The organism is Priestia sp. FSL R5-0597, from assembly GCF_038006305.1.
Taxonomy (GTDB): Bacteria; Bacillota; Bacilli; order Bacillales; family Bacillaceae_H; genus Priestia; species Priestia zanthoxyli.
The window spans coordinates 707,843-765,513 of record NZ_JBBOUZ010000001.1 but is presented as its reverse complement, the minus strand read 5'-3'; the positions used below and the strand labels follow the sequence as shown (position 1 = coordinate 765,513).

At 38.0% G+C, this 57,671-nt stretch carries 57 protein-coding genes and 1 tRNA gene (2 of these 58 running past the window's edge); 19 read left to right on the top strand and 39 right to left on the bottom strand.

All coding sequences use genetic code 11. The features are described 5' to 3' along the window. Positions 1–443, top strand: partial view of an acetolactate decarboxylase gene (budA, locus tag MKX72_RS04015; protein WP_028412303.1) — the 3' portion only. Its footprint begins 271 nt before the window's first position; 443 of the gene's 714 nt are visible here — the last part of the coding sequence; its start codon lies beyond the left edge, outside the window; its stop codon occupies positions 441–443. 236 nt (positions 444–679) lie between these two features. Next, the gene (locus MKX72_RS04010; RefSeq protein ID WP_047751628.1) at positions 680–1,861 is read left to right on the top strand and encodes an MFS transporter; all 1,182 of its coding nucleotides are present in this window, start codon (positions 680–682) and stop codon (positions 1,859–1,861) included. A gap of 49 nt (positions 1,862–1,910) precedes the next feature. Here MKX72_RS04010 and nasC read toward each other — a convergent pair whose 3' ends face one another. Both nasC and nirB read right to left on the bottom strand, forming a co-directional pair. Then, positions 1,911–4,061 carry an assimilatory nitrate reductase catalytic subunit NasC gene (gene nasC, locus MKX72_RS04005; protein ID WP_155008519.1) on the bottom strand — a complete coding sequence of 717 codons (2,151 nt, stop codon included), beginning with the start codon at positions 4,059–4,061 and terminating at the stop codon, positions 1,911–1,913. Between the two features lie 19 nt (positions 4,062–4,080). Then, complete coding sequence (gene nirB, locus MKX72_RS04000; protein WP_155008520.1) at positions 4,081–6,426, bottom strand: nitrite reductase large subunit NirB; 2,346 nt, start codon at positions 6,424–6,426, stop codon at positions 4,081–4,083. A gap of 337 nt (positions 6,427–6,763) precedes the next feature. Between nirB and MKX72_RS03995 the strand changes: the two genes are divergently transcribed. Next, positions 6,764–7,198: a hypothetical protein gene (locus MKX72_RS03995; protein ID WP_033578088.1), complete on the top strand. Its 435-nt coding sequence runs from the start codon at positions 6,764–6,766 to the stop codon at positions 7,196–7,198. Between the two features lie 51 nt (positions 7,199–7,249). Here the strand turns inward: MKX72_RS03995 and lrgB are convergent, their stop codons facing one another. From lrgB to MKX72_RS03920, 15 genes are all read right to left on the bottom strand, one after another. Continuing rightward, on the bottom strand, positions 7,250–7,930 hold the full coding sequence (gene lrgB / locus MKX72_RS03990; RefSeq protein WP_028412309.1) for an antiholin-like protein LrgB: 681 nt from the start codon (positions 7,928–7,930) through the stop codon (positions 7,250–7,252). 33 nt (positions 7,931–7,963) lie between these two features. Further along, positions 7,964–8,398, bottom strand: a complete 435-nt coding sequence (gene lrgA, locus MKX72_RS03985; RefSeq protein ID WP_028412310.1) for an antiholin-like murein hydrolase modulator LrgA — start codon at positions 8,396–8,398, stop codon at positions 7,964–7,966. A gap of 162 nt (positions 8,399–8,560) precedes the next feature. Further along, positions 8,561–9,301, bottom strand: a complete 741-nt coding sequence (locus MKX72_RS03980; RefSeq protein ID WP_098113872.1) for a LytR/AlgR family response regulator transcription factor — start codon at positions 9,299–9,301, stop codon at positions 8,561–8,563. Between the two features lies 1 nt (position 9,302). Further along, complete coding sequence (locus MKX72_RS03975; protein ID WP_047751631.1) at positions 9,303–11,054, bottom strand: sensor histidine kinase; 1,752 nt, start codon at positions 11,052–11,054, stop codon at positions 9,303–9,305. Positions 11,055–11,160: 106 nt separating this feature from the next. Further along, on the bottom strand, positions 11,161–12,591 hold the full coding sequence (locus MKX72_RS03970) for an amidase (RefSeq protein WP_223546315.1): 1,431 nt from the start codon (positions 12,589–12,591) through the stop codon (positions 11,161–11,163). Positions 12,592–12,626: 35 nt separating this feature from the next. Further along, on the bottom strand, positions 12,627–13,949 hold the full coding sequence (locus MKX72_RS03965; RefSeq protein ID WP_155008521.1) for an MFS transporter: 1,323 nt from the start codon (positions 13,947–13,949) through the stop codon (positions 12,627–12,629). Between the two features lie 217 nt (positions 13,950–14,166). Then, positions 14,167–15,516 carry a sigma 54-interacting transcriptional regulator gene (locus tag MKX72_RS03960; protein WP_154991716.1) on the bottom strand — a complete coding sequence of 450 codons (1,350 nt, stop codon included), beginning with the start codon at positions 15,514–15,516 and terminating at the stop codon, positions 14,167–14,169. A gap of 114 nt (positions 15,517–15,630) precedes the next feature. Further along, positions 15,631–16,959, bottom strand: a complete 1,329-nt coding sequence (locus MKX72_RS03955) for a 6-phospho-beta-glucosidase (RefSeq protein WP_034269418.1) — start codon at positions 16,957–16,959, stop codon at positions 15,631–15,633. Then, positions 16,956–17,285, bottom strand: coding sequence for a PTS lactose/cellobiose transporter subunit IIA (locus MKX72_RS03950; protein ID WP_155008522.1), 330 nt, complete (start codon positions 17,283–17,285; stop codon positions 16,956–16,958). The genes MKX72_RS03955 and MKX72_RS03950 overlap by 4 nt, the downstream gene beginning before the upstream one ends. 13 nt (positions 17,286–17,298) lie before the next feature. Next, complete coding sequence (celB, locus tag MKX72_RS03945; protein WP_155008523.1) at positions 17,299–18,657, bottom strand: PTS cellobiose transporter subunit IIC; 1,359 nt, start codon at positions 18,655–18,657, stop codon at positions 17,299–17,301. A 13-nt stretch (positions 18,658–18,670) separates the two neighbouring features. Beyond that, positions 18,671–18,976 carry a PTS sugar transporter subunit IIB gene (locus MKX72_RS03940; protein WP_028412318.1) on the bottom strand — a complete coding sequence of 102 codons (306 nt, stop codon included), beginning with the start codon at positions 18,974–18,976 and terminating at the stop codon, positions 18,671–18,673. A gap of 159 nt (positions 18,977–19,135) precedes the next feature. Further along, positions 19,136–21,085, bottom strand: coding sequence for a BglG family transcription antiterminator (locus tag MKX72_RS03935; RefSeq protein WP_155008524.1), 1,950 nt, complete (start codon positions 21,083–21,085; stop codon positions 19,136–19,138). Positions 21,086–21,344: 259 nt separating this feature from the next. Then, positions 21,345–21,923 (bottom strand): TetR/AcrR family transcriptional regulator, encoded by a 579-nt coding sequence (locus MKX72_RS03930; protein WP_047751634.1) that lies wholly within the window; start codon positions 21,921–21,923, stop codon positions 21,345–21,347. 4 nt (positions 21,924–21,927) lie between these two features. Further along, positions 21,928–22,650, bottom strand: coding sequence for an MBL fold metallo-hydrolase (locus MKX72_RS03925; protein ID WP_155008525.1), 723 nt, complete (start codon positions 22,648–22,650; stop codon positions 21,928–21,930). Positions 22,651–22,922: 272 nt separating this feature from the next. Further along, complete coding sequence (locus tag MKX72_RS03920; RefSeq protein WP_098625959.1) at positions 22,923–23,261, bottom strand: general stress protein; 339 nt, start codon at positions 23,259–23,261, stop codon at positions 22,923–22,925. Positions 23,262–23,707: 446 nt separating this feature from the next. On the opposite strand from MKX72_RS03920, the gene MKX72_RS03915 reads away from it, so the two are divergent. Continuing rightward, positions 23,708–25,099, top strand: coding sequence for an amino acid permease (locus MKX72_RS03915; RefSeq protein ID WP_155008526.1), 1,392 nt, complete (start codon positions 23,708–23,710; stop codon positions 25,097–25,099). Positions 25,100–25,388: 289 nt separating this feature from the next. On the opposite strand, the gene MKX72_RS03910 is transcribed toward MKX72_RS03915, so the two are convergent. From MKX72_RS03910 to MKX72_RS03900, 3 genes are all read right to left on the bottom strand, one after another. Continuing rightward, positions 25,389–26,018, bottom strand: a complete 630-nt coding sequence (locus MKX72_RS03910) for a copper homeostasis protein CutC (protein ID WP_155008527.1) — start codon at positions 26,016–26,018, stop codon at positions 25,389–25,391. A gap of 64 nt (positions 26,019–26,082) precedes the next feature. Further along, positions 26,083–27,528 carry a DEAD/DEAH box helicase gene (locus MKX72_RS03905; RefSeq protein ID WP_034269394.1) on the bottom strand — a complete coding sequence of 482 codons (1,446 nt, stop codon included), beginning with the start codon at positions 27,526–27,528 and terminating at the stop codon, positions 26,083–26,085. A gap of 168 nt (positions 27,529–27,696) precedes the next feature. Continuing rightward, positions 27,697–27,768 (bottom strand) — tRNA-Val (locus tag MKX72_RS03900). Between the two features lie 334 nt (positions 27,769–28,102). Here MKX72_RS03900 and MKX72_RS03895 point away from each other — a divergent pair. Beyond that, a complete protein-coding gene (locus MKX72_RS03895; RefSeq protein WP_028412326.1) occupies positions 28,103–28,858 on the top strand; it encodes an arylamine N-acetyltransferase family protein in 756 nt (251 codons plus the stop codon). A gap of 27 nt (positions 28,859–28,885) precedes the next feature. Here MKX72_RS03895 and MKX72_RS03890 read toward each other — a convergent pair whose 3' ends face one another. Then, positions 28,886–29,335, bottom strand: a complete 450-nt coding sequence (locus MKX72_RS03890) for an Lrp/AsnC family transcriptional regulator (protein WP_034269385.1) — start codon at positions 29,333–29,335, stop codon at positions 28,886–28,888. Between the two features lie 172 nt (positions 29,336–29,507). Between MKX72_RS03890 and MKX72_RS03885 the strand changes: the two genes are divergently transcribed. Next, positions 29,508–30,128 (top strand): YitT family protein, encoded by a 621-nt coding sequence (locus MKX72_RS03885; RefSeq protein ID WP_033578070.1) that lies wholly within the window; start codon positions 29,508–29,510, stop codon positions 30,126–30,128. A 38-nt stretch (positions 30,129–30,166) separates the two neighbouring features. Here the strand turns inward: MKX72_RS03885 and MKX72_RS03880 are convergent, their stop codons facing one another. The 5 genes from MKX72_RS03880 to gnd form a co-directional block, all read right to left on the bottom strand. Further along, the gene (locus MKX72_RS03880; RefSeq protein ID WP_028412329.1) at positions 30,167–30,778 is read right to left on the bottom strand and encodes a DUF1349 domain-containing protein; all 612 of its coding nucleotides are present in this window, start codon (positions 30,776–30,778) and stop codon (positions 30,167–30,169) included. 154 nt (positions 30,779–30,932) lie between these two features. Beyond that, complete coding sequence (locus tag MKX72_RS03875; RefSeq protein WP_034269380.1) at positions 30,933–32,261, bottom strand: GntT/GntP/DsdX family permease; 1,329 nt, start codon at positions 32,259–32,261, stop codon at positions 30,933–30,935. 269 nt (positions 32,262–32,530) lie between these two features. Next, entirely contained in the window at positions 32,531–34,057 is a 1,527-nt protein-coding gene (locus MKX72_RS03870) for an NCS1 family nucleobase:cation symporter-1 (RefSeq protein ID WP_033578068.1), read from the bottom strand. Between the two features lie 278 nt (positions 34,058–34,335). Further along, positions 34,336–35,877, bottom strand: a complete 1,542-nt coding sequence (gene gntK, locus MKX72_RS03865; RefSeq protein WP_028412332.1) for a gluconokinase — start codon at positions 35,875–35,877, stop codon at positions 34,336–34,338. Between the two features lie 25 nt (positions 35,878–35,902). Further along, on the bottom strand, positions 35,903–36,802 hold the full coding sequence (gnd, locus tag MKX72_RS03860) for a phosphogluconate dehydrogenase (NAD(+)-dependent, decarboxylating) (RefSeq protein WP_034269374.1): 900 nt from the start codon (positions 36,800–36,802) through the stop codon (positions 35,903–35,905). Positions 36,803–36,952: 150 nt separating this feature from the next. Between gnd and MKX72_RS03855 the strand changes: the two genes are divergently transcribed. Together MKX72_RS03855 and MKX72_RS03850 are read left to right on the top strand one after the other, a co-directional pair. After that, positions 36,953–37,798 carry a MurR/RpiR family transcriptional regulator gene (locus tag MKX72_RS03855; protein WP_014461544.1) on the top strand — a complete coding sequence of 282 codons (846 nt, stop codon included), beginning with the start codon at positions 36,953–36,955 and terminating at the stop codon, positions 37,796–37,798. Positions 37,799–37,967: 169 nt separating this feature from the next. Continuing rightward, positions 37,968–38,447: a GNAT family N-acetyltransferase gene (locus tag MKX72_RS03850; RefSeq protein ID WP_028412334.1), complete on the top strand. Its 480-nt coding sequence runs from the start codon at positions 37,968–37,970 to the stop codon at positions 38,445–38,447. A gap of 125 nt (positions 38,448–38,572) precedes the next feature. Here the strand turns inward: MKX72_RS03850 and MKX72_RS03845 are convergent, their stop codons facing one another. Further along, positions 38,573–39,109, bottom strand: coding sequence for a phosphatidylglycerophosphatase A family protein (locus MKX72_RS03845; protein WP_028412335.1), 537 nt, complete (start codon positions 39,107–39,109; stop codon positions 38,573–38,575). Between the two features lie 172 nt (positions 39,110–39,281). Here MKX72_RS03845 and MKX72_RS03840 point away from each other — a divergent pair, with 172 nt between their 5' ends. From MKX72_RS03840 to MKX72_RS03815, 6 genes are all read left to right on the top strand, one after another. Beyond that, entirely contained in the window at positions 39,282–39,668 is a 387-nt protein-coding gene (locus MKX72_RS03840) for a hypothetical protein (RefSeq protein WP_033578065.1), read from the top strand. Between the two features lie 131 nt (positions 39,669–39,799). Beyond that, positions 39,800–39,964 (top strand): hypothetical protein, encoded by a 165-nt coding sequence (locus MKX72_RS03835; RefSeq protein ID WP_340758779.1) that lies wholly within the window; start codon positions 39,800–39,802, stop codon positions 39,962–39,964. Positions 39,965–40,101: 137 nt separating this feature from the next. Beyond that, complete coding sequence (locus MKX72_RS03830) at positions 40,102–40,827, top strand: alpha/beta hydrolase (RefSeq protein ID WP_098625921.1); 726 nt, start codon at positions 40,102–40,104, stop codon at positions 40,825–40,827. 82 nt (positions 40,828–40,909) lie between these two features. After that, a complete protein-coding gene (locus MKX72_RS03825) occupies positions 40,910–41,422 on the top strand; it encodes a YjcG family protein (protein WP_013055455.1) in 513 nt (170 codons plus the stop codon). 5 nt (positions 41,423–41,427) lie between these two features. After that, positions 41,428–41,862 carry a GNAT family N-acetyltransferase gene (locus tag MKX72_RS03820; RefSeq protein WP_154989571.1) on the top strand — a complete coding sequence of 145 codons (435 nt, stop codon included), beginning with the start codon at positions 41,428–41,430 and terminating at the stop codon, positions 41,860–41,862. A gap of 89 nt (positions 41,863–41,951) precedes the next feature. Then, the gene (locus tag MKX72_RS03815; RefSeq protein ID WP_028412339.1) at positions 41,952–42,629 is read left to right on the top strand and encodes a DUF421 domain-containing protein; all 678 of its coding nucleotides are present in this window, start codon (positions 41,952–41,954) and stop codon (positions 42,627–42,629) included. Positions 42,630–42,704: 75 nt separating this feature from the next. Here the strand turns inward: MKX72_RS03815 and MKX72_RS03810 are convergent, their stop codons facing one another. Beyond that, complete coding sequence (locus tag MKX72_RS03810; RefSeq protein ID WP_033578061.1) at positions 42,705–42,956, bottom strand: hypothetical protein; 252 nt, start codon at positions 42,954–42,956, stop codon at positions 42,705–42,707. 377 nt (positions 42,957–43,333) lie between these two features. On the opposite strand from MKX72_RS03810, the gene MKX72_RS03805 reads away from it, so the two are divergent. Both MKX72_RS03805 and MKX72_RS03800 read left to right on the top strand, forming a co-directional pair. Beyond that, on the top strand, positions 43,334–45,652 hold the full coding sequence (locus MKX72_RS03805; RefSeq protein ID WP_155008529.1) for an ATP-dependent helicase: 2,319 nt from the start codon (positions 43,334–43,336) through the stop codon (positions 45,650–45,652). Positions 45,653–45,994: 342 nt separating this feature from the next. Then, positions 45,995–46,783: a M48 family metallopeptidase gene (locus MKX72_RS03800; protein ID WP_235918783.1), complete on the top strand. Its 789-nt coding sequence runs from the start codon at positions 45,995–45,997 to the stop codon at positions 46,781–46,783. A gap of 47 nt (positions 46,784–46,830) precedes the next feature. Here the strand turns inward: MKX72_RS03800 and MKX72_RS03795 are convergent, their stop codons facing one another. From MKX72_RS03795 to MKX72_RS03775, 5 genes are all read right to left on the bottom strand, one after another. Further along, positions 46,831–47,088 carry a stage VI sporulation protein F gene (locus MKX72_RS03795; RefSeq protein ID WP_013055449.1) on the bottom strand — a complete coding sequence of 86 codons (258 nt, stop codon included), beginning with the start codon at positions 47,086–47,088 and terminating at the stop codon, positions 46,831–46,833. Between the two features lie 133 nt (positions 47,089–47,221). Then, positions 47,222–47,344: a YjcZ family sporulation protein gene (locus MKX72_RS03790; RefSeq protein WP_013055448.1), complete on the bottom strand. Its 123-nt coding sequence runs from the start codon at positions 47,342–47,344 to the stop codon at positions 47,222–47,224. Between the two features lie 87 nt (positions 47,345–47,431). Next, positions 47,432–47,611, bottom strand: coding sequence for a hypothetical protein (locus MKX72_RS03785; protein ID WP_098625917.1), 180 nt, complete (start codon positions 47,609–47,611; stop codon positions 47,432–47,434). 61 nt (positions 47,612–47,672) lie between these two features. Continuing rightward, positions 47,673–47,849, bottom strand: a complete 177-nt coding sequence (locus MKX72_RS03780) for a hypothetical protein (RefSeq protein ID WP_167387307.1) — start codon at positions 47,847–47,849, stop codon at positions 47,673–47,675. A gap of 67 nt (positions 47,850–47,916) precedes the next feature. Continuing rightward, a complete protein-coding gene (locus MKX72_RS03775) occupies positions 47,917–48,303 on the bottom strand; it encodes a hypothetical protein (protein WP_098625915.1) in 387 nt (128 codons plus the stop codon). Between the two features lie 261 nt (positions 48,304–48,564). Between MKX72_RS03775 and MKX72_RS03770 the strand changes: the two genes are divergently transcribed. Together MKX72_RS03770 and MKX72_RS03765 are read left to right on the top strand one after the other, a co-directional pair. Further along, the gene (locus MKX72_RS03770; protein ID WP_028412344.1) at positions 48,565–49,302 is read left to right on the top strand and encodes a hypothetical protein; all 738 of its coding nucleotides are present in this window, start codon (positions 48,565–48,567) and stop codon (positions 49,300–49,302) included. 139 nt (positions 49,303–49,441) lie between these two features. Next, positions 49,442–50,275 carry a hypothetical protein gene (locus MKX72_RS03765; protein ID WP_033578058.1) on the top strand — a complete coding sequence of 278 codons (834 nt, stop codon included), beginning with the start codon at positions 49,442–49,444 and terminating at the stop codon, positions 50,273–50,275. A 47-nt stretch (positions 50,276–50,322) separates the two neighbouring features. Here MKX72_RS03765 and MKX72_RS03760 read toward each other — a convergent pair whose 3' ends face one another. The 4 genes from MKX72_RS03760 to mgtE form a co-directional block, all read right to left on the bottom strand. After that, positions 50,323–50,658 carry a DUF1360 domain-containing protein gene (locus MKX72_RS03760; protein ID WP_155008530.1) on the bottom strand — a complete coding sequence of 112 codons (336 nt, stop codon included), beginning with the start codon at positions 50,656–50,658 and terminating at the stop codon, positions 50,323–50,325. Between the two features lie 77 nt (positions 50,659–50,735). After that, positions 50,736–51,248, bottom strand: a complete 513-nt coding sequence (locus MKX72_RS03755) for a CotO family spore coat protein (RefSeq protein ID WP_047751645.1) — start codon at positions 51,246–51,248, stop codon at positions 50,736–50,738. A gap of 517 nt (positions 51,249–51,765) precedes the next feature. Further along, positions 51,766–53,625: a monovalent cation:proton antiporter family protein gene (locus MKX72_RS03750; protein WP_033578055.1), complete on the bottom strand. Its 1,860-nt coding sequence runs from the start codon at positions 53,623–53,625 to the stop codon at positions 51,766–51,768. A gap of 158 nt (positions 53,626–53,783) precedes the next feature. Then, on the bottom strand, positions 53,784–55,160 hold the full coding sequence (mgtE, locus tag MKX72_RS03745) for a magnesium transporter (RefSeq protein ID WP_014461563.1): 1,377 nt from the start codon (positions 55,158–55,160) through the stop codon (positions 53,784–53,786). A gap of 177 nt (positions 55,161–55,337) precedes the next feature. Here mgtE and prpE point away from each other — a divergent pair, with 177 nt between their 5' ends. Beyond that, entirely contained in the window at positions 55,338–56,078 is a 741-nt protein-coding gene (gene prpE, locus MKX72_RS03740; protein WP_033578054.1) for a bis(5'-nucleosyl)-tetraphosphatase PrpE, read from the top strand. Between the two features lie 33 nt (positions 56,079–56,111). Here the strand turns inward: prpE and MKX72_RS03735 are convergent, their stop codons facing one another. Further along, positions 56,112–57,005: an RluA family pseudouridine synthase gene (locus tag MKX72_RS03735; RefSeq protein ID WP_028412351.1), complete on the bottom strand. Its 894-nt coding sequence runs from the start codon at positions 57,003–57,005 to the stop codon at positions 56,112–56,114. Between the two features lie 14 nt (positions 57,006–57,019). Further along, positions 57,020–57,671 carry the 3' portion of an NAD kinase gene (locus MKX72_RS03730; protein WP_025749877.1) on the bottom strand. It continues 146 nt past the right edge of the window, so only the last 652 of its 798 coding nucleotides appear in the window; the start codon falls outside the window, past its right edge; the stop codon is at positions 57,020–57,022.

The window sequence follows — 57,671 nt, the reverse complement described above, 5'->3', positions numbered from 1 at the left end:
AAGAGGAAATGAACCGTGAACAACTAGAAACCTTAATGAACGAGCTTATTCCCAGTCCGAATTTATTCTATGCAGTTCGTATTGACGGGAAGTTTAAAGAAGTAAAAACTCGCACTGTTGCAAAGCAAGAGAAACCCTATCCTTCCATGGTAGATGCAGCTGCTGATCAGCCTACATTTACATCTTCAGATGTAAATGGAACACTAGCAGGTTTTTACACGCCAGAATATTCTTCAGGCATCGGTGTTCCCGGGTATCACCTGCACTTTATTGATGAATATAAAAAAGAAGGTGGACATGTTTTAGACGTCTCCGTTCAAGATGTTACCATTCAAATTTGCAAAAAAACGAAATTAAATCTCAATTTATCGGAAACAAGTGAATTTCTAAATGCTAATTTAGAAGACCATGATGTAGAAGAAGAAATTGCGACGGCTGAATAAGAAACGATACTTTTACTGATAAAAAAACTCTCATCGCTGCGCATGACGATGAGAGTTTTTTATGAACACTTCGTGTATCTTTAAGTTTCCTCCCATTTCTATTAGTAATATAGGTCTCCCATAAAACCACGGAAGAAAGCCTAACACAGAATGATACATAAGAAAGAAAGCGTAGTATCATAATTACCATGTTGCAACAGCTTTACGCTGTATATAAAAAAGGAGGTTTTTAAGCAATGTTTTCTAAACGGCCCTTATCTGTACTTCTTATCTCGACTTTATCTATGATTATTGCTTTTTCAGTATGGTCTGTCTTCGCGCCTATCGCCGCAGATATTCAAGTGATGTATTCATTAACCAACGCTGAAAAAAGTATCTTAATTGCCACTCCCGTCTTATTAGGTTCACTCATGCGGATTCCGATGGGAATTTTAACAGATCGCTTCGGCGGAAGAAAAGTGTATTCGTTAACAATGCTTGCTCTTTTACTCCCTACCATTTGTGCAGGCTTTACTCATTCTTACTCCATGCTGCTCTTTTGGGCATTTTTTATCGGCATGGCTGGAACAACATTTGCTATTTCCATTACATATGTCTCTAAATGGTATTCACCTCAAAAGCAAGGTTTTATTTTAGGAATTGCCGGGATGGGCAACTTAGGATCAGCGGTAGCAAGCTTTAGTATTCCACTTATCTTTTCTTCTTTTGGCTTGCCTTGGGTATTTTGGAGTTTAGCAATTGCGGTAGCTTTAATGGCTCTTTTATTATGGGTAGGAACTTCAGACCACCCTTCTGCTGCTTCTCCTAAAACGCTGCAGGAATCTTTATCGGTATTAAAATTTAGAGAAACGTGGTTTTTGTCCGTTTTCTATTTTTTAACATTCGGTGGATTTGTCACATTCAGCATCTATCTCCCTACCATTTTGCACGATCAATTTAATGCATCAACCGTAGACAGCGGGCTGAAAACAGCTATTTTTGTTGTATTAGCAACGTTTGTACGGCCTCTTGGAGGATATTTATCGGATGTATTCGGAGCAAAAAAAGTACTCACCTTTGTCTTTACCGGAATGCTGCTAATAGGATTATTTATCGCCTTTACCATCAGCTCCTTCGCGCTATTCAGCGCAGGTTGCTTACTTGCAGCCATTACCCTTGGTATCGGAAATGGAGCTGTTTTTAAAATGGTTCCATCTGTTTCAACAGGAAATATTGGAGCTGTTACGGGGATCGTAGGAGCATTCGGAGGAGTAGGCGGCTTTTTCCCTCCTATTGTGCTAGGCTTTATAAAAGATACAAGCGGAGATTACGTTGTCGGTTTTTCCTTACTAGCGCTTTTTGCTCTATTCTGTCTCTTACTGAATTATTCTGGATTCAAAAAACAAGATGTACGTATTAACCAAAAGCACCTTGCCTGATTCCACGTAAAAAGCCTCTTTTTGCAAGAGGCTTTTTGCATCAGCATTTTTAATAACTGCTTCTTTTTACAGAAGGGCTAATATTCACGGCACTTACTTTAAAGCCAGGCATCTTACAGGCGGGATCTAATTTCTCAGAAACAAGGTTATTAACATTTTGAGAATCTGCCCAGTGAAAAGGAACAAATACGGTATCTGGCCGAATGCCCTCTGAAAATTTGCTTCTTACCACAATCCTTCCATATGAAGATTCAATTTGTACTAATTCTTGATTCGAAATTTCATATTTTTTCGCTGTTGAAGGGTGGATTTCCATAAAAGATTCGAAATTTCTAGCAGATAAAGATGCACTTTTTCGCGTTTGTACACCCGTTAAATAGTGTGACACCACTCTCCCTGTTGTTAAATAGAGAGGATATTTTTTCGTTATTTTTGCTTTAGGAACAATAGCTTGATTGGAGACAGGGACCATCATCGCCTTTCCATCACTATGAGCAAAACGTGTTTCAAACAGGCGCTCGGTTCCTTTATCCGTTAAGCTTCTGCATGGCCATAAAATTCCTTTTTCCGCTCGTAATCGTTCGTACGTAATACCGGAGTAATCCGCGATTCCTCCTTTACTTGCTATTCGCAGTTCATTAAATATTTCTTCAGCTGATGAAAACGAAAAATATTCCTCTTTCCCTAAAACTTTAGCAATTTCACATAGTATTTCCCAGTCGTGTTTGATTTCGCCACGGCGCGGAAAGCTAGCTTCGCGCAATGTAACTCTTCCCTCTACATTTGTCATCGTTCCTTCATCTTCCAAATAAGAGGATGCTGGTAAAATTAAGTTTGCTAATTTTGCCGTTTCTGATTCAAACATATCTGCTACCACTAGAAATTCAAGCTTTTCAAAAGCCTTCTTAACAAAATTAGCGTTTGGATTTGAAACGGTTGGATTTGAACACACCAGAAACAGCCCTTTAATTTCACCGTCATGAATTTTTTCAATCATTTCATATGCAGAAACACCTTTTCTAGGAAGATCTTTCTCCTCTATGTTCCAAACATCTGCTATATACATCCGATGCTCGTGATTTTCGATTGAACGGTAGCCTGGAAGCTGATCTGCTTTTTGACCGTGTTCTCGGGCTCCTTGCCCATTTCCTTGACCAGTAATGGCTCCATATCCGCAGCGGGGTTTACCGATTTTCCCGACAGAAAGTAGAATATTCAAAAAGTTCTGCACAGCAGCACTCCCGTCTGTTTGCTGCTCTACCCCTCTAGCAGTAAAAATCATTCCTGTTTCTCTTTGACCAAACATACGGGCAGCTTGATACATTTTCTCAAGCGGCACTCCCGTTATTTCTTCAATGACACTAAATTCTAGAGACGCCACATATTGCATTACCTCTTCAAATCCATTAACACGTTCTTGTAGAAATCGTTCATCTAGATAATTTTCTTCGATAATGACCTTCAAGATTCCATTGGCTAATGCCGCGTCGCTCCCCGGTTTAAGCTTCAGGTGTAAATCAGCTATTTTAGTTGTACCTGTCTCTCTTGGATCAATAGCAATAATAAAAGCTCCGTTTTCTTTTGCTTTTTCAAAATAAGGCATAATCGTTGGCTGGCATTCCGCAATATTTGTTCCAGCTAACATAATACATTCAGTATACGGAATCTCTTGTAAGCTATTCGTAAATCCTCGGTCCATGCCAAATGTTTTACTAGCAGCAGAAGCAGCAGCTGACATACATAAGCGTCCATTGTAATCAATATACTTTGTTTTTAACGCAACTCGAGCAAATTTCCCTAATAAATAAGCTTCTTCATTTGTAATAGAGGCACTTCCATAAACACCTAGCGCATCTGCTCCATTCTTCTCTTGAATCTCTGTAACGTGCTCTTTAATATAGTCAAGAGCTTCCCTCCAAGAAATCTTTACAAACTCTCCGTTTACTTTTAACAAAGGATATTGAATCCGATCTTTATGCAAAGGATGCTGGTGCGCATTCATTCCTTTGATACATAATCTTCCTTGAGAAGTAGGGTTGTCTCTTCCAATTGTTTTATACGTTTTTCTTTTTACATGTGTTTGTTCAACTAACTGCATTTTGCACTGCATGCTGCAGTAAGGACACTGTGTATTATAGATACGCTCGGTTTCAACTTGCTTTTGCTGCTCACGAAAATATTTCAACAGCATCTCAGTCATCGTAGGTCCCCCTTCTTTCCTATAATAAATATGTGATTGCACGAGAGCGTTCTGAGCTGAGCTGCTTCATTAAATACTCTCGATTGTCTGCCTCAAACAAAACTTCTCTGACATGAACAATTCCTACTCGCTCGATCCAGCTGCCGACAGCTTCTAAATAGTTTCCCGTTTCACGGTAATATTGAATCAAAGAACAGCTGATTTCTATCGCTTCTTCGTTCGTTTCGGCCACATAAAACAGCTCCCCGCTTCTGGCTTCTGTGCTGCTTCCGCCAGCATATATTTCCCAACCTCTGTCTATTCTTCTTAATCCTATATCACTTGTTGTGACATCCTCTGTAATGTGAAAACAAGAAGCAATACTGATTTTGATATCGCATGGGGTCTTTACGTATTCAAGCTGTTTGTCTAATTCATTTGATAAAGCAAGAGCAGGTTCATACTGACAAATACACGTTCCTTTTCCTATATAAACAGATACATTTTTAACTGTACGTTCATATAGCTGCTGAAGTCCTCTATCTATTTCCTCACTTATCAACGAAAGATATTCTTTTTTCACTCCAATAAGTTGAATGCGCTGATCACTTGTTAAACGAATATTCGAGATGTTGTACCTTTCAGCTACATTTGCTATGTTCCTTAATTCCTGTACATTTGTCAGACCACCGTGTATTTGCGGTACCACTGCATAAGTACCGTCATGAAGCAAAACGGCCTGTTCATTCTCCATAGTAAATAAAGAATGTCGATTATTTTCATAATGAGGATTCATCATATTTAAATAGTAATGAAGACCGCCTTCACATAACGAGCAGCCTTTCATGTCTTTAAACTTTAACATTTCTCTTACTTGCTGAACCGTTTCAAATTGATATTGCTGCATTTCTCTTACCAGCTCATCTTCTGATAGATGTGTGCAAGCACAAAAGGTTTTTTGTTCAATGTTTTCATCAAATTCATTGCTTTGAATATACGTTAAAAGATCTGTTACAAGGGGCTTGCATCCTCCGCATGAACCAGAAGCTTTCGTGCAATTTTTTATTTCATCTACTGTCGTTAAATCATTTTTCTGTACTGCTTCAATAATAGCTCCCTTGGTTACACCGTTACAGTTACATACGATACCTGTAAGTGGCATAGAAGCTGCTGCATTTTCTTTTTCATATTGTGAAGGAAATAATTGTACTTTTTCCGCTTGCGACAAATCCTTTTTTTCACTAATCATTTGTGATAGCTTTATAGCCTCACTGGTATCCCCAAAAAGAACGGCTCCCACTATTCTCCCTTCGCGAAAAACTACTTTTTTGTATATACCATCTAACATATTCGAAATCGTAATAGCTTTTGCACCTTGATTTTCCTTAAACTCTCCGACCGAGTAAACGTCTATTCCTGATATTTTTAACTGAGTGGAAAGAACGGACCCGCCATAACCTTCGTTTTTTATTTGGCAAAGGTGTCGCGCTAAGACTTTTCCTTGTTCGTAAAGAGGAGCAACAAGGCCGTATGTCATCCCCCGATGTTCAGCGCATTCACCTACTGCATAGATATCCGGAATGCTCGTTTCTAAATAATCATTTACGATAATTGCTCTATTTGTTGCTATTCCGCTTTTTTTAGCGAGATTCACATTTGGCCTCACTCCTGTAGCCATTACAACTAAATCAGCTGCAACTTTGCTGTTATCGTTAAATCGGACGCCTTCTGCTCGATTTCCCCCTATAATCTCATCCGTATGTTTGTTTAATAGAAAACTCATGCCTTGCTTTTCCAATTCTTCTCTTAACATGGCAGATGCTGCTCTGTCTAGCTGTCGCTCCATTAAAAAACCCGAATGATGAATAACTTGAACATCCATCCCTAAATTTAATAGTCCTCTAGCAGCTTCCAGCCCTAACAGACCTCCTCCAATAACCGCTGCTTTTTTATACCGTTTAGAAATTTCAATCATTTTCCGACAGTCTTCGATGGTACGAAAACCGAGGACCCCTTCTTTTTCAGCCCCTTTAACGGGGAGCATATACGGGCTCGAACCGGTAGCAATAATAAGCTTGTCGTACATCGTCTCTCTGTTTTTATCTGTTTTTATTATTTTTCTCTTGGTGTCTATGTGCGTAACACTTTCTCCTTTAAATAAATTGATATTATTTTCGTTATACCATGCAAAAGAATGAATGTTAATATCTTCAAGCTTTGTACTGCCTTGTAAAACGGTTGATAATAAAATTCGATTATAGTTAACGTGAGGCTCACTTCCAAAAACAGTAATATCAAAACACTCTGGAGAATGAATAAGAATTTCTTCAATACAGCGCATTCCCGCCATTCCGTTTCCGATTACTATCAGCTTTTGTTTCGTCATATAAAAACCTCCAACACATAGATTCAGACCGTAAAATATACATTTTTTATTATTTCATAAACTTCTCTAAAAGAAATGGACCTTGTTATAACTTCTAACATTAAAATCTGTTTAAAGCGTATGAATACGCCGATACCTTTCGTTGAAAGCAGGCTTTTATATAGAAGATTAATCTGCTTTAAAAAGGGGTAGAAAAAAGGATGCTGTGCTTGCATTACCTTTCTCTACGCTTTATAAGTACTCTATATAAAATTTTGTTATCTTCTTTTTGCCTACTATTTATTTATTTTGAAATCAATTATGATAAAAGAAAGATTCTGAATTGGAGGTTTAAAACATGTCAATAACCGTTCACGCCACTCAGTGGATTCATTTTCAAATTAAATTGTATAACCTTCATTCCAAAACGAGATCGCTTAAAGATCAAAAACTAGAATTACCTCTACCAGAATTCCATCAAAACCTGATCATATTTACATCAGCAGCACGTCATGGCCTTACGTTTGGATATCAAGCCATTCAATGGGATACACCCTATACTTCTTCTCCGATTTACATAGAGCATCAGTCTATTCCGTGGTCCACTTTAGAACAACGTTCCCATAAGCGTATAACCGAACATATTACAGCTATTTTCTTAGAGACAATGTTTTATAGACAAAGTCAATTCAAACAATGTCAATTTTGTTTTGAATTTATCATTCCTGAGAGTCTTTTTGACCATACAACCTGCCAAAACTGCGCATCACGACATTTTGGAGTGGTGTATTAACAAATAAAAGCCTGAAGAAGTCAGAGGTTTTCTGACATCTTCAGGCTTTTATTACATGACTAGCTGAACAAAAAGTGGAATAACGGCAACTGTGACGACACCTACAATAACGACTGCAATACTTGCCATGGCTGCCTCTACTTCTCCCATTTCAATCCCTACGGCTACTCCTAGCGCATGCCCGGACGTTCCCAGCGCTAATCCTTTTGAAATTGGATTTTTCACTTTGAATACTTTTAAAAATAATGCGCCCAGTGCATATACAATAACTGCATTAAAAATAACGGCAAAGGAAGTAATAGCAGGAATCCCTCCAATATCTTGAGACAATGGCAGTGCAATCGCTGTTGTAGCTGCTTGTGGGAGCATTGATTTCATCACGACTTCATCCATATGAATACCTTTAGCAATCGCAAAAATAATCGCTACCGAACAAACTGATCCTACTGCAATAGAAGAAAGAATTTGCCACCAGTACTTTTTTAATTTATCGGCTTGCTTATATAAAGGGATGGCAAAAGCAATTGTTGCCGGTTCTAAAAAGAAGCTGATAATTTTTCCGCCGCTACTGTACTCCTCATAAGAAAAGTGACCAAGTTTCAAAAAAGCAATCCCGAGCACCATTGCCACAAATAAAGGAGTAAATAAGAAAAACCCTTTTGACTTTTTGAATAAATACGTTCCAATACCGTACGCAGCTAAAGAAACCACGATTCCAAAATACGGATTCATCTTTCCAACCACCTTGTCTCTTTATAATTGATATTACGCAATGCCCTGTTTTTTTGTTTTTTCACTCATATCTACATCTTTTATTTCTTCTTTTGCTTTATTATCTTTTGTCATGCCAAGTATAAGCTGTGAAAATAAGCCTGTAACGCCTAACAAAATAATCGTTGCCACGATGATAACTAAACAAATTTGAATGCCGTACTGCTGCATAACACCTAATGAATTCATAACAGAAATACCTGCTGGTACAAATAAAAATCCGATCAAAGAAGTTAAAGCCGTTCCCAGTGATTCAACTTGCTCTAGTTTAATAATCTTCAAGCAGAGTGCAAGAAATAACAGCACAAGTCCAATAACTGAAGCTGGCATCGGAAAAGGCAAATGCTCTGCAATAAAATCTGAAATCAACATAATTACGGAAAAAATAAATGCTTGTGTTAAAAAGCCATACACTTTTTTAGCACTCATTTCTTTCACCTCTCTCTGTTTGTTGACTTCATTATATAAAATGAAAACACATTAGAAAGCGTTTTCAAATCAAAGAGTCGAATATTTGTGCTCACTTACAAAAATCGAGCCTTGAAATGCAAAAAACAGCCTGCTAAAATGCATACGCAAGCTGTTTCTTACTTAAATTCCTAAACGCTTCTTCAATTCTTTAGCATATGTACGGCTGACAGGAACTCGCTTATCGTTTTTCATCACTAAATTATACGTGGAATTAAACCATGGCTGTACTTCGGAAATATGATGTACGTTGACGATATAACCCCGGTGCACACGAACAAACGACTGAGAAGGGAGCTTTTTTTCTAGCATAGCCAGCGTATCTGCAGTATGATAGGATTCTGTTATGGTCTGAATGGTGACTTCTCCTTCTATTAGCCCTACAAACAAGATGTCCTCTATATTTACTAACACAATTGAATCGTCTACAGAAATCGCTAACTTTCCCGTTTGAGAAGAAGACTCTCCTATCGGTTCTTCTTCTTTAACAACGTGATGAGGAACACGCATTTTTTTATATTTATGAATGGCCTGCACCACTCTTTCTTCATCAAAAGGCTTCAAAATATAGTCAATTGCATCTACTTCAAAGGCTTGTAAAGCGTACTGATCGTACGCAGTTGCAAATATAATAGCAGGCGGGTTTTTCATTTTTTTAAGTCTTTTCGCAATATCAAAACCGCTGTCATCTGACAACTGTATATCTAAGAATAATAAATCCGGCTTTTCATCCATCATTTTATCCAACGCCTCTTCGATACTTTCAGCTTCTTCAATGAAGTCTACTTCTTTCGTTCGGTGGAGTAAATATTTTAATTCATCTCGCGCTAACATTTCATCGTCTACTATTAGTACTCGCAGCATATTACATACCCTCGCTTTTTAATTCAATTGGTATAACAAACGAAACTGCTGTTCCCTCTGTTACGTCAAACTCCAGTGTCGTTTCTTTTCCAAACAATCCATGTAAACGTTGTTTAATATTGTAAAGAGCCGTCCCCGTTCCTTTTTCTGAAAAAACAGGCTCATTGCCAAGCAGTTCCAATCGTTTTGTGTCTATACCTTGTCCATTGTCTTTTACCTTTACGTATACATATTTATCTTTTGTCTCAATATAAACTTCTACGCGACAGTGTTTTTGTTTGCGCGGAAACGCGTGCCGAATGGCATTTTCCACAAGTACTTGAAGAATAAACGGCGGAAGCAAGACATCATCTAGTCCTTCTTCAATATACATGTCAATTTCGTATTTATTAGGGAATCTGGCTTGTTCAAGCGATAAGTACGCGTGAACATGGTCAAGCTCTTTTGATAACGGAATCAACAGCTGCCTTGCACCTTGCAAATTAGAACGAAAATAAACGCTTAGTTGCAGTAGCAGCTTTCTAGCTTTTTCTACGTCCTGTCTGCAAAGCGCCGATATCGTATTAATGGCATTAAATAAAAAGTGAGGATTCACCTGTGCCTGTAAAGCTTTAATCTCCGCATCTTTTAGCAATTTACTTCGAAGCTCTGCTTCGCCGAGCTCTAGCTGAGTTGAAAAAAGTTTGGCCAATCCTTCTGCCAGCTCTTCCTCCACCCGGCTTAACCCGCTCGCATCTTTAAAGTACATTTTTAGTGTTCCAATGGTAGTACCGTGAGAAGTAAGCGGCATTACAATTGCGGCATGAAGCGGGCAGTCTTTATGCTGACAATCAATTTGTTCTCTGGATTTTGCTTTCATAATTTTCCCCGTCTTCAGCACTTCGTGAGACAGCCCGGTAATTAAACTGTGCGAAGGAACATGGTGATCAATTCCTTCTCCCACATGAGCTAAAATTTTGTGCGTATCCGTTAACGAAACAGCGTCCGTACCTGTGAAGCGATGAATAATATTTGCAACATTTTCACATGATTCACTAGTGAGACCCTGCCGAAAATGCGGAAGAGTTTGATCCGCGATTAATAATACTTTGTGTGTCTGAAGCGCTCTCATTTGTTCTTCTTGCCGTAAAATGGACTGAATAATAGATAAGAAAATATAGCTTCCCGTACCATTTACAATAATCATTGGAATAGCAATAATACTCACTAGCGTCCATGCCGAATCAAACGGTTTAGCAAATAATAAAATAATCAGCATCTGAAGCGTTTCCATCGCTATGCCTACAAGTGCAGCAAAGCGCGGTGTAATCGTTCGATGTTTTTTCCGGTAGGCATAACCGATATATCCAGTTAACACTCCTGCCAAAACGGATGAAACAGCGCAGCTAAACGCCGTACTCCCACCTAACATAAAGCGATGAACGCCGGCAAGTAGTCCTACTCCTAAACCAACAAAAGGACCGCCAAGCAGACCGCCCATTTCCACACCCATAATCCGCGTATTTGCAATGGAGCTTGATGGATCTACTTTTAATAATAAATCTTCATTTCGAATAATCGTTCCTTGAATTTCAATTCCCGTGTAGTTACTAATAATGCTAAAAAGAGAAAAAATAAAAATAAGTACAGCTTTTCCTTTATAACCTTGCTGTTTACGGAGAAATTGCCGAAAAACTTTTGTATGTGCCAGCAAAAAGCCTAAGATGACAATAACTCCGACTCGTTCTACCATCATAATTAATAAATGAATCATTTTTAGCCACCCTTTGCCAACTGTTTCTATTTTATATTGTTACACTGATGCTGCTAGAAATCTAGCTGAACAAACAGAAAAAAGGTTCAAAAATGAACCTTTTTCTTTAGCTTAACGTTGGCTGTGTTTGAATATTCCATTTTAGTGTAGGGATATGGCGATGTTGTTCAAACGCGTATCCGATTTGATAGAGAGCAGCTTCAGCAAAATGTGGTCCTATGAGCTGCATTCCGATTGGAAGCCCATCACGAGAATAACCACATGGTAGCGACAGCGTAGGCAAACCAAGTAAGTTAGATGGTTCTGTTAAGCGAAGGAGCTCCGAACGAACTAACTTCATCTGATTATCAACTCTTACTTTTTCTTCTCCCATATAAGGAGGTAGAATCGGTAGCGTCGGAGCAATTAACACATCTACACTTTCAAATACGTCCTGAAATTCTTTCTGAGCTTGTAAGCGAATTTGCTGCGCTTTTGCATACTCATATCCCGTTACTTTTTGGCTTTCTTCCAGCCTCTCAAGAACGGGAAGCTGATAGTCTTGTCTATACGCTTTCATTCGCTTCTCATGAACCATATAGGCTTCACTTTGAATCGTTTTCGACTGTGCCCAAGATGCTTGTGACAGCATAGGAAGCTCAATAGACTTTACACTTGCACCTAGCTCTTCCAAACACTTCACTGCCTCTTTTAAAGCATTCCCAACTTCTGAATCTAAAGCATCGAAGTAAAAATTAGAAGGTATGCCAATCGTTTTTTTTAAAATAGAAGAACCAATGAATCTACTAAAATGTTCGGTCGGCTTATTTACTGAATAAAGATCTTTTGTATCATAGCCGGCAATTGTTTCTAAAAATAAAGCATTATCTGAAACGGTTCGCGTCATCGGTCCTACATGATCCAACGTTTCGCCAAGTGGAAAAACACCATGCTTACTTACTCGACCAAACGTTGGCTTCATCCCTACGATGCCACATGCAGATGAAGGTATACGAATAGATCCTCCTGTATCTGTACCAATCGCTCCATAACATAATCCAGCTGAAACAGCTGCCCCAGAACCACTGCTCGAACCTCCTGAAATCCTCTTCGTATCGTGCGGATTTTTTACGGCTCCATAATATGAAACATCTCCGCTTGGCCCATACGCAAATTCGTGTGTATTAAGTTTTCCAATCGTAATCGCTCCTGCATGATGAAGCTTCTCTACCACGGTTGCGTCATAATCCGGCGTAAAATGTTGATAAATTTTAGAACCCATCGTCGTTTTCATATTTCTTGTGTATACAAGATCTTTAACGCCAATTGGAATACCATGAAGCGCTCCTTTATACTCGTTATTCATAATTTCTTTTTCTGCTATTTTCGCCTGCTTTACTGCCTCTTCGTTTATCGTTATAAAAGCATTTAAAGCAGGATTAATATCTTTAATACGATCTAGTAAGCACTCTGTAATCTCTACCGGAGAGATCTCTTTATTTTTTATTTTTAAGGATAACGTTGTTATATCCATGTTTAAAATAGAATCTGAATGCATAAGTATATGCCTCCTCTTTTTACTATGATATAAGGTTAGCTACTTTGTTTAACAGGAATGATAGGCTTAATAATACGCTTTCCTGGCTTCACAAAAATCATGGCTATCATTCCAACAACAGCGGCTACGGCAGCTGCAGTAAACATCGCTCCGTATCCACTAGCAGCTACTAACGCACCTGTTAATGTCGGTGCTACAATCGTGGCGATATTTGTAAAAAAGTGCGTAACACCACCAAACGTTCCTGCTTTTGACGGCTCTGTATCAATAATTACTGTCCAATACACAGAGTTGGGCAAGAAATTAAATGCATTTCCAATTGTCATTAGCGTCAGTACTGCTGCTACGCTGTTAACCGTAGGAATGAAAATAAAACAGAGAGCTGTAAAAAATAGAGAGACAACGGCTAATCCAGACCTTGCTATGCGCAGGCTTCCTGTTTTTTCTCGTAAGTAATCAGATATTTTCCCTCCTAACAGCACGGTGATGCAAGCTCCTGTCCATGGAATCATACCTAAATACCATAGTGACCCTAATTGAAAATCAAATGTATCTTGCAAATACTTAGGAGTCCAAGTCAAAATTAAAAAATTCACATATTGAAAAGCAAAGTAACCGATAGCGTTCATGACTAACGTAGGATTTTTAAAGAAGTGATACCAAGGAACAGTTTCTTCATTCTGTCCACTTTCTTTCTCAAACTTTAGCAAACCTTGAGTGGATCGTATTTCGGCTAATTCTTCTTGAGAAACTCTTTTATTTTCTTCCGGCTGATTAGTAAATACTTTAATCCAAATCGTAATCCATACAAGACCAATACACCCAAGGATAATAAACATCGTTTTCCAATCTGTAAAAGACAGCAGGGCTACTGCAATTGGAGCAGTTAACAGTGCACCAAGCGGCGTACCAAGTAATCCGATAGAAGCAGCAAATCCTCGTTCTTTCGGAGCTGCCCAGTTAGCCATTGTACGATTAATGGTTGAAAAAGTAGGCCCTTCCGCTAATCCAAATAAAACCCGGAAAACAGCAAATCCAGCAATAGCAGACCCACCAAACAAGGCCATCCCTATTTCACCAGCAAAAGCCGTTCCTATTTCAAATACGGACCAAGCCATACCTGCTACAATCCATACAAATTTAGGTCCTTTCTTATCAGCTAACGCTCCGCCAAATAATGCACCAAACATATAACCATATCCGAAATAGCCTAATATCCCTCCCCATGTTTTAGGATTTAGGTTAAACTCGCTTATAATTGCTTCTTGTGCATACGATATAGCACCTCGGTCGATATAATTCACTACGGTCATAAATACGATCATACCCATAATAAAATATCTGTACTTTCCTCTCATTTTCCTCACTCCCTACGAAAAATATGCTGCCTATAAAACTGCTCTACTTTATTATTAATATCAATTATTTTCTGAAAATTCAATCTCATAAAAAAAGAAACTTATGCGTCTATGCATAAGTTTTTGTGAACGTATTTCTTATAAAAATTTGATAGTTACAGAGTTTATCTCCCTCCTTTTATAATTTATGCACTTTTGCATAGGCATTTTATTTCGATTAAAAGCGGCTTAGCTTCCTACTAATTGTAGACTGATTAACGCCCAGCGCTCTTGCTATTTGTGTAGTGGATTTATATTTCTTCTTAGCCTTTCTCAGCAATTCTTGTTCCACTAAATGAACCGCGGCTTTTAAAGGCATTAGCTCATGAATTTCAATTTTCTTTTCATTTTTTGCACTTACTAGTATGTCACTCATTAACTGTTCTTCTTGAATCCACTCTCCTTCTGTTAATACAAATAATCGCTCTACTAACGCTTTAAGCTCTCGAACATTTCCTGGCCAGCTGTAGTAGTTTTGTAGTTTTTTCAACAGCCTAGGATGTAGCTTTTTCTTACTTTCATACAAGAAATTAATTTTCTCTAAAAAATGTAACGTCAATGGAATAATATCTTCTTTTCTGTTTCGAAGCGGAGGTATTTGAATAGGGATAATACTTAGCTGATAATACAGCTCTTTTCTAAATTCCCCTATTTTTATACTTTCCGTTAAATTAGTTGAAGTCCCCGTAATAAACCGAGCACTAGTATATGAGGATGTTAATTGCTGTTCTACGAGGTAAGATAACTTCAGCTGTAGTGGCAAAGGCAATAAATCAATTTCATCTAAAAAAACCGTACCGCCGCCGGCTTTTTCAATTGCTCCTATTTCCTCCCCTTGCCCAAAAATCTCCTTTTCTATATTAGATAATAAAATTGCACCACAACGAACTGTTACAAACGGCCCTTTGTTCCGTGGACTACGCTCGTGAATGAAATATGCCATGGTTTCTTTACCAACTCCACTTTCTCCATGGATTAACACACTAGATTCTACTAAAGCTGCTCTCTCAGCTCTAGAAACCGCTGTTTTCATTTCTTCGTTTTCGCTCAAAATGTACATCTGCTTTACCTTTTTGTTATTCAACCTTTCCATCTGACCCTGAGGAAGATGTTCAAATGGAGCAATTTTTTTTTCGTTTTGTAAAGACTGGTTCTGTTCCGTAATATCTTTTGAAATATTAACGACTCGAATAATGTCCCCCTTCGTATTTTTTATTGGTGCACCTATTACTTTTAATCGCCTTCCCAACTTTGTAACTTGAATCATTGATACTTTTTCTTTCTTTTCTAACACAAGCCTCGTAATCGATGGACTGTATGCCCCCTCTTTTTCTAACTCATAAACCGTTTTTCCAAGCAACTCTGTTTCCTTGTATCCCCATATCCTTTCACACCCCGAACTTACCTTTAATGTTCTTCCCTCTCCATCAGACATATAAATAGCATCATGAGAAATATCAAAAATAGTTTTTAATTCTCCATCCGCTATTTCATCAATACTATTTAGTTCTTCTCTCTTCCTATTCACGCTGTATCCCCCCTGAGTCTTGTGTCTTAGTATAAATGGAAAAGAGTAAAAACAATAGATATCTTTTATACAAAAAAGCTGTTCGAATACGTACTGTATTCGAACAGCTTGACTTTAAGCTTGAACCGTTTTAAAAAATTGAGGCAAGTAATCTTTATGAGCTTCTAACATCTCATCGACAATTTGTTTAGCTAGTTTATCAGAAGCAACAAGAGGATTAATGGTTAATGCTAAAATAGCTTTGTCATAATCTCCTGTCACTGCTGCTTCAGCTGCAATCCGCTCAAATGACTTAATGGTTTGAACAAGACCGCGGACAGGTACGGGAAGATCGCCGACTGAAATTGGCTTTGGACCATCTTTTGTAATGATACAGCTTACTTCTACAGCAGAATCAGCTGGAATGCTTGCAATAGCGCCATTGTTCACTGTGTTTACAGGTTGAATATCGCCTTTATCCGTATAAATGGATGTAATCAATCGAACCGCTGCATCACTATAATAAGCACCTCCGCGCTGTTCCAATTGAGGCGGTTTAATGTCTAGGTTAGGATCTTTGTACAGTTCAAACAGCTCTTTTTCCAACTGTTTCACGACTTCTGCTCTGGTTTCACCTTTTTCATAATTAACAAGCTCTTTTTCTACCATTTCACGCGTTTTATAATAGTACATGTGATATGGACACGTTAACGCATTTAGCGCTTTTGTGAATTCTGGCTCCCATCCAAGTCCTGCTACATTTTTCACAAAGCTGCTGTTAGTTGGATCACTCAATAAATCAATAACTTGATCTTTGACACTTACACCATCTACATATACATCTAATCCGTAGACCATGTGATTTAAACCAGCAAAATCAATTCGAATGCGAGAGTGGTCTACATCAAGCAGCTTAGCAATCCCCATTTCCATTCCGATTGGCACATTACAAAGTCCTACAATCTTTTTAATGTTACTATAGCGAAGCACAGCTTCTGTTACCATGCCAGCAGGATTTGTGAAGTTAATCAGCCAAGCTTCTGGACATAACTCTTCAATGTCACGGCAGATATCTAAAATAACGGGAATGGTGCGAAGTCCTTTAAATAATCCTCCCGGTCCGTTTGTTTCTTGACCGAGCACCCCGTATTTAAGCGGGATTCTTTCATCTTTCGCTCGTGCATCTAACAAGCCAACGCGAAATTGAGTTGTTACGAAATCCGCATCTTTTAGTGCTTCTCTTCGATTTAACGTTAAATGAACCTCGATTGGCAAACCTGATTTTTTCACCATTCTCTTCGCTAAATTTCCAACAATCTCTAATTTTTCTTTTCCTTCTTCCACGTCTACTAGCCACAGTTCTCGAACTGGAAGTTCATCATATCGTTTAATAAACCCTTCTATTAGTTCAGGCGTATAGCTTGAACCTCCGCCAATTGTTACAATTTTAATACCTTTTGTCATAATGTAATCCCCCCAGAAATTTTGATTGCTTCATATAAATCTACAAATTCAGTAGCCATTTCTTTTACCGTCATCGCATTCATTAAATGATCTTGAGCATGAATCATGAGCAGAGAAATTTCTGTGCTATCCCCTCTAATTTCTCCTTGAATTAACGACGTTTGGATATGATGAGCAGCATTTAATTCTTCAGAAGCTTGTGTAAGCTTTTCACGCGCTTCTGAAAAATCTCCCTTTTTGGCAGCCCCTATCGCTTCCATTGCTGAACTTCTGCCGTTTCCACCGTGTAAGATTAATTTAAAAATATATTCTTGAACGCTTTCCATTCTTTATCCCTCCTCACACAATATCTTTCTGTGTATCACTTGGTACCCCTTCAACTGCAGGCTGTATACCATGTTCTTCAGTGAATTTTTGTTTATCCCACATTCTAAAGAAAGGATAATAAATGCAAACAGAAATGCCGATGTTAATAGCTTGCATAACTGCACCCGATAATTTTCCTCCTGTGGCCAAATAGCCAGAAATAATCGGAGGCATGGTCCAAGGAACCGCAATACCTGCTGGTTTTGCTACCAGTCCTGTCGACATGGCAATATAGGTTGCTACTACCGTCACAAGAGGGGTAATAATAAACGGAATAAGCATCATTGGATTCATCACCATCGGAAGTCCAAAGATAATCGGCTCATTGATATTAAAAAGAGCTGGCCCTATTCCTAATTTACCAAGCTGCTTCATTTGTTGACTGCGCGCTTTTAAAATCATGGCAACGACTAGAGCTAGTGTCGCTCCGCTGCCTCCGATATTAATCCAAATGTCAAAGAACTGCTGTGTGAAAATATTGGGTAATGCTTCATGGCTAGCAAATGCAATTCTGTTTTCATCCATAGCTCCATACCAAATTGGAGCCATAATTCCACCGACAATATTCGCTCCATGAAGTCCACAAGACCACATGAGCATAATAACAAGCTCGGCAACTAGCGTACCGCCTAAACTGCCGCCTAACACACCTAAAGGCTTTCCAAGCAATTCTCCAACGATATTATGCAGACTTCCAAAATGCGTTTGTTCTACTAACAAACGTAAAATCCAAATAAATGCTATTACCGTGAAGCCAGGAATAAGAGCGGCAAACGATTTTCCAACAGCGGGTGGAACTCCATCAGGCATCTTGATGACAATATCTTTTTGAATAAACCATCTGTAAATTTCCGTAGAGAGAATCGCGACAATCATTGCTACGAAAAGTCCTTTACTTCCCATTAAAGCGGTTGGAATTCCGCCGTCTACTAAAATAGCTTCTTTAGCGCCGCTTGGGAGAAACGACACTTTATACGGAGTAGCAAGTAAAAAGGCAGCAAGTGAAATAGCACCTGCGGACAAAGCGTCTACTCCATATTTTTCAGCTAATCGATAGGCTATTCCGAAACAAGCAAGCAGCGCCATAATATCGAATGTAGCTCCAACTGGATACGCCATTTTTGTGGCCCATTCTTTTCCGAAAATCCCTGCCATAAAGTCGTTGTAACCTGGTATCGGTAAATTCGATAGTATTAAAAATACGGAACCGATAATAATGAGCGGCATTGTTAGAACAATACCGTCTCGAAGTGCTTGTAAATGGCGTTGACCTGCCATTTTTCCGGCGATAGGCATTACTTTGCTTTCAAGCATACTATTAAATTTGCTCATGTAGTCCACACTCCTATTTTGAAACTAGTTGAGCTGCAAATTTTAACACTTGTTCTCCATTACACGTTCCGTAGTGAACAGGATTTATAACGTCAACTGGCACTCCTTTTTCTTCACCTAGCTTCTTAAGCTGCGGCAGCAAGTAGCGCACTTGAGGTCCTAATAACAGTACATCTGCTTGATCAATATGATTGCGAACAGAGTCACCAGGAACTGCCCAAATTTTATACTCCGTGCTTTGGTCCTGAGCACTTTTTTCCATTTTTGTTACTAGTAAACTTGTAGACATTCCAGCTGCACAACATAATAGAATATTCATCTGTCATTCCCCCGTTTTTTTATTTTGCTATCTGTTTTGTTGATAGTTTTATCTTAAAATAAAAGCGCTTACATTTATACACAACCTTTTTCCGTTAGTAACGGAAAAATTATGTTTGAACATTCAGATAAAAGAAGAAGCCCCTCTCTTGGACTTCTTTTATCTAATATTTTTCATAAATACCTCTATAAACTCCTCATAATCCTTGCACTTTACTAAGCGCTGCACGACCTGCTTGTCATCCACAACGCGAACCAACAAACTGTACATCTTCTGCAAATCGCCTTGATTATTCGCTTTTACACTTAAAAGACAAATAAATTGCACAAGATTTCCTTCCCACATAATCGGTTTTTTTAACGTGCAAATGGCCCAAAACGTCGTATCGGTTTGAGGAACCATAGGATGCGGAATCGCAACGAGATTGCCAAAACTTGTTGGGGATGCAGCTTCTCTTTCAAAAACAGATTCTATAAATTGAAAAGGAACTAGTCCTAGATGAGTTAATTTCTCTCCTAAAAAATGAAGCACTTCTTCTCTTGTTTGAAATTCTTGCTGTAAATATACTAATTCTTTTTTCGTGTATTCTAACGAAGACTGCGTTTTATTCTTCATTAAACATTCAATTTTTTTAAAATCATTGTTTCCTAGAATTGTACTTACTTGTACTACAGGAACAGGAAGATCCTCTGGAATTGGAATGGTACTAACAATAAAATCTAAAGAGTGCAGCGACATTTGGTGAAGCTTATAATACTGAGTTGTTCCTAGAATAGTAAGATTTAATCCAAACGTAGCCTGCAGCTTATATGATAATAGCTTGGCACTCCCTACTCCCGATGCGCATACAATCAAACAGCGCTTAGGCTGATTGATAATTTTCCGACGTTCAATGGCCCCTCCAATATGTAAAGCTAAATAGCCAATTTCCGTTTCATGCATGTCAATTTCAAGGCGATTTTTTAAAACCTTCCCGGCAATAATTCCAGCTTCAAAAGCAAGAGGGTAATGACTCTTAATTCCTTCAAGCATCGGGTTTCGCAGATTCATTCCATATTTATAGCGGTTGATAGCCGGTTTCAAATGCAAACTCATGCCAAGAATCAACTCTGAATCTTCACTAATTCCTAAATGAAGCTCTTTTTCAATTGCTTCTAATATAGCCGCTGTTAATTCATAAATATCTGCGGCAATAAACTGCTTCACTTCTTTGTCTTCATGATTGCTACTGTTGAGCATTTTTGTACCTAGCAAATGAATGGCGATATACGCTGTTTCTGATTTCGGAAAACGAATCTTGAATGCCTTTTCAATTTCCCTCACAATTTCAGCTGCTACTTCATATTCTTTATGCTCCATAATTTCAAGCAAGTCTTCTGAATACAAAGAGATAAAATTTTCTTCTTGTATTCGCTTACAAGCTATTGCTAAATGAATGATTAAATTATTTAATCCAATATCTGAAACCATAATATTGTATCGTTTTATTTGATTTAAAATGTGGGCTTTAATCGTTAAGATTGATTCTTGGGGCAGGATGGATATTTCATTGTATACCATATCTACTTCTTTATCTTTTCGGTTAAATATGTACTCAGACATACAAAATCTCATTTTCATTTCGTCCCCTTTAGCTTTCAAGCCATAGTTAGGACGTTTTTCTAAAAGAATATCATACTTACACAGCTGTTTTTTAACATCTCTTAAATCGTTTTGAACCGTTGATTTGCTAATATATAACTCGTCTGCTAAATCTTCGAGCTTCAAATATCCGTCTGCTAGCAGCAGTCTTTTAATTAAATAATGCACGCGGTCATCAGGAACGGTTGGAATAGAAGTTGAATCAAATAATTGATTAGCCGAAAGTTCTTTTAATAGCTGATGAAATTGTTTTTCATCTAAAACGCTAAGTTCATATCCCGTCCCTCGAGCTGATTTAATTTTGGCCCCGTACTGAGACAAAATGTCATCTAACTGTTTTATATCCGTTCGAATAGTTCGAGAAGATACCTGATTTACTGTTGCTAAATATTCGCTTGTAACGGTTGATAATGTAGACTGTACGGACATTAGTTCTCTTAATATGACGATCATTCTTGAATTAAGCATGTTTGTTTCTCTCCATTCTCAGAAGATTTCCCCTTTATAAAATAAATTAAAAGAGCTGGTTATTTTAAACAAAAGCAAAAAATACCTAAACAGCAACAAACAGAAACTACCTTTTCTGTCCTTGCAGCTTAGGTTTTGCCTGCTTCATCAGTAACAACCCTAAAACAATAGGAATAAATGTCTTTATTTGTAATCTATCATTCTTTCTGTTTTTTTTCAATTTCCATTAAAGCGTTAGGCTTAGTGGCATTAATGAAATTTATGGGGTCTGTTCATACCGGTGTAGCCCCAATACAAACGTACGAATTAAAAAATCTAGTGTCTCATCAGTACTCAACGGCATGCCAAATCCCCCTTTTTGCTCCAAAGAAGAAAATCCATGTAAAATGCTGCGGAGACTTCTAACAGCATGAAGGGCTTCACTTTCCGGAAGATGATACGGTTTTAACACCTCCAGCACTAAAAATACGATGTTATCAGATGCTTTTTGTACTTCTTCATCCTGTATCGTTGGTGCCACCGTTGCCGTTGCTTCGTATATTCCGGGAGACTTTCTTACAAATGAAACGTACGCTTTACTTAGCTGATAAACAGCGTCTTCTGCAGAAGCATGTTCAACAGCACTTTTTAGAAGATAGTGTAGCTGCTGCAGTCCGCTTAAAGCCAGTTCTTTGCGCAGCTCTTCTAACCCTTTTATATGATTATACAAAGACGGAGGGCGAACATCTAATTCTTTGGCTAATGAAGCAATTGTAACAGCATAAAACCCTTCACGATTGGCCAAATTTTCACCTGTTTGAATAACCTTTTTGAAATCTAGTCCTTGTCGTGGCGACATCCCTTCATCTCCTCTTTTCTATTTTTACTTTTGCTTGTTGTATTGCTTTTTCCATCATTTTTAGCGGTTGAGAAAGCATTCTTCCGTGTCCAACAGCAAGAAGTGACGGGTTTAATTCATATAGCTTTTCTGCACTTTTAAGCGCTAGCTCTTTGCTCCACGTTCCAAAGGCAGGAAACGGAAACAGCGGTTTTAACTGACCTGATACGGCAACTCCTCCCCGCACTTGGAAAGAATCTCCCGCAATTAATGCGTTTGTTCTCTGGTCTAAAAAAGACATAGACCCAGGTGTATGTCCAGGTGTAAAAATAGGAGCAAGTGAGCCTATATAAGACTCTTCTTCGATGAAATGATCAATTTTAGTTGAAATCTTTCCTAGTTTTGGTATTCCTCCACGGATTGGGTTTTGAGGTTCTTCAGAATTGAGTGCAAAGTCTCCTGAAAATAATCGATAATCTCTTTGCGACATATAAACAGAAGCATTCGGCAAACTTTTCTTCAAATTATCAATTGCTCCGATGTGATCTTCATGAGTATGAGTAAAAACAATTCGAGTAATCGGTTTTCCAATTTGATCTGCAGCTTTCAAAATACCTGACGCGCTGTAAGGAAAAGCCGCATCAATTAACGTAAGACTGTCTTTCTCTTCGACTAAATAACAATTCACTGGAAAAAATCGAGGCAAAAACGTCAATTGATACAACATTTTCTCACGAACTATTCTCATTTCCTCATCCCCCTATTATCAAAATAAAAACTAATGGTATTAGTTTTTATTTTAACTAATACCATTAGTTTTATCAATCATATATTGGAAAAAACAAAAAAGAGTGTGAGACATAACGAAATCGAGTGAATTTAAAGACAAACAAATGGAATAAAGGAGCTCGTATAGATCACTTGTTACACCGTCCCCACAAAAAAATCCGAACGCGGCTGATTCTTGATAGAGAATAACCGCGTTCGGATCTTACTTTAACTAAACTACTTTTGCCCTAATTAAACGTCTTTTCTTTCTCCCCTAGCAGCCACTACAATCGCACTGCCTTTCTTTAACTCTTCTTCATATTTTTTTGTTTCGTCTTTTGATAAGCCTAGCGAAGCCATTTTTGTTCGAAGCTCATCTTCTCTTGTTAAAAATAAACTCGCTGCTGAATGTAAAGGACCTTCTTCAGACAGTCGAATAATATTTGTGTCCGTTACTTCTGTTAAATTTTTAGAATTTTCCTTGTCATAGGTAAACACGTATACTTCATTTTTCTCAAAACCTTTATCTGCAAATTGATTAACTGCTTCGTTAATATTCGCTCCGTTTTCTACTACTTCAACATGTTTCATTATTTATAACCTCCTGTTTCTATCGCACATCTTTCTTTTATACTTAGTAAAAGAATGAACTTCTTACTACTATATATACCCGTTTTCAGAAAGGAAAACCCGCATTTAGCGCTTTACGGAGAGTTTGGATATCATTCCATATTATCCTTTAATTGGATGTACATCTCTTTTGATTAACGTATCTAAAACAATCATTCAGCTTATTTTCAGCTACCATTCATAAAAAATTCATCTGCATTGCTTATTATAATAAAGAAAAAAGGCGCTAATCAGGTACTTTCTACGCATAATGAATGTCTGTGTCAGAGTAAGCCGGATATGAATGCAACCATTCATATCCGTTTTTTTATATGAAAGAAGTTCTAACAACATCCTGTCCTTGCACCTTATAACATACTATAATTCTCCATATTAACTAAAAATTCAGGTTATATAGGAGGTTACAAATGAACAGCCATCCACAGCCACAGTTAAAAAAAGAGTTAAAGATCCGGCATATCACCATGATTTCTCTTGGAGGAATTATTGGCGCTGGATTGTTTATTGGAAGCGGATCACTCATTAACACCGCTGGACCCGGCTCTATTTTTTCGTACGCATTTGCTGGTTTACTCGTTATTTTAGTCATGCGAATGCTTGGAGAAATGTCTACTGCAAATCCTTCCAGCGGTTCGTTTTCCACTTATGCAAAAGAGGCATTAGGCCCTTGGGCCGGCTACACAATTGGCTGGCTCTACTGGTTTTTCTGGGTTATCGTTATTGCTGTTGAAGCCATTGCAGGTGCAAATATTATTCAATACTGGTTCCCGTCTTTACCGTCTTGGGGAGTTAGTCTGACTCTTACTTTTTTATTAACGATGACCAATCTGTACTCTGTTAAATCTTTCGGAGAATTTGAATATTGGTTTTCTCTCATTAAAGTTATCAGTATCGTTCTTTTTTTACTTTTAGGTATTGCTATTATTTGTGGATTCATTCCAGGAATTGATTCTCCCGGCACTTCCAATCTTTTGCATAAAGGCGGCTTTTTACCGAATGGAATTAGCTCTGTATTTTTAGGAATCGCCCTTGTCATGTTCTCCTTTATGGGAACAGAAATTGTTGCAACCGCGGCAGGTGAATCTTCTCAACCTGAAAAAGCCATTACCATTGCGACCAATACCGTTATTTATCGTATTTTATTTTTCTATTTAGGATCTATTTTTATTTTAGTAACCGTTCTTCCGTGGAATTCATCAAGCCTAATGAAAAGCCCATTTGTCTCTATTCTTGAATTAGTAAACATACCGGCCGCCGCTCAAATTATGAACTTTATTATTTTAACAGCTGTCCTTTCTTGTCTGAATTCTGGTTTGTATACAAGCTCTCGTATGCTGTTTTCCATGTCTCAAAATGGTAATGCGCCAAAAAGCTTTTCAAAATTAAATAAAAAAGGCGTGCCGGTTAGCGCGATATTAGCATGTACAGTTATTTCGTACATCAGCGTCATCTTTAACTATATTTCGCCAGATAAAATCTTTTTGTTCTTAGTGAATGCATCAGGCGGCGTAGCCCTTCTTGTGTACCTCGTTATTGCATTTTCACAAATTAAAATGAGAAAAAAATATGAAAAAGAAAACCCTGAAGCATTAAAAATTAAAATGTGGTTGTTTCCTTACTTAACTTACGCTACAATCCTTGCCATCACTAGTATCTTTATTGCCATGGCATTTATTGATTCATTGCGTTCACAGTTCTTTTTAACTCTTTTAATTGCTGTACTCGTCGTAGGTTCGTTTTTCTTTCAGCGTACCAAAATGACGAGCGGCTTAGCAGCAAAAGAAAACACATCAAAATAAAAGAGGTTGAGACATAACGAAATGAATCCAACCTAAAGATGAACAAGGGAGATAGATGAGCTGGACTGCTTATTACACCGCAGTTGATTTCCGTGCAAGGCTTCGCTTTCCGCGGGCGGCCGCTGTTCCCGCAGGAGTCTTCGCCTTGCCCTCCAATCACCTGCTAGAAGGAACGAAACACATAAAACTATATTTACCATCACAAAAAAACGAACCACCAATCAAACATGTTGATTAGTGGTTCGTTTTTCACTTTGACTAACATACTTTTGTCCCAGCCTCTTTTTATTTAATCCGATAAATCTCCTACAATTTTTGTTCCGTGTAATTCAGTCGCCTGTGTGTCTTTTATAACCCGATCTGCGTTGCCTTCATGAATTCCTCCGCCGGGTAAAATAATAAGACGGTCATTGGCGTATGTGATCAGTTCTCGGATCACCTGCAAGTTTTGCAAAGCAGACCCTTTCCCACCTTTGGTCAAAATGCGGTCTGCTCCCATTTCACTAAGTATATCAATGGCTTTGTATTTATCTTTAATCTCATCAAATGCCATATGAAATGTAACGCTTAAAGGACAAGCTTCTGCTATTAATTCTTTAGTGCGTCCGTGATCGATTTCATTTTTTTCTGTTAATATGCCGAATACTACTCCGTTTACTCCAAGGTCTTTACATGCTTTAACGTCTTTTTTCATAATTTGAAATTCTGCTTCGGAATATAAAAAATCACCGCTTCTTGGGCGAATAATCACGTTGATATCTGTATCAAGATGTTCACTTGCATGTTGAATGGTGCCGTAACTTGGCGTAGTGCCTCCTTGACTGAGATTGTCACATAATTCAATGCGGTCTGCTCCTAGCTTTTCCGCTTTTTTTGCCTGCTCATACCCTTCTACACACGCTTCTTTTATGTACTTCATACTCTCAACTCCTTTATTGGCTGTATAAATAAAGCCCATCTTTAAAAAGATGGACTTTCCTTTATTATTTAATCGCTTTATGAACTTTTAATTTCTTTCCTTTAATTGTTTTGTTTTTCATTGCTTGCAACACTTTGGGACCTTTTCCATTCAGAATCTCTACATACGAGACATTTTCTTGAATCGTAATAATTCCAATATCGTCTGCGGTTACTCCGTCTAATTTTGCGATTGTTCCTACAAAATCGACCGCTCGAATTTTCTTTTTCTTTCCTCCGTTAAAATACAGCTTCATAATGTCTTTATTTAATGACTCGCTTTTATCTTTTTTAACTTCTGGACGCTCATTAATTTTTTCATTAAAAGCGAATGCTGCCTGCTGTACTTCTTCTTTAGAAGGAGGAGTAGATACTGGAATCGAAAAACCAATATATTCTTCAATTTCCGATAGCATTCTCTCTTCATAAGGCGTTACAAATGTGATAGCCTTCCCTTTTTTACCGGCACGTCCCGTTCTTCCCGTACGGTGAACGTAGCTTTCTTTTTCCAACGGAAGGTCATAGTTAATAACGTGCGTGATATTATCAATATCAATTCCTCTCGCAGCTACATCTGTTGCTACTAAATAGCGGAATTTCCCTTTTTTGAAATCATTCATAACCTCAAAACGGTCTTCTTGCACCATTGCCCCATGAATTTTATCACAAGGATATCCAAGATCATCTAAATCATCTAACAGCGTATTTACCTGCTCTTGCGTGCGGCAAAAAATGATGCAGCTGTCTGGATTTTCTACTGTAGTTACGTCTTTCAGCAGTTCAAATTTACGTTCATTTTGTACTGTTATAACAGAATGGTCAATCGTGCTTGTTGTTAATCCGTTCGCTTTGATTTCAACATCAACCGGCTTCTTCATATATTTGCGAGACAGTTCTTCAATATCTTCCGGAAGCGTAGCCGAGAAAAGCATCGTTACACGCTCACTAGGAAGATGTTGAATAATCGCTTCCACTTGGTCAATAAAACCCATATTTAGCATTTCATCTGCTTCATCAATAACCAAATAACGAATTTTCTCTAATGCCAGCGTTTCTTTTTCTATATGATCAAGCACTCGTCCAGGCGTACCTACAACAATATGTGTTTTTTGCTTTAATTCTACTTTTTGCTTGGCAAACGGTGATTTTCCATAAACAGCTGCTGCTTTAATTCGCTTAAAACGGCCGATATTTGTAATATCTTCTTTTACCTGCGCAGCCAGCTCTCGTGTAGGTGTTAACACTAAGGCTTGGGGCTTATTTTCTTCCCAGTTAACTAATTCACACAGTGGAATGCCGAAGGAAGCCGTTTTTCCACTTCCTGTTTGAGACTTCACGACCACATCTCTTTCTTCTAGCGCAATGGGAAGCACCTTACTTTGTACTTCCGTAGGATGATTGTATTGCAGGCTAGAAAGCGCCTTAGCTACCTTGTCACTAAGACCATATTGACTAAAACTTCTTTGATTCATTTTGTACCCTCATTTATTTTAAATTAGTGATTATCTTTATCATGACCTGATGCACTATGTTTCATTATACTTTAATTCTTCTATGCGCGCTCAAGATTTAATATAGCATTGGTTTGTTAAGCCAAAGAGAAAAGCCGCTCTCTTATTAATAAGAAAACGGCTTTGGTATGAGCGATGAGGGATTCGAACCCCCGACCCCATCCCTGTCAAGGATGTATTCTCCCACTGAACTAATCGCTCGTAATATGTATTGACTATATTATAGAAAGAGTTATCCAATTTTGTCAACTATTTTTCCACAGTCCCCAAGTTGGAAGAACCGTCTTTACTTTTGATAAACTAAAAACATGCCATAAAGGAGCATGACGGGATGAAAGCACACGCTGAATTTTATTTTGATTTTGTCTGTCCACTATGTTTTCTAGCCACTAATCCTTTAAGAGAAGTCAGTAAAGAACAAAAAGCTGAGATTGAAAGAATTTACTTCCAAAGAAACCATTGAAAAAACGCTGTTACATGAATATTCTGCTAAGCTTAAAGACAAAGAGAAATGATTCACTAAGAGGTGTATTTGATGAATATTAATTATTATTTTAGTCGGTTTTTAGCTAAGAAACCGGATAGTCCAACGTATGAAAACTTAGCTGCTTTACAGAACAAGCATATGCTTCATGTTCCGTTTGAGAACTTAGACGTTTTGTCTCAAACTCCTATTATCATTGATTTAGAACGGATCTTTCAAAAAGTAATTGTAAATTTGCGCGGAGGATTTTGCTACGAATTAAACGGTTTATTTGGCTGGCTGTTAAAAGAAAGCGGTTATGAAGTCTCGTACGTTTCAGCTACCGTCAAAAAACCCGATGGCACGTGGACCATTGAAGGAAGTCACGCTACAAACCTTGTGACGGTTAAAAATCAGTCTTATATCGTAGACGTTGGATTTGGAGATTCTGTTCGCAAGCCAATGCCTTTAAATGGCGAAGTAGTAAGAGATGTAAGCGGCTCTTATCGTATGACAAACGTTGCTGAGCATATGTATGATTTGCAGCGATGGGAAGATGATGTATGGAAAACGCTGTACCGTGTGTCTACGCTTCCTAAGAAACTGACAGACTTTACTCCCATGTGTGAGTTCAATCAAACTTCAGCTGATTCTCCGTTTGTACACAAACGCCTTGTTACGATCGCAACACCTACAGGGCGAATTACCCTCTCTGGTGAAACACTAACTGTAACTGACAGCGGAAAAAAGACGAAAAGAAACGTTTCAGAAGAAGAAGTTCCTGATATTTTGCAAAATCATTTTTATATTATTAAAGGGTTTTATTAATATGTCCTTACACAAAAAACCGGCCTCTTATGGGGTCGGTTTTTGTATAGGAGTAATCATCCTGTTTTCTACAGGCGACTTTAAAATAATTGAGGTATTCACATTTCCATAAGGAATCAGTTCATCCACGAGCATTCTAAGTCCATCCATTCCAGACACGGCTGCTTTGATAAAATAAGAAACCGGTCCCGTTACGCGATGACATTCAAGCACATCTTCATTTTGCTCAATAAAGTCTTCAAATTCCTCTGGTTTTCTTTTTAATTCGCTTACTTGAATAAACAGCTGTGTATCTCTCCCTAAAGCTTTCGGAGACACCGTAGCGCTGAAACGCTGTATCACTCCTCGTTCCTGAAGGCGCTGCAGCCTTTCTGATACGCTCGGACGGCTAAGAGCCAGCTTTTTTGATAAATCACTAATCGTCATACGCCCGTCTCTTTGCAAAATAGACAATAATTGTGCATCGATTTGATCCATACAAACCTTTCCTTTCAAAATGAATATAATAAATAAAATCTTTATTCAAGTTGATAACAGAACAAGTATTATTTCCTTCATTTATACATGTGTTTTCTTTATTTAATATCCTATCATTAAAGTAGATAATTGAAAATGAAAATTCCGAAAAAACAAACAAAGGGGTTTATTTATGAAAAAAGTTTTATGGATTATTCTTGGATGTACGATTGCAAGTATTGGTGTTCTTATCTTGCGGCACTCTCACGTAGTGACGGGGGGAACAGCTGGTCTGTCTCTTAGCTTGTCATATGCCCTTCCTTTGTCGTTTGCGGTGATTTTTTTTCTCATTAATATTCCTTTTTATCTCTTTTCCTTCTTTCAAATGGGATGGAAATTTACCGTCACAACTATAGGATCAGTGTCTTTGCTATCACTTCTCACTTCACTCGATCACTTGCTTCCTGCTTTTACACTTCCCAGTCTGATGGGTGCTGTTACGGGCGGACTAATTGCCGGTCTTGGCTTATCCATTTTATTTATGAACGGAGCTTCTCTTGGGGGTGCTAATATTCTAGCGTTATTCGCGCAGCGAAAATTCGGTTGGGATCCTGGAAAAGTGAATTTTTCATTTGATTTCCTCGTCGTGCTGTCGAGCATGTATTCAATTGGATTTTCAAAAGGAATTTTCTCTGTTATGTCCATTGCGATTACAGGGTTTGTCATCAGCTATTTCAAACAAAAAATTGCTTTACACAATCAATCGACACCCACTGCTGCCACACAGCCTTTAGATAATGTACTCTCTAAATAAAAAACACGATTTAGCTGTGACTAAATCGTGTTTTTCGTTTAAAGCTTTTCTACTTTTATAAAATCAAATTGGGCCTCATATCCTTCTCCTTGAGGACTACAAGCGTAAATCCCAACTTGAACAGGTTCTTTGGATGAGTGCAATAAGTGAGCGAGTCGGAGCTGAGTCCAGGAATCTCCATCACTTGAATAACAAACGGTGTAATCATCATTTTTGCGCTGAATTTTAAAATAAAGCGCTGATTTGTTTTGAGTAAAATTTTGACTGGACCAATCTGAGAAGCCCTGGTTGGTTACGACTGCTCCTAATTGGTTAGGGCCATCGGGATTGTATTCAACTGACGTTTTGATCCACGTATCTTTTGATACACGAATCATGAGACCTGCTTGATCGTAGCGATTAACTGGATATGTATGCACCTTTGTCATGATTTCAAAGTCGCCTTCTACTTCACGATAAAGAAAGTGTCCATTGTCCGCTTCAAAGCCATAATGAGTACGCTGCCAAAAATCTGTTTTAGCGTCTGTTTTAATCACTAATCGATTCGTTTCCGTATCAATTTGAAATTGAGCTGGTGGACAATACCAAGAAACGTCTGAATCTAATTTTCCTTCTGAAAAGTTTGTGAAAAATACTAGTTGATTACTCACTCTCTGTCATTCCCTTCTTAGAAGCTATTGTTCTTCTATTTCTATTTTGCCATAATTTAACGAATAAATAAAATATTTTGATTATTTTTCTAGTAAATTCTTTTCTTTCATAAAAAAATAAGACTCTTTTACATAGAGTAAAAGAGTCTTATTTTTAGATTATTGCATTTAGAATAAGTGCTCCTGCAAAAGCAATAAAGGATAGAAGCGTTTCCAGAACAGTCCATGTTTTGAACGTTTCTTTTACTGTTAATCCTAAATACTCCTTCACCATCCAGAATCCAGCATCATTAACGTGAGAGAACATTAGTGAACCCGCGCCCGTAACAATAACCAGAAGTTCTAAATTAACACCAGACATATGCTCAATGATCGGTGAAACAATACCCGCCGCTGTTGTTAATGCAACTGTTGCTGAACCTGTAGCGATACGGATTAATCCAGCAATTAAAAATGCAAGTACAAGTGGTGATAGAGATAGATGTTCAGACATTTGACCAATCGTTGTACCTACTCCACTATCGATTAATACTTGTTTGAAGCCACCGCCTGCACCAATAATCAAGACAATAGATCCTACAGGAAGCAAGCATTCTTCCGTTAGTTTTTTAATCACATCTTTTGTCATACCTTGACGTTTTCCAAGCAGGTAAAACGCTGCAAAACAAGAAATTAAAAGTGCAATTAATGGACTTCCTATTAATTCTACAAACTTCACTACGCCGCTTGGCAATCCGTTAATAATAGGCACTATTGCTGCTAAAACCATTAATAAAACAGGAAGTAAAATAACAAAGAATGAAACGCCTGTACCAGGAAGATCTTTAGATGTTGTCGTGATACGAATTAAATCCGGCTCTCCTTCTGGAATTACTCGTTTGTTAACCCATTTTGCAAAAACTGGTCCAGCGATAACTGCTGCTGGAATTGAAATGATTAACGCGTATAAAAGCACTTTCCCCGTATTTGCTCCGTAAATACTAATAGCTGCCATCGCTCCCGGATGAGGAGGAACGAGACCGTGAACAATTGATAATCCTGCAATAACTGGCAGAGCAATCAATAATATATTTTGTTTTGTTGTTTTATGAATCGAAATAACTAAAGGCAGTAAGATTAAAATTCCTACTTCGAAGAAAACAGGAATACCAATAATGAAACCTGCTACTAGCATTGCCCACGGCAATCTTTTCACACCGAATATTCTTACAAAATAATCCGCTACCTGCATGCCAGCGCCTGAATCAGCCATCAGCTTACCTAAAATTGTTCCCAGTGCTAAAATTCCTACTAAGTGTCCTAAAACACCGCCCACTCCCGTTTCGTAAGCGGCAACAATTTTATCCATTGATAACCCAGAAGCAATTGCTAAAAACAAACTCGCAACCGTTAAACTGATAAACGCATGCCATTTAAAAACTGAAACACCTACAATAACAATAACAATTGCGACAACCGTAATAGCTAATAAGTATGCATCCATCTTGCTTTCCACCTTCCCCTTAAGTAAACGCTTTCTTTATGTAGCAAAAAAGCTCTAAACCTGTTAATTTTTTAAAAAATACGTTTTAATTATCGAAATCGTTTACATTAATTAAATCAGAAAACGATTTCATCTTTTTATTACTTAAATTATATGAAAAAAAAATTCTTAAATCAATAAAAAAACTCAAAAAAATTTTATCAATTTTCTTCCATAGAGTTTCAACGCATAAAAAAATCCAATCATGTTAATGATTGGATTTATCTTATTTATTTAGTGATGGTGGGATCAGCGGTTTGACTGTCGATAATTGGTTTTTCGCTTGTTTTTAACGTTATTTCTTCATATTCTCCCGGCGCTAATACACTTTTATCTCCTCTCATGAGATACGTATAGGCGATGATAGAAATGAATAGACCAAATGTCCAGGCATTATCCCATAAAAAGCGCAGTCCAGGAATCAGTAAGCCTAAAACAGGTATGGCCACGCCAATTACTAATGCATAAATACCGTTTTTATTAAAACCAGTTGAATAACTATAGCGACCGTTTACCTCGTATAAATCCTTTAATGCCATCTGTCTCCTTCTTACAAGCCAGTAGTCAGCAATGGCGATGCCGTCTATAGGACCAAGCAGCGCTCCGTATGTTCCAAGCCATCCAAAGATATAATTCCCGAAATTAGACATGATGTACCATGGCTGAAGCAAAATAGCAAAGATACCGGTTACTAGCGCTCCCATCGCAAACGTGATTTTCTTTGGATTCAGATTCTCAATTGCACGGGCCGGCGCCACAATATTTGCTCCCACATTAATCGTTAAAGAAGAAAGCACGATAACGATTGTTCCTAAGAAAATGATAAACGGAGGGAATTTAGCTACTAACGCCACTGGATCCCAAATAGCTTCTCCGAATATAACGATGGTTGCCGAGGTAACAGCAATTCCAATAAATGAAAAAACACTCATCGTCAACGGCAAGGAGAAGGTTTGCGCAACCATTTGGGATTTCTGGCTTCTAGCATATCGACAAAAATCCGGAATGTTCAAAGCGAGCGTAGCCCAAAATGCAATGACTCCGGTTAAAGCAGGGAAAAATACAGCTAGAAATTCTCCGGTGGATGTAAATTTAGAAGGCGTAGATAAAATGGGTCCCCACCCTCCTGAGTTTGTATAAGCCCATATAAAAAGAATAATAGCTGAAATACCAATAACCGGAGCAGCAATCGCTCCTAACACTTTAATTGCTTGCGGTCCTTTATACGCCACTCCTACATTTAAAAGCCAAAAGAGAGCAAATACAATGGCTGTATGACCAGCTAAACCATTCCAAGATGAAAATGAAGCGCTTAGCAGTGTATCAATTGCTTCCGTTCCAATCCATGTATTAATTCCAAACCATCCAGCAGCCACAATAGCCCTAGCCAGTGCTGGGATATGTGCTCCTTTATCTCCAAACCACAGGCGGGCAAATACCGGATAAGGAATGCCAAACTTGGTTCCAGCGTGAGAATTAAGCAAAATAGGAATAAGAACAATTACATTTCCTAAAAAGATTGTACCAATTGCCTGCCACCAGTTCATTCCAAGCGTCATCATTCCGCTCGCCATTGTGTAAGCTGGAATACACAGACACATCCCAATCCAAAGCGTGGCAAAGTTAACTCCTTTCCAAGAATGTTCTTTCATCGTAGTAGGACGTAAATCTTCATTCCAAAGATCGCTTCCGCTCAGCTGATTGTGCGTCTCATCTGTGAGCGTCACAATTCCATCTTGCTCGATTTGTGTTTTCATCCATAAAACCCCTTTTCATAAAATAAGTTCATTTCAAAAAACAAATTTTATTTGAATTTTCTGAAATATAAAGGCGTTTGTGACGATTCCTTCTAGTATGTGATAAATACTAACGTTATTCCTTATTATATTTAATGCGAAACAGGGATACACTGGACAAATTGTAACATTATTTGAGGGAACTTTTATATATTGTGTAGTGTTAACTCTTTTGGTTGTTAGATAACCTAACACACAAAAAATCATCGCCTGAAAGCTTCAAGCGATGATTTTTGAACTTAATGTACGTATTTTTTTTGAAAAGCCGTAATGCTTTCGTATTCTTCTTTAAATAAACGAGCCAAACGAATATAGATAGTCGTTAACTCTTTATATACTTCACTGTTTTCTTTGATTGGATAATGATGATTAGTCGCTCCAACCATATCGGAAACAACGTTTAATGAGTCGACTTCGCCAAGGCTATATAAGCCAAGAATAACTGCTCCTAGACATGAACTTTCAAAGCTTTCCGGCACGGATACTTCTTGGTTAAAAATATCTGCCATCATTTGGCGCCAAAGTGCGGAACGTGCAAATCCGCCTGTTGCCTGAATTTTCGTAGGTTCTCCAATTAACTCTTCAAGTGCCAATAATACCGTATACAAGTTAAAAATAACGCCTTCTAATACGGCGCGAATCATATGTTCTTTTTTATGATGCAAACCTAGGCCGAAAAATGAACCTTTAGCATTTGCATCCCAAAGCGGCGCACGCTCTCCTGACAGGTATGGATGAAACAATAAGCCGTCTGCTCCAGGTTTCACTAAAGCCGCAATATCCGTTAATACTTCATATGGATCTTTTCCAAGACGTTTAGCTGTTTCGACTTCCGACGCTCCAAATTGATCACGAGCCCATCTGAAAATCATGCCTCCGTTATTTACAGGGCCGCCAATTACCCAGTGGTCTTCTGTCAACGCATAACAGAAAATACGACCTTTAGGATCGACTACTGGCTTGTCAGTGACTGCTCGAATAGCTCCGCTTGTCCCAATTGTTACTGCAACAACGCCTGGTTCAATCGCATTTACACCTAAGTTTGATAATACGCCATCGCTTGCACCTACAATAAAGGGCGTATCCGGCAGTAAGTGCATCTCAACTGCAAGCTCTGTGTTTAGCCCTTTCACTTGATGCATAGTTGAAACAGGAGTGGATAGCTGATCTGTCGTCACACCTGCTACTTTTAATGCTTCTTCATCCCACGCAAGATTTTTCAGATTAAATAAACCTGTTGCTGATGCAATCGAATAGTCAATCACATATTCGTTAAACAACTTAAAGAATACATATTCTTTAATTGAAATAAACTTATGTGTTCCCTTCACTAATTCAGGCTGTTCATTAGAAAGCCATGTTAGCTTGGAAAGTGGCGACATCGGGTGAATAGGCGTGCCTGTACGTAAATAAATCTCATGGCCGTTGTATTCATTTTTAATTTTTTCCGTCCATTCTGCACTTCTATTATCGGCCCACGTAATACATTTTGTCAGCGGCTTTCCCTGCTGATCAACGGCAATAACACTGTGCATAGCTGAGCTGAATGAAACGCATAAAATATCCTCAGGTTTTACATCGCTTGTTTTTACAACCGTTTGAATGGTACGTACAACTGCTTGAAAAATTTCTTCAGGATCTTGCTCAGCCATCGCGGGCGTAGGCGAGTATAGTGGATACTCAATCCCATGGTTAGCAATGACTGTACCGTCTACTGAAAATAATACAGACTTTGTACTCGTTGTTCCGATATCTACACCTATTGCATATTTTTTGCTCATGCTGCTGTCCCCCTACTTTACTACTTTACTTATTTACAACACCGTGACCGCCGAATTCATTTCGAAGTGCTGCTACAACTTTTCCTGTAAATGTATCTTCCTCTAATGAACGATAGCGCATCATTAGCGATAAAGCAATAACAGGAGTTGCCGTTTGAAGATCAAGGGCAGTCTCTACGGTCCATTTCCCTTCACCAGAAGACTGCATGACTCCTTTAATACTATCTAGTTTAGGATCTTTTGAAAACGCATTTTCCGTTAGTTCCATCAACCAAGAGCGAACGACAGATCCGTTATTCCAAACGCGCGCTACGGCTTCATAGTCGAAATCAAACTGACTTTTTTCCAGAACTTCAAATCCTTCAGCAATGGATTGCATCATTCCATATTCTACACCATTATGAACCATTTTTAAAAAGTGACCGCTTCCGCTTTTGCCTGCGTACATAAATCCATTTTCTACGCAAATATCACTAAAAATTGGTTCAATTGTACGGAATGCTTCTGCATCTCCGCCAATCATTGTACATGCTCCGTTTCTTGCACCTTCCATTCCGCCGCTTGTCCCTACATCAAAGAAGTAAATACCTTTTTCCTGAAGATCCTGAGCACGTCGAACAGATTCTTTATAATTAGAGTTTCCTCCATCTATTACAATATCTCCTTCTGACAGAAGTTCTTTTAGTTCTGTAATCACATTTTCCGTTACTTCTCCAGCCGGAACCATAACCCATACAACTTTAGGTGAAGCAGGCAGTTCGTTGACTAACTCTTCAATAGTAAAGGCACCAGCTGCTCCTTCATTTGAAAGTTTTTCTACCGCTTCTTTATTCACATCATAAGCTACAACTTCATGATGATTGTCCATTAAATTTAATGATAAATTATATCCCATTTTTCCTAACCCGATTAATCCAATTTTCATTTTACAAACTCCCTTTGAAAAAAAATTTCACATTACCTCCATTATACGAATTATTTTTCATTTTGCAATCGTTTACAAGAAAATTTTTTTCACACATATTTTTGTGCTATACTCTTTTTACTACTAAATTCGTGGAAAGGAACATCAGTTATGACGCAAAATTGTTTAGGAAAAATTCGTTCTCACTATGCTAGATTCAGTGAAAAAGAGAAAAAAATTGCAAATTATATTTTAGAACAGCCGGAACAAATTATTCACAGTACCATTAACGAAGTAGCAGACGATTTAAATGTAGCTGATGCAACAGTCTTTCGCTTTTGTAAACGAATTGGCTTCAAGGGCTATCAGGCGATGAAAATAGCGCTGGCTGCTGAAATTATGACGCCTATTCAGCAGATTCACGAGGAAATTGCTGAAACGGATAATGAAAAAACGATCGCTGAAAAAATCTTTCGCTCCAACGTGCGAACGCTTGAGAATACATTACAAATACTAGAGGGCAATGCTATTGAAAAAGCCGTCAAACTTTTAATGAAGGCCGATAAAGTTCAATTTTATGGCACGGGAGGCTCTTCAGTCGTGGCTATGGATGCTTTTCATAAATTTGTGCGAACAGGAATTAAAACGTTTGCATTTATCGATTCCCATTTCCAGCTTATGTCCGCTTCTCAATTGACGAAACAAGATGTAGCGGTAGTGATTTCTCATTCTGGAACAAATAAAGACACGATGAACATTTTAAATACAGCAAAAGCGAACGGTGCCAAAACGATCGGGATCACGGGTTTTCCTAAATCTCCATTAAGTCAAAACGTTGACGTTTCTCTTTATACAAGTTCAGAAGAAACCGAATATCGATCTGAAGCTCTCGCCTCGAGAATTGGACAGCTAAGCCTCATTGATGCTTTGTATGTTAATGTAATGATTGCGAATAAAGACACCTCTAAACACTCGCTTGAAAAAGTACGCGATGCTATTGCTGAAACTAGAATTTAATGTTTCGCCCTTATATATTCTTCAACTACAACATCAAACAGAGCATAAAATATATGCTCTGTTTAGTGCGGTTCTTCACTTAAAATTTTCAGGTTTTCATTCTCATTTAACATTTTCTAAGTTGCTACATATGATAAAGCACAACTTTTAAAAAGTAGGTGAAGTGTGTATGGATATTATCTATCGCACTGCAAAACTAGATGATTATACAGAAGTAAATAAAATATTAGGGGAATCACTAGAACTCCACGCAAATGCGCTTCCTTCTATGTTTGATAACCAAATGGCTGTTTTATCTCCAGAACAATATCAAGCTACCCTTTATTATGCAACCATTGATATTCTTGTAGCTCAATATCGAAATCAAATTATTGGAGCGTCTGTTGTTGAATTAAAATATAACCCTCCCACCACGTTAGCTCCGCTTTCCTACACAGCATACATCCAATATTTTGGTGTAAAAAAAGGCTTTCAAAATTATGGGGTAGGAAAAGGTCTTTTTTCTGCTACGAAACAGTGGGCTGTACAAAAAGGAGCAAATGACCTCCAGCTTACCGTATGGGCATTTAACGAAAAAGCACGTGCTTTTTATGAAAGTCTTGGACTGGAAAACTTAAGCTATCTTATGACTACTTCACTACAGCCATAAATCGTTCCATTAACGGAGGCTAGGCACGTATCTCCTACGTGCCTAGCCTCCGTTATTCAAATAAAAGACTAAATCATTTTAACGCGTTAATTTACGCAGCTTATATACATACTAAAAGAAGTTTATTACGTAGCCGGATTGCCTTCTTGCAGCTGTTCTTGTTCATCACGCTGACGGTGAGCCAAACGACTTGCCGCACTAGAAGCTACGCTCGCTACCAAATCATCTAAAAAGGTATTAACTCCTTTTTCTTTTTTACAGTCCAGCTTTTCAATAATACCTACTTTTACTTTATCTAAATAGCCAAAGGTCGTAACAGCGATACTGCCATAGGTTAAAACGGCACCTAAAGCAATCGTTTCGTCAACGCCAAACAACCCTTCGTCTTGTTCTACAATACTTTGAAGAGGTTCTGATAATTTATTTTGCTCAGCTAACTTATCAAGTTCGATTCCAACTAGAAGGGCATGCTGAATTTCTCGCTTTTGCAGTACTCTCTCTACGCTTTCAGCGCATTCCTGAATGGTTAGAGCTGGATGATAAGGAAGCTGTAAATCATACACAATTTCAGCAATATCCAAAACTGTTACGCCACGCTCTTCCAGCAAATTAAATGTTGCCTTTGCTACTTCTTTGCTCGTTGGGATTTTTTTCGCTGTCATGTCTCTCTCTCCTTTTCAAGTTGTTGTCTCTCTTTATACTAAATTCGATGAGAGCCGCTAAAAACCTTTTTTGTTCATCCTCCTGAGTTCATAAACTCGTCACATATCTCTTTAGGCGCTCATTACATTTACTTGCTATAATGAAATTATCGAATCAGGAGGTTTGTCTACTGTGGAAGAAAAACAAAGTAAATTTAGCAGAGGCTTATTATTATTTTTCATTGGCGCAACAGCCCTTTTCTTTATCGTCTTAATCGTTCTGTTTCTCATGTCTACTTTTGGAAAAAGCGAAAAAGAAGCTGTGGCTCTGCTCGCAGGAAATCACTATGCTATCGTTAAAGAAGAGAATTCATATACTCTTTATGATCAAAAAGAAAACAAGCCTATTTTGAAAGATGTAAACGGCTATTTCGGTGCTCGCAATATCCGAAGTTATGTAAAAAATGACACAGAATTGGTTTCGATTGATGAAAAAGAAGAGGAATATACGAAAAAACCGCTAGAAAAAGCCACTCAAGCAGAAAAAGATATGTTTAAAAAGATGAAAAAATTAGATTAACAAAAAAACGAATCATCAATCAAACTGTTTGATTGATGATTCGTTTTTTTTGTTAAAGTGCACGCAGGTTTTATCTGTTTCATTCCTTCTAGCAGTTGATTGGAGGGAAAGGCGAAGATTCCTGCGGAAACATGGGAACAGGTGAGACCCCGCAGGAGCACAAGCGACGAGGAGGCTCACCGGCCGCCCGCGGAAAGCGGAGTCTTGCACGGAAATCAACTGCGGCCGAGCAAGCTGTCCAGATTATATATCCAGATTGTTCATGTTTGGATGAAATTCATTTCGTTACGTCCTAACCTCTTTTTTTAGCAACGCATGCCTCTTTCTCGTCATTCGCTAAAAAATTCGTTACAATAAAATAAAGAACGATTTTTAGAAAATGTGTTACAATAAAGGTAACGCTTTCATTCAAATGCATAGGAGTCGATTATTCATGTCAGAAAGTAAGCGGAAGTTAGAAGAAATTTCTTTTTATAGTGACGCACTGCAAGAAGATCTCACGTTACTAGTCTATTTGCCGTCAAACTATTCTACGCTCTATAAGTATTCTCTACTTATCGCCCAAGATGGAAAAGATTATGTTATGTACGGACGTACACCTCGTTTAATCGATGATTTAATGAACGAGTCAGAAATCGATCGTACTATTTTTGTTGGAATTCCATATAAAAGCGTGGAAGACAGACGCGATAAGTATCATCCAGAAGGAAAGCAGGTAGATGCTTACATTCGCTTTTTAGCACATGAACTTGTGCCATTTTTGGATAAAACATATCCTACATATCAAATGGGAAAATCGCGTGTTCTAATTGGTGATTCGCTTGCTGCTACAGTTTCACTGCTGACGGCCATTGCGTATCCTCACACGTTCGGGAAAGTAATTATGCATTCTCCTTTCGTGAACGATGCTGTATTACAAACGGTCAACTCATTTGCTTCTCCTTCACTTCTGGATTTGTATCATGTTATTGGAACGGAAGAAACGGACGTCAAAACAACACAAGACGGTATATTGAACTTTATTGAGCCTAACCGCTTGTTGCACGAACAAATGAAGCAGCGTGGATATTCTGTTTTCTATGAAGAATTTAACGGAAATCATACGTGGAAATACTGGCAAAAAGACGTAAAGCGGTCGCTTCAATATATGTTGAAGTAGAAAGATATCATATTTTTTGAAAATTTGTTATAATAAGCTCGCTTTATACATATTTTATGATCTTACTTTGGAGGGATTTTTTATGAAATTTGGCGTTGTACTTTTTCCATCTAAAAAATTGCAAGATGTAGCGAATTCTTATCGAAAGCGCTATGATTCTCACTATTCATTAATTCCGCCTCATCTTACATTAAAAGAAGTCTTTGAAGCTACAGAAGACCAAATTGATGAAATTGCGGCTAATTTGCGTAAAATTGCCGAAGAAACAAATCCATTTACATTAAATGTAACGAAAGTAAGCTCATTTTCACCAGCCAATAACGTTATTTACTTAAAAGTGGAACAAAAGCCAGAACTGACGTCACTTTACAATAAACTTCATGAAGGCAATCTCGAACAGCCAACTGAGTATTCATTTATTCCACATATTACAATTGGTCAACGACTTTCAGATGATGAGCACTTAGATGTGTATAGCCAGTTGAAGCTTGTAGATGTCGCTCATGAAGAAACAGTTGATCGCTTTCATTTAATGTACCAGCTTGAAAATGAAACATGGACTGTGTTTGAAACATTTCGTCTTGGAAAGGGATAAGATACGTGAACATCAAAGTACTAACGAACAAACAAGATCCTTCTGATGCTTACTTCGTACGTCAAAAAGTATTTGTAGAAGAACAGCAGGTTGATGTAGAGCAAGAAATCGATGAATACGATTGCGAAGCCCTGCATTTAGTTGTATACAAAGGAACTGCACCAATTGGGGCAGGACGCTTCCGTATGGTAGAGGACTATGGAAAAGCCGAACGAATCTGCGTTCTTTCTTCTTATCGAAAAGACGGTGTAGGAAAGCTTTTGATGGATAAATTAGAAGAGATCGCAGCAGAGCATGAGATTGAAAAGATTAAGCTGCATGCTCAAACGCATGCGGAAGGATTTTATAAAAAGCTAGGCTACGTAACGGTTTCAGGTGAATTTATGGATGCTGGAATTCCACATGTAGAGATGGTAAAGAAACTAAGTAAAAAACACTAGGAATTGAACCTGGTGTTTTTGCTTTTTTAAAGGATAAGAACCTTTGCTTTGCTTATACTAATACCTAATCATGTGAATTAGGTGAAAATATGGATGAACTTATCGGAATTGCACTAGAACTCTTTATCGGATTTATCTGCTTGTTTATCTTAACTAAATTTTTAGGCAGAGCGACGATCACTCAGCTTACCACTTTTGATTTTATCTCTGCTCTTGTATTAGGAGAGTTAGTAGGAAATGCGTTATATGACTCAGAAGTAGGCATAGGCAAAATTTTATTTGCTGTTATCTTTTGGGGAGCGCTTATTTATGTCACCGAAGTTATTACTCAAAAAAATATTCGCCTGCGCTTGTTTTTAGAAGGACGGCCATCTATTATTATTCGAAAAGGGAAAATTTCGTACAAAGAACTTAGCAAAAATCGATTAGATATCGATCAGCTTCTTCATATGCTGCGTTCAAAAGACATATTTTCCATTCGTGAAGTTGAATATGCAATTTTAGAAACAGATGGCTCGCTAAGCGTACTGCCAAAATCTGATTATGCTAAACCAACAAGAAGCGATCTGCAGCTGCCTCCTTCTGAACCTGTTTTATCTATCGCCTTCGTCAGTGATGGACGTTTGCTTTTGAAAAACTTAATTCAGTCAGGCTTTGATGAAGACTGGCTAAAGAAACAGTTAAAAAAACAGGGATTTACCGATTATAAACAGGTGCTTTATGCTGAATGGCAGCAGGGCCGTACACTTTTTATTGAATCTTACTAAGGTGTTTTTTACTTGTTCATTACTTTGTTAAAAATCGTGAGCGCATTCATTCTGCTGCGTTCACGATTTTTTCTATTATACCCGTGTATTAATCACTAGGCCCTTATTTGTTAGCTTGCTGTATACACGCTCTGCTGCTTGAAGCTTTTTTCGCTTTTGTACGGAGCTTGGCGTCAATTCCAATGAGTGAGAACGCGATTCAAACTCTTCGTCAAAGCTTTTTTTCTGGACAGGCCAAATACGATTTGAAAAAGAAGCATTATTTTTTTGAAGGCGATTTGCATATTGAATAGATTGATAAGGTGTGACGGGCAGTATATATCCCATATGAACCCTCCTCTTTTTCAAGATACCTTCTACTCCCGGACCTCAGTATTTTTCGCAAGAAGTATCGACATTGAAACAGCTCACTTACGCCCTCTTCTAGACTTGTTCAAAACAGATAGCACTTTGTATCTATACCGCCTTTTTTTGAACATATGTGACCTCTTACTCAATATATACCCTTTTTTACATCGTATCCCTCCAAAAATATCCGTACTCTTTTTAAAAAAAGATGATTTTGATATGATAGACTTTGATTATAGAATAAAAACTGTGCGTATATACACATCTATATCGATGTAGAACAAGAGCGGCTTCTTGCTTTAACTCCCTCTTATTTACTATTGATTGTTCATGTTTTACAAAGGAGGCCATGTTTTTTGCAACGTGCACTTTATCAAAAACAGATACTTAATCTTGCTATAACGGCTAGAGACCGATTTCAATATTTATATGAAGCTAGTCTCCGAGGAGAAATAACATGTGCTCACTGCGGAGAACCAGTTAAATTATACCTGGGGATTGAACATTCTCCTTACTTTTATCATGCTCAAGTTCCTCATGAAAGAGAAGAGTGTTCAGACACACTATCAGAAACAACAGCTGTACAACAAATAAAAGAAACTCCGGCTGAATACAGAGAAACCAATGGATTTCGTATTCCTAAAGGACGAGCTATTGGTGAGAAAAATTCAACTGTAAAAGAGAAAGCGACATGGAGGTCTTCCGTGCCTTTTTCAAGTGTTCCTGCTTTTCGCTCAAAACCACCTGTTCCTAAACACTCTGACTCTCCTTATTTAAATGAATTTAAAGAGAGCGGTATTGAATTAGATTCGAACCAATGGAAAGCTGTTACACATTCAGAAGGACCTCTTCTTATTCTAGCCGGTGCAGGAAGCGGAAAAACGCGTGTGTTAACAGCTCGCACCGCATATATGATACAAGAAAAACAAATTGATCCAAAATCCATTATGCTGGTGACTTTCACGGCTAAATCAGCTAAAGAAATGAAAGAACGATTGGCTACATATCCAAAGATGTCCGGCTTACATCTTCGTCAAATGCTAGTTGGAACTTTTCACAGCATTTTCTTACGTATGATTGTTCACCACAATCCTCAAGCGTGGCAAATGGATCGCCTGCTGAAATGGGATTGGCAAAAAGAACAGATCGTGAAAGAAGCAGCAAGAGAGCTCCGCGTGGATGAAAAAGATTTCCCGTTTGATCAGGCACTTCAGCAAATCGGCTATTGGAAAAACACGCTTGTTGGCGTGAAAGATGTTCGCCCAAAAGACAAATGGGAACAAGATGTGCACTTTTTATATCGTCGCTATGAAGAAGTCAAAAAGCAAAAACAGCTATTCGATTTTGATGACATGCTGTATGGATGTTATGAAATGCTAAAACAAAATCCCGATTTGCTAACTCGTTATCAAAAAAGATTTCGCTATTTTTTAATTGACGAATTTCAAGATATCAATAAAGTTCAATATAAAATTATGAAAATGCTAAGTGAAGACTCTAAAAACTTGTGTGTCGTAGGAGATGATGATCAATCAATTTACGCTTTCCGCGGAAGCGATCCTTCGTTCATCTTAAACTTTGAAAAAGATTTTGCTCATACAACTGTTATTACGTTAAACCAAAATTATCGTTCAGCTCACGCCATCGTTTCTTCCGCTAATAAAGTGATTGCACGAAATACAGCGCGCCGACAAAAAGAAATGGCTGCCCAGTTTGATAATGAGTTGAGACCTACCTTCTTCTTTCCATACGACGAAGAAGAAGAAGCAACAATGATTGTAACGGATATGAAAGAAAAGATTAAGCAAGGCGCTTCTCCAACTGACTTCGCGGTCTTGTACCGAACTCACGCTTCTTCACGCGCCATCTTTGAACGTTTATCGCAGTCAAACCTGCCATTTTCAATCGAACAAGATGCGGATTCGTTTTATAAAAGACGAATGGTTCGAAGTTTACTTTCATTTCTACGCTTGAGCGTGAATCCAAATGATGCAAGTTCGCTGCAAGATTTAGTGAACGCGCTATTTTTAAAGAAAACAGCAGTCAATGACTTAAAAGCAGCAAGTATTCTTCATGACGGTACATTTATTGATGCGCTTGAATATCTTCAAGATTTAAAACCGTTTCAGCAAAAAAAGCTCAAGAAAGTAATTCCTTTATTCAAGTCGCTAAAATCAATGTCTCCTTCTTTGGCACTTGAGACGATTTCTAAGGATATGGGATTCGATGATTTTGTCAAAAAACGCGGAAATGAAGGAAATATGATGGAAAAAGGTTCGGATGACGTGCGGGATTTAAAAGTTGTAGCACGTAAATTCAAAACCGTACCTGAACTGTTAGATCATGTGGATCATATGATTGCCATGAACACAGAGATGAAAGCTTTAAGCAAGCAATTTAATGAAAGTATTCAGCTAACCACCATTCACCGAGCAAAGGGTCTTGAATATAAGCATGTATACGTACTGAGCAGCGTAGACGGAGGATTGCCTCATGATTATGCACTCGAAGCTTATCGAGGCGGAGATGATGTGCCGCTTCAAGAAGAACGCCGCCTTTTATATGTAGCCATGACGCGTGCACAGAATTCACTTTACTTATCTGTTCCGCAAACTAGAAGAGGTAAAACCGCTTATCCTTCAAGATTTCTGAAGTCTTTTATAAAAAAAGTATAAAGCAAAAAAGGCTGGGACAAAAGTATTTTAGTCAAATTGAAGTACGAACGGTTAATCAAAATTATTGATTAACCGTTCGTACTTTTTATTGTCATGTACATGTAGAGTTAATATATTTAGTTGCTTCTAGCTGTTGATTGGAGGGCTCTTTGGGGAAAAGCTGAAGGGATGAGACCCCGTAGGAGCTCATGTATCCAATTTTCTCCTCTTTAGATTGGATTGATTTCGTTACGTTTCAACCTCTATTATTAACCAAATATTCCACTAAGAGGTAGATATTCATAAGTAGATGCGTTACACTACGTTATGTACTGCATTACTATATTTTAGGAGGTTCCATTATTGAACGCAAAGCTTATTCATGAAAATGAAAAGATTTTTTTCATTTTGTGTATGGTTATCAGCTTATTAACCTATTTGTTTTTAATTATTTCACTCGTCGGCATTCTCTACATTGCAATCGGTTTTTTCATTACATTTATGCTACACGGTTTCTCTATTGCTCAAATTCGCAATAATGGAGTTAGATTGACAGAGAAGCAGTTCCCGCACACTTATCATCAGGCAAAACATTTATCTTCAGAGCTGGATTTAGAGCTGCCCGATATTTATATTGTTCAATCAGGCGGCTTATTAAACGCGTTTGCTACACGTTTTTTTGGACGTCACTTTGTCGTTTTATACTCCGACATTGTTGAAATGATTGAAGATAATCAAGAAAAAGAACTTTCTTTTATCATTGCCCACGAATTAGTTCATATCAAACGTAAGCACACACTCTACCACTCACTTATTCTACCTGCTCTTTGGGTTCCTTTTTTAGGAAAAGCTTACTCTAGGGCCTGTGAATATACATGTGATCGCATAGCTTCCGTTGCGATTGGTGATGCAAAAGCTGCCACTCAAGCACTCACTATACTTGCGGTTGGTCATTGTCTAAATAAAAAAGTAAATCAGGAAGAATTTGTTCATACGCACTCACAGGAAAAAGGTTTTTTTATGTGGTTGAATCAAGCTACTGCAACTCACCCTCCTATCGCTCATCGTATTAAAGAAATTAATTACTTAGAACAGCATCCCGAACTGTTTGATCTTGATTCTAACGCATTTCAAACAAATGAAATTACATAAATAGAAAAAAGCCCTGACACCTCAGGGCTTTATATAAAAATATTAAATTATTTTTTCTCATTTAGCATTTTAGCGATGGTCGCAAAATCAATGGATTGATTATTGTTTGCAATCGCCTTAACAATTTGTTCTTCTTTTTGTTTTGAAATTGGCTTATTCGCAATTTGTGCTACTCGCTTCACAATATTACGCACCGTTTGCTCATCTTTAAAATTAGCATTTTGTACAGAATTCGCAAGTTCAAAAATATCCTTCATATTAACGCCTGTTTTCTTTTCTATATTTTTAAACATATTATTATCCACTTTGCATGACCTCCTTTATTTATACTTCATCGTATGCACCATGTGCCTAGATGGTGCCCTTTACATTTAATAAAAAAATAAAGTGCGAGTGAAACTTCACCCGCACTTTTCGGTGCCTTATTCATAGAAGGGATTAATTGTAAAAACAAACACAACCAACAATAATTAATAGAATGAATAATACAACGATTAACGCAAAACCACCGCCGTAGCCACCACCGTAACCACAACCACCGTAGCCAAATCCGCAGCCCATAATATTACACCCCCTCTGTTTTACTCTCTATACTGTATGTTCACTCAAATGATTTTGTATGGGCTTTTCAACTGTGTACATTAAATTTCATTGTCCAAACGGATCTTCAGCATCTTGCTCATCAAGTCTTTTTACATTATGCTGCAGTTTCCTTTCCTGCTGTTCCATCTGCTTTTCTGCTTTTTCTACTTCTTTCATTCTCTTTCGATGTTCCCCCATCATATGCTGTTCAAAAAACCGTTCAAATTCATCGAAAAAATCTGGCATCTCTACACCTCTCTCCACTCCATGTAAAAAAGCATTGTCTGATTGACAATGCTTCTATTGCTTATCGCTTTGGTAACTTTGAACCGCAGCCGCAACCACCTTGTTTTGGAGAAGGGTACTGGACTGGCTTAGGAATGGCATGCCCTTTCTTCACCGATTGTTTTGTCATTGGTTGTGGATGATAAGGCAGGGGCTGAGGGTATTGATTAGGATTATAATTATAATGATAATACATCATGTTTCCCTCCTTTTCACAGCATCCTATCTATAACATTATATTCAGGACTAAAGAAAGACGTTCTATCTTATTTGTCCATTTTGCGCTGCAGAGACAAAAATAAATCCGTGCTGTTTTTTGGTTTCCTCACTCTCGGTCTTTCTCCTCCCTTTTGCTCTGTCACTTCACGCAGCCGATTTTGCAGTTCTTGAATTGTCCCTTGAGCTTGATGATTGTACTGTACAATAGACTGTTCGGTTTTTGATTTTTGTTCATTGACGCATGCTTTAAGCCAATCTATTTTTTCCTCTAGCTTCTTTTTTTCTTCTTCATGCTTTTGCTGTAATTCCAATAACTCTTCCTTCATATCTTCATATTCAAATTCTTGGTGCTTGAATTTTTGATATTCTTCTTTATAAAAAGCCAACTCCGACTTCAATGAAGCAATATATTGTTTTGTTTTTTCCTCGCTCATGCCCTTCACTCCTCCATTATAAATAACCCACAGCTTCTAAAAAATCAGTTAAAGATGAATAACACTTTTTATTAACATGAATATGCTGTAATTGAGTTTATTATTTCCTTCATTTTTTATGCTCGCTCCAACTAGGATTTATTCCGATAAATTCCGCTTTTACTAAGGAACATAAAAGCAGGTCATTCATACACTATAGTAGTCCGATACCTAGTAACGAAAAGCGTAAAGGAAGGACAATTACAATTAGGAGGTTTAAAAATGGCAGAACTTTTTGAATCATTATGTATCCGCGTACCTAAAGTGTACGACTGGGTTAGACGTCAAGTTGTTTTACCACAAATCTTTACGAACGACACTTCATTATTTGAAGAAGAAGCACTTAAAGATTTAGGCCATGACGTAGAAGTGGAAATTGTTTTAACAGATAGTGAAGGTCACCCTGTAGATCCTTCAGATGAAGACGCACTTGATAACGTGATTGAGCTTGTGCCGCACGGTGGTCGCAGACCTAAAAAAATTGTGTTACCAGATGGAGAAGTTGTTGTTCTTCATGAAGTAAAATTATCAATTAGCGGCTTTTACCGAGTTAAGTTAATTGAATTGAATGGACATCACAAACACGATGAGGTTGAATCTAGCGTTATTCCTTGGAAAATACATCAAACATTCTATTTATGCGCCCCGGAAGGAACAGAACCTGTTGTCCACCTTGAATCTTTTGAAGGAACTGACGGTTCTCTCAGATTATCAGATTGTCACTTACAGCAATTAAGCTTTGATCTTATGTTATGCCTAAGTGTTCAAATTGAAAAAGATGTTAAAGTTGAAGTAGAAGGAAGCTTCTGCTACCCTCGCCCTGAAATCATTTCTACAAGCAGCTGCTCACCTATTGAATATCCACCTCAATGTGATGCTATTTTCCCTGGAAGACCACATCACGATGATTTTGATGGAGACGATGTAGAGTCAGGCTTCGACCATCACGAATTTGATTAACAAGATAAAAAGCCAGAGGAGAATATTTCTCCTCTTTTTTCATCCTTTACGCGCTTTCTGCATACATATAAATAAAACTGCTATGGGCAGCTCTAACGACCAGATTAATTTATAGCTCAGCAGGAAAGGAGACTACTAGATGAGTCGTAACTCCCCTTCCCCTAAAGATGATCTAACTCAATTAAAACAAAAGCTCATACACTATAAATCAGAAATTCGAAACGTGCAAAACCAACTAAAAAGCTATGAACGAGCTTTAGAGCGAGAAAAAGAAAATACATCGTTTTGGAAAAAGAAACACGCTGAGACGCTTTCTACATCTGAAAAAGAAGTAGAAATTGAAGAATTAGAAAAAGAACTGGATCTACTGAGAAACGAGCTTTCCGAACAAAAAATTATTGCCGAAGCGTTTCGAGAAAAAGCTTCAAGGAAACAGCCCGTTATTGAAGAAAAAATCGTGGAGAAAGTAATTGAAAAGATTGTAGAAAAACCCATAGAAAGGTTCGAAAAAAGCGATATCCTCTGTTTCTTCCAACATTCCATACTGCTGCCAGAACAAGATGAAAGCGAGCTGATGATGTTCGGCAACGTAATTATTCAAAATCAAACGAGCAGTACTTTATACTCTCCAACACTTTGCTTAAAAATGAAGCCTACTGCTTCTGCTATGTTAAGCGGGAAGATCATTGATGAAAAAGATATTGAAGCTTCTAGTGTCCCCTCTTCTTCTTTAGAATGGCGCTACGCTCATCCAAAATGGAACGAAAAAATTCAAAATGACGGTGAATATTGGATTAAACCCATTAAGCAAACAGTATTAAAGCCCAAAGGCAAATTACTATTTGACTCTTTTCAAGTAGTCATTCCGCTCTCCACTGATACAACTTCATTTATTCTAGAAGGCTTTTTCTATAGTGAAGAGTGGCAGGAAGGTATTCCTTTTTTAAATAAAGTTGTGCTAAATTTCCCTTAATCATTAAAAGACATATTGACGATCAATATGTCTTTTAACTCGTCCATTTATTTCATAAAAGATTCTATAATTCCTGCACACCCTGCAATAGCTAAGATCGTAATAATAGGAATAGCAATGTGCGGGACCGCTACATAACTAAAATAAATCCCTACCGCACACCATATGCCTGTACACCAATAGCAGCTGAGCAGTTCTCCAATCCACCTTTGCAGCCCCTTCCCTTTTATCTCCAGGTACGTTACCGTATTTCCTTGTTCATCTTGATCTTCTGCAATTTTGTGAAACGGCTTCCGAATAAAAGCCGTAATTTTATCAAAAACAATTAGACGAGTAAGTCGAAACGTTGCAAAGATAAATAGCGTTAGATAAATCCATGTCATCTTCATTCCTCCGTACATTCACAAACTTATGAAAATAAAAGCTAACGTGCTTCTTCACTGTTAGCTTTTAAAATCACTTAAATTTTAACGATAGATATGGTTTGAATATCATGAAATGTCAATACTGTTTTCTCTTTATTAGGAGGAACGCTTACGTATAAACTTCCTTCTTTTAATTCTAAGATTGTTCCTATATATTTTTGATTTTGGCACGTAATTTCACAAATTGGCTGAGACATATGAGGCGGGAAGCTGCATAGAAATTCAACTTTTTCTTTAATCGTCATAGACTGAAACATTTTATTTGGCTTTTTATTCTCTGATTGCGGTATATCCACAGGAACAATTGAACGCTCTTCCTTTTTTTCATTCTTAATCTCTTCCACTTTTTCTATGTCAGGCTCTTTGACTTCTTGAATAGAAGAAAAGCTGGGCTCTTCTTTTAACACATGCTCTTTCTCTATTCCTTTATTGTCTTGCTGTTTTGAACTAAAATAATATTGCATAGAACGCTGGTTTTGCGTAGCGTTTGGCTGGACAATGTACATTAGCGGCTCATTTTCTTCTGACTTAGATTTTGAGTTAGTCATGAAGCATACCTCCAATTGCTTGTTATCGTTCTTTTAAAAATGTATGCTTGCACACGGAAAAACTTGTTTATTTTTTTGCGGCAGCCTTTTTAGAAATAAAAGCAGCACTATACTTTTTTATATAATTTAGGAAAATACCACAAAAGAAGTTGAGATATAACTAAATTAATTCAATCTAAAGACGCATAAATAGGATACATGAGCTGACCGCTTGCTACACCGCCGTTGATTTCCATGCAAGACTTCGCTTTCCGCGGGCGGCCAATGAGCCTCCTCGTCGCTTGCGCTCCTGCGGGGCCTCACCCCTTCCACTTTCCCCTCAGGAGTCTTCGTCTTGCCCTCCAATCAACTGCTAGAAAGAGCTAAACAGATGAAACTTATTTTCAAAACAACAAAAAACGAACCACTAATCAAACATGTTGATCAGTGGTTCGTTTTTCACTTGAGCTAAAATACTTTTGTCTCAGTCTCTTCCTCTCATTCAATCAGGTAGAAAACTAAATCCAGCTAAATACCTTTATCTAATTTTATACTCAAGAAGCATACGCAATTCATTCACATACGAACGAGACCCCGTTACAATCAAGCGATCATCAAATTCAAGCTCTGTATCGCCATGAGGTACAATAGAATCTTTACCTCTGAAGATTCGAACAAAAATCACATCTCCTGTAAACGGGAACTTACGAAGCTCTACCCCCTCGTATTTAGGGTTACGCATATTAATTTGATAAAGTGCTGTTTCTTGATTCGTTAAGATATTTAAAATATTTGGCGATTCGATTAAAGCTTTTAGCAATGCCGTTGTAGATAACAGCACAGAAAAAACTTCAATGTTATTTTCTTTCATCTTTTCATCTAAGACAGGACTTTCTACGCGGGCAATAACCCGTTCTGTACCATACTCTTTTGCAAATAGAGCAATGTCGCTATTTCTTTCTTCTTCCCCTGTTGTTACAACTAATACATCCGCATCTAAAATCCCCATATTTCTTAACGTTTCCTTACTATATCCATCGATGTCGACGATATTAAAAATGGAATCCGACGTACGGTTTTCAATTTTGTCCTGAGTAGGATGATAAATCGTCACATCATATAAATCAAGATCCATTTCTCGAATAACCGGGAGTGTAAATTGATTTGCACCAAGCATATTAACCTTCAGCTTTCTATCACTGATTTCTGGCTTTGGAAACAGCTTTCTAAAGATAATAGGTGTAATAATACATGTAATAATCGCCACCAAAATCAGCGCACCGGACATTTGTGAATCAATCACACCAATATTTTCACCAACCGTTGCTGCCGCAATAACGAGTGATAAAGTCGATGTTAAAAGAAAACCCGATGCCAAAACGGTTTTCATATCATACCATTTTCTTAAGATTAACGCTGGAACTAGCTTGGATATTAATAATGCAATGAATAATAAAGGCATTAAAATCAGCACTTTTTTATCACTGAACAATGACCAAACGTCAAGCTTCACTCCTACCATCACAAAAAAGATAGGAATTAAAAAACCGTAGCCAAACGAATCTAATTTATGAACTAAGTTTTTATTAGGCGCAAGAAGAGAAACGAGTGATCCCGCTAAAAAAGCGCCTAAAATGTTTTCAACACCAATTGACTCCGAAAGGCCCACTAGAATGATAATGAGTGCAAATACGGCGCGCGTGTCGATTTGAATTGTACCTTTAGACATTGTCTCAAGAAACGATCGGTTTTTAAACTGCTTCCCTATGAAGTATAAAATCACTCCTACTCCAAATAAAATTAAAATCAACCATGTATTACTATTTCCTGATTTATCATAGACGGAAGCAAATACGGCTAGTAAAATCATCGTGACTAAGTCCGCAATAACCGCAATCAATAAAATGGTTTGTCCAATTGGCTTTTTCATAATCTGTGCATCTTTTAAAGTCGGCACTACTACTCCTAGTGAAATGGTAGAAATAATAAGCGTCATCAAAAAGGCATTATCAATAAAACCGGTCCATACAAAAACATAGGACAAAAATAGTGAAACCGCAAAGATAGCTGCAAACACTAGTATAGAAATGGAAAAAGCATTTGGCACCTTCGCTCCTGATGCCTTTTTGTCTTTTGAATTTCCTCCAGCAAAAGCAGAAAAATCAATTTCCAAACCACTTAAAAACATCAAAAAGATAAAGCCTAAAGTGGAAAGTGTTTCAAGCCACATATCCTGCTCCACAAGGTCAAAACCACTTTTCCCTATAATTAATCCCATAATAATTTCAGCTACGACTACAGGTATAATGTTGAGTTTAAACCGATGCAACAGTATAGGCGTTAAAAAGGCCAAACTAATGACGATAACAAGTGATGTAAAGGACGCGTGCTGTTCCATTAGATTCCCCTCCTTTTACCTTCGCTATTTATAAAACGAAGACGTTAGTATTCAAAATTAAAGGTTAATCATAAAAGCTTGAAGGTTCTCTGTCAACTATATGAACTGATAATGAAAATCCGACATGATTACTCATGTCGAATTCCAAAGTCCCTTCATTATTTTAAATAACTCATAAATGTTGTGGCTAGACCGAAGTAAATTAAAATACTGATAAGATCATTGATCGTTGTAATAAATGGTCCTGATGCGACTGCAGGGTCAATTTTGAATCTGTGCATGAGAAGCGGGATAAACGCTCCTGCTAGTGTAGCCACAATCAATGTTGAAAATACAGAGACGCCTACCAAAGCGCCTAAAATCAGATCTCCCTGCCAAATATAAACAATTAATACAACTAAAAGTCCACACGATGCGCCCGTAATCATTCCGGTAGCTGCTTCTCGGATTAACAGCTTAAATTTGCTTTCTTCTTCGATTTCTCCCGTCGCCAGTCCGCGAACCGCAACGGCTAGTGCCTGTGTTCCTGTATTACCAGCCATACCGCCAATTAAAGGTATAAATACAGCTAAAATAGCTACTTGATTCAACGTATCTTCAAAACGTCCAATTAAACTCGCTGTCATCATTCCTAAAAACAGCAAAATGATCAGCCAAGGCAGCCTCTTTTTGGCCGCTACTAAGGGATTGTGGTCAATCGTATCATCTACATCACTAATACCGGCTAATTTAGAATAGTCATCCGATGCCTCTTCATCAAGAACATCCATCACATCATCAACCGTAATAATCCCTAGAAGATGCTGCTGAAAATCAACAACTGGAAGCGCAAGAAAGTTGTAATCGCGCATAATGCGCGCAACTTCTTCTTGGTCTTCTGCTACTGACACGGATACAACTCGTTCATTCATAACTTCGCTTATCATCGTATCTTCATCTGCTATAATTAAATCACGAAGAGAAATAACACCTGCTAGATGCTTTTGTTCATCAATAACAAATACATAATAAATCGTTTCCGCTTCTGGAGCTTCCCTGCGTAGAATGTGCATAGCTGAATGTACGGTTTGATTTTCACGAATGGCCACAAACTCAGTCGTCATAATACTTCCAGCGGTATATTCCTCGTAATGAAGCAGCTCTTTAATTTCATCGGCTGCTTCTTCATCCATAATCGTTAAATAGCTCGCCACTTGTTCTTTATCCAATTCATTTAATACGTCAACGGCATCATCCGCCGACATTTCCGACAGCATGTCTGCTGCAAAATTGGGATGCATTTCTGAGAGAATTTCTTGATAATCTTCTTCTCGTATCTCTACATTTTCAAAGATATCCGCCATTTCTTCCGGAGATAACATCTCGTACAGCGCAAACCTAGAAGGCTCATCTAATTCTTCAAAAAATTGAGCTTGGTCATACGTATGCATATGTAAAAATTCTTCACGAAATGCATCGATTTCATTTTTTTCTAGAAGTGATAATAAATGTTCGGCGAACCATGCTTTTTCTTCTTTTTCAATTGAATCTGTCATGTCTTCGACCTCCCTGTCGCACAAAACTCATTTAACTTTATGATGAATTTTGTTTTTTTTCAACTCATAGCTCTTTACTCTTTTCCCAATAATATATAAGTTCTACACATAGTTTGCTCCATATAAGGGTAATTTTATATCGTCAAAGGAAAAACCTTTTAAGGATGTGGATAAAAGATGAAAGTAGATATAATAGGCGATATCCATGGATGTTATGATGAATTAAAAGCGTTAACAGAAAAACTTGGGTATGAGTGGCAAGACGGGATTCCTATCCACTCTGACGGACGGCGCCTTGGATTTGTAGGTGATTTAACAGACCGAGGACCTCATTCACTAAAAGTGATTGAGCTCGTATGGTCACTTGTAATCAAGCATCAGCAAGCTTACTACTGTCCAGGCAATCACTGTAATAAGCTATATCGCTTCTTTTGCGGTAACAAAGTGGAAATTACTCATGGGTTAGAAACGACCGTTGCTGAGTACGAAGCCTTGCCTTCAAGAGAACAGAAATTCATTAAAAAAAAGTTTATTGAGCTTTATGAGCAATCACCTCTATATGTGCAGCTTGATCAAAATCAATTAATTATTGCTCACGCCGGCCTTAAAGCTGAATACATCGGCAGAACAGATAAAAAAGTTAAAACCTTTGTGCTATACGGAGACATTACGGGTGAAAAACATCTAAACGGTATGCCTGTCCGACGGGATTGGGCCCAACATTATAACGGAAAACCTTTTATCGTGTATGGGCATACACCCGTAGTAAAAGCCAGAAAAATTCATAATACCATTAATATTGATACGGGCGCAGTTTTTGGAGGGGCTTTAACGGCGTTTCAGTATCCTGAAGGGAATATTATATCGGTGCCTTCATCTATGCCTTATGTAGAGGAAAAATTTAATCACTTCGTGTAAAAAGAAAGTCGCTTTTCATTTAAAAAGCGACTTTTATCTTACGATTTGAAGTTTCTGCATATCTGGCGGCAAAGGTGCTGTAAAAGACAACGTTTTTTGTAAAAAAGGATGAAAAAAAGTGAGCTCATAGCTGTGGAGAGCTTGACGAGAAATAAGATGATTCGTTCCGCCATATAGGGTATCTCCAAGCAGTGGATATCCTTTATAAGCCATATGAACACGAATTTGGTGAGTTCTCCCCGTCTCAAGCGAAAGAGCAACTTCTGTAAAAGAAGAATACGGACGAAGCGCCGTATAGTGTGTAATAGCAAACTGCCCATCTTCTCTTACTTCCCGTTCGATGATACTTGACTCTTTTCGGCCAATCGGTGCCTCTATCGTTTCCTTGCCAACAAGCTTACCATGAACAAAAGCTCGGTACACGCGTTTAATTTCATGTTCTTTTTGTGCTTTAGAGAATAAGTAATGAACGTGCCTATGCTTAGCGACAATAAGCAGCCCAGATGTGTCTCGGTCTAACCTGTTCACAAGATGAACAGTCGAGTTAATGTTATTTTTCTCATAATAATAGAGCACAGCATTACTTAGTGACCACGTTAGATGTTCTCGAGAAGGTATACTTGGCATGTTTGGCTGCTTATTCAAAACTAATATATACTCATCTTCGTATACAATATCCAAAGGTATAGCTTTAGGAAGAAGACTTTCACTTGCTTTTTCTGGTGGAAACGCCACCTTGATTTCGTCACCTTTTTGCAGAATATATCGAACCGTTGCATGCTTTCCATTTACTTCAATCGCTCCTCCTCTGAACTTAATGTCCGTCAGCGAAGCTTTGGAAATATCATGTTCTTTTAAAAATTCACGAACCGCTACACCCTCGAAAGAATGATCTACGGTCCAACTCAACGTAAAAACTTGTTTCATTCTCTTCCCTGCCTTTAATCATCACATACAAAAGAGTCTCTGACACGCTGCCAGAAAGGAAACGCGCGAAAGCGAGCAAATCGAATTTTTTCGCTTGCTACCCGAAATTGAATCGACTTTACATCTTTATGTAAAAGAGTTAAATGATCAATGGTAATTTGAAAGTCTGCGTCGTTAACAGGCTTTAACAGCGCTGTATGATGTCCAGGAAGAACCAATGGAGAACCTATCGTACGGAACACTCGATTGTTAATAGAAGCCATTTCAGCAATTTGAATAGCTTGAAGCGAAGGATGTAAAATCGCGCCTCCAAGGGATTTGTTATAAGCTGTACTTCCTGAGGGAGTGGATACGCAAAGGCCGTCTCCTCGGAATGTCTCAAATCGCTGCCCTTTAATTTCCACATCCATTACTAAAGAGCCTTCTACACTTTTCACCGTACATTCATTCAGAGCTAAATATCGAGCTTCGCGTCCACCGTTCGTATAGCGGATAATCACTTCGAGCAGTGGATACTCTACAGTCTGATAGGGTGTCTTTGCAATAGCAATCACCAGCTTCTCAATCTCATCAGGTGTCCAATCTGCGTAAAAGCCTAAATGACCGGTATGAACCCCAATAAAAGCCGTCTTGTCAAGTCGGTTTCGATAGCGGTGAAACGCGTAG

What these genes read in the sequence shown, in the direction of transcription:
- MKX72_RS03965 (WP_155008521.1), bottom strand. Translation starts at nt 13,949, where the DNA reads ATGAGAGGAAAGTACAGATATTTTATTATGGGTATGATCGTATTTATG.
- MKX72_RS03775 (WP_098625915.1), bottom strand. Translation starts at nt 48,303, where the DNA reads ATGAGCGAGGAAAAAACAAAACAATATATTGCTTCATTGAAGTCGGAG.
- MKX72_RS03895 (WP_028412326.1), top strand. Translation starts at nt 28,103, where the DNA reads ATGAATATTAATTATTATTTTAGTCGGTTTTTAGCTAAGAAACCGGAT.
- nirB (WP_155008520.1), bottom strand. Translation starts at nt 6,426, where the DNA reads ATGACGAAACAAAAGCTGATAGTAATCGGAAACGGAATGGCGGGAATG.
- mgtE (WP_014461563.1), bottom strand. Translation starts at nt 55,160, where the DNA reads ATGACAGATTCAATTGAAAAAGAAGAAAAAGCATGGTTCGCCGAACAT.
- nasC (WP_155008519.1), bottom strand. Translation starts at nt 4,061, where the DNA reads ATGACTGAGATGCTGTTGAAATATTTTCGTGAGCAGCAAAAGCAAGTT.
- MKX72_RS03830 (WP_098625921.1), top strand. Translation starts at nt 40,102, where the DNA reads ATGTCAGAAAGTAAGCGGAAGTTAGAAGAAATTTCTTTTTATAGTGAC.
- lrgA (WP_028412310.1), bottom strand. Translation starts at nt 8,398, where the DNA reads ATGAGTGCTAAAAAAGTGTATGGCTTTTTAACACAAGCATTTATTTTT.
- MKX72_RS03950 (WP_155008522.1), bottom strand. Translation starts at nt 17,285, where the DNA reads ATGGAAAGCGTTCAAGAATATATTTTTAAATTAATCTTACACGGTGGA.
- MKX72_RS03855 (WP_014461544.1), top strand. Translation starts at nt 36,953, where the DNA reads ATGACGCAAAATTGTTTAGGAAAAATTCGTTCTCACTATGCTAGATTC.
- MKX72_RS03815 (WP_028412339.1), top strand. Translation starts at nt 41,952, where the DNA reads ATGGATGAACTTATCGGAATTGCACTAGAACTCTTTATCGGATTTATC.
- MKX72_RS03785 (WP_098625917.1), bottom strand. Translation starts at nt 47,611, where the DNA reads ATGCCAGATTTTTTCGATGAATTTGAACGGTTTTTTGAACAGCATATG.
- MKX72_RS03875 (WP_034269380.1), bottom strand. Translation starts at nt 32,261, where the DNA reads ATGGATGCATACTTATTAGCTATTACGGTTGTCGCAATTGTTATTGTT.
- MKX72_RS03975 (WP_047751631.1), bottom strand. Translation starts at nt 11,054, where the DNA reads ATGATTCATTTATTAATTATGATGGTAGAACGAGTCGGAGTTATTGTC.
- MKX72_RS03810 (WP_033578061.1), bottom strand. Translation starts at nt 42,956, where the DNA reads ATGGGATATATACTGCCCGTCACACCTTATCAATCTATTCAATATGCA.
- MKX72_RS03915 (WP_155008526.1), top strand. Translation starts at nt 23,708, where the DNA reads ATGAACAGCCATCCACAGCCACAGTTAAAAAAAGAGTTAAAGATCCGG.
- MKX72_RS03760 (WP_155008530.1), bottom strand. Translation starts at nt 50,658, where the DNA reads ATGACATGGATTTATCTAACGCTATTTATCTTTGCAACGTTTCGACTT.
- MKX72_RS03930 (WP_047751634.1), bottom strand. Translation starts at nt 21,923, where the DNA reads ATGTCGCCACGACAAGGACTAGATTTCAAAAAGGTTATTCAAACAGGT.
- MKX72_RS03870 (WP_033578068.1), bottom strand. Translation starts at nt 34,057, where the DNA reads ATGAAAACACAAATCGAGCAAGATGGAATTGTGACGCTCACAGATGAG.
- MKX72_RS03850 (WP_028412334.1), top strand. Translation starts at nt 37,968, where the DNA reads ATGGATATTATCTATCGCACTGCAAAACTAGATGATTATACAGAAGTA.
- MKX72_RS03770 (WP_028412344.1), top strand. Translation starts at nt 48,565, where the DNA reads ATGGCAGAACTTTTTGAATCATTATGTATCCGCGTACCTAAAGTGTAC.
- celB (WP_155008523.1), bottom strand. Translation starts at nt 18,657, where the DNA reads ATGAGCAAATTTAATAGTATGCTTGAAAGCAAAGTAATGCCTATCGCC.
- MKX72_RS03890 (WP_034269385.1), bottom strand. Translation starts at nt 29,335, where the DNA reads ATGGATCAAATCGATGCACAATTATTGTCTATTTTGCAAAGAGACGGG.
- MKX72_RS03780 (WP_167387307.1), bottom strand. Translation starts at nt 47,849, where the DNA reads ATGATGTATTATCATTATAATTATAATCCTAATCAATACCCTCAGCCC.
- lrgB (WP_028412309.1), bottom strand. Translation starts at nt 7,930, where the DNA reads ATGAATCCGTATTTTGGAATCGTGGTTTCTTTAGCTGCGTACGGTATT.
- MKX72_RS03910 (WP_155008527.1), bottom strand. Translation starts at nt 26,018, where the DNA reads ATGAAGTACATAAAAGAAGCGTGTGTAGAAGGGTATGAGCAGGCAAAA.
- MKX72_RS03970 (WP_223546315.1), bottom strand. Translation starts at nt 12,591, where the DNA reads ATGCATTCAGATTCTATTTTAAACATGGATATAACAACGTTATCCTTA.
- MKX72_RS03925 (WP_155008525.1), bottom strand. Translation starts at nt 22,650, where the DNA reads ATGAGAATAGTTCGTGAGAAAATGTTGTATCAATTGACGTTTTTGCCT.
- MKX72_RS03835 (WP_340758779.1), top strand. Translation starts at nt 39,800, where the DNA reads ATGGGAACAGGTGAGACCCCGCAGGAGCACAAGCGACGAGGAGGCTCA.
- MKX72_RS03735 (WP_028412351.1), bottom strand. Translation starts at nt 57,005, where the DNA reads ATGAAACAAGTTTTTACGTTGAGTTGGACCGTAGATCATTCTTTCGAG.
- MKX72_RS03885 (WP_033578070.1), top strand. Translation starts at nt 29,508, where the DNA reads ATGAAAAAAGTTTTATGGATTATTCTTGGATGTACGATTGCAAGTATT.
- gntK (WP_028412332.1), bottom strand. Translation starts at nt 35,877, where the DNA reads ATGAGCAAAAAATATGCAATAGGTGTAGATATCGGAACAACGAGTACA.
- MKX72_RS03755 (WP_047751645.1), bottom strand. Translation starts at nt 51,248, where the DNA reads ATGACTAACTCAAAATCTAAGTCAGAAGAAAATGAGCCGCTAATGTAC.
- MKX72_RS03750 (WP_033578055.1), bottom strand. Translation starts at nt 53,625, where the DNA reads ATGGAACAGCACGCGTCCTTTACATCACTTGTTATCGTCATTAGTTTG.
- MKX72_RS03955 (WP_034269418.1), bottom strand. Translation starts at nt 16,959, where the DNA reads ATGACAAAAGGTATTAAAATTGTAACAATTGGCGGAGGTTCAAGCTAT.
- MKX72_RS03765 (WP_033578058.1), top strand. Translation starts at nt 49,442, where the DNA reads ATGAGTCGTAACTCCCCTTCCCCTAAAGATGATCTAACTCAATTAAAA.
- MKX72_RS03940 (WP_028412318.1), bottom strand. Translation starts at nt 18,976, where the DNA reads ATGAATATTCTATTATGTTGTGCAGCTGGAATGTCTACAAGTTTACTA.
- MKX72_RS03845 (WP_028412335.1), bottom strand. Translation starts at nt 39,109, where the DNA reads ATGACAGCGAAAAAAATCCCAACGAGCAAAGAAGTAGCAAAGGCAACA.
- prpE (WP_033578054.1), top strand. Translation starts at nt 55,338, where the DNA reads ATGAAAGTAGATATAATAGGCGATATCCATGGATGTTATGATGAATTA.
- MKX72_RS03935 (WP_155008524.1), bottom strand. Translation starts at nt 21,085, where the DNA reads ATGCTTAATTCAAGAATGATCGTCATATTAAGAGAACTAATGTCCGTA.
- gnd (WP_034269374.1), bottom strand. Translation starts at nt 36,802, where the DNA reads ATGAAAATTGGATTAATCGGGTTAGGAAAAATGGGATATAATTTATCA.
- MKX72_RS03905 (WP_034269394.1), bottom strand. Translation starts at nt 27,528, where the DNA reads ATGAATCAAAGAAGTTTTAGTCAATATGGTCTTAGTGACAAGGTAGCT.
- MKX72_RS03920 (WP_098625959.1), bottom strand. Translation starts at nt 23,261, where the DNA reads ATGAAACATGTTGAAGTAGTAGAAAACGGAGCGAATATTAACGAAGCA.
- MKX72_RS03790 (WP_013055448.1), bottom strand. Translation starts at nt 47,344, where the DNA reads ATGGGCTGCGGATTTGGCTACGGTGGTTGTGGTTACGGTGGTGGCTAC.
- MKX72_RS04010 (WP_047751628.1), top strand. Translation starts at nt 680, where the DNA reads ATGTTTTCTAAACGGCCCTTATCTGTACTTCTTATCTCGACTTTATCT.
- MKX72_RS03825 (WP_013055455.1), top strand. Translation starts at nt 40,910, where the DNA reads ATGAAATTTGGCGTTGTACTTTTTCCATCTAAAAAATTGCAAGATGTA.
- MKX72_RS03995 (WP_033578088.1), top strand. Translation starts at nt 6,764, where the DNA reads ATGTCAATAACCGTTCACGCCACTCAGTGGATTCATTTTCAAATTAAA.
- MKX72_RS03980 (WP_098113872.1), bottom strand. Translation starts at nt 9,301, where the DNA reads ATGCTGCGAGTACTAATAGTAGACGATGAAATGTTAGCGCGAGATGAA.